The sequence below is a fragment of the Leclercia sp. UBA5076 genome (assembly GCF_002416465.1).
Lineage (GTDB): Bacteria > Pseudomonadota > Gammaproteobacteria > Enterobacterales > Enterobacteriaceae > Enterobacter.
Genome location: NZ_DIAO01000016.1, coordinates 1 through 56,555, shown reverse-complemented (window position 1 = coordinate 56,555; position 56,555 = coordinate 1). Strand labels below are relative to the sequence as shown.

At 57.7% G+C, this 56,555-nt stretch carries 53 protein-coding genes, 2 rRNA genes and 3 pseudogenes (1 of these 58 running past the window's edge); 38 read left to right on the top strand and 20 right to left on the bottom strand.

What is annotated here, in order from left to right; translation table 11 throughout:
* Positions 1-543, top strand: the 3' portion of a protein-coding gene (locus tag B3X29_RS16090; RefSeq protein ID WP_103177374.1) for a 7-cyano-7-deazaguanine/7-aminomethyl-7-deazaguanine transporter. Its footprint begins 123 nt before the window's first position; only the last 543 of its 666 coding nucleotides appear in the window; the start codon falls outside the window, past its left edge; the stop codon is at positions 541-543.
* A 72-nt stretch (positions 544-615) separates the two neighbouring features.
* Positions 616-1,173: a DcrB family lipoprotein gene (locus tag B3X29_RS16085; RefSeq protein ID WP_103177375.1), complete on the top strand. Its 558-nt coding sequence runs from the start codon at positions 616-618 to the stop codon at positions 1,171-1,173.
* 4 nt (positions 1,174-1,177) lie between these two features.
* Here B3X29_RS16085 and B3X29_RS16080 read toward each other — a convergent pair.
* A pseudogene (locus tag B3X29_RS16080) lies at positions 1,178-2,417 on the bottom strand (MFS transporter).
* A 108-nt stretch (positions 2,418-2,525) separates the two neighbouring features.
* On the opposite strand from B3X29_RS16080, the gene B3X29_RS16075 reads away from it, so the two are divergent.
* The 19 genes from B3X29_RS16075 to acpT all read left to right on the top strand — a co-directional run bounded on the left by B3X29_RS16075 (position 2,526) and on the right by acpT (position 18,886).
* Positions 2,526-3,599 carry an AI-2E family transporter gene (locus B3X29_RS16075; protein WP_103177377.1) on the top strand — a complete coding sequence of 358 codons (1,074 nt, stop codon included), beginning with the start codon at positions 2,526-2,528 and terminating at the stop codon, positions 3,597-3,599.
* 98 nt (positions 3,600-3,697) lie between these two features.
* Entirely contained in the window at positions 3,698-4,762 is a 1,065-nt protein-coding gene (locus B3X29_RS16070) for a methyltransferase (RefSeq protein WP_159340204.1), read from the top strand.
* Positions 4,763-4,819: 57 nt separating this feature from the next.
* Positions 4,820-5,542 carry a beta-ketoacyl synthase chain length factor gene (locus tag B3X29_RS16065; RefSeq protein ID WP_159340203.1) on the top strand — a complete coding sequence of 241 codons (723 nt, stop codon included), beginning with the start codon at positions 4,820-4,822 and terminating at the stop codon, positions 5,540-5,542.
* Positions 5,539-6,354, top strand: coding sequence for a lysophospholipid acyltransferase family protein (locus tag B3X29_RS16060; RefSeq protein WP_231736567.1), 816 nt, complete (start codon positions 5,539-5,541; stop codon positions 6,352-6,354). The genes B3X29_RS16065 and B3X29_RS16060 overlap by 4 nt, the downstream gene beginning before the upstream one ends.
* Positions 6,335-6,592 carry a phosphopantetheine-binding protein gene (locus tag B3X29_RS16055; RefSeq protein ID WP_106995276.1) on the top strand — a complete coding sequence of 86 codons (258 nt, stop codon included), beginning with the start codon at positions 6,335-6,337 and terminating at the stop codon, positions 6,590-6,592. Before B3X29_RS16060 ends, B3X29_RS16055 begins: the two co-directional genes overlap by 20 nt.
* 12 nt (positions 6,593-6,604) lie before the next feature.
* Positions 6,605-6,859: an acyl carrier protein gene (locus B3X29_RS16050; RefSeq protein WP_156655328.1), complete on the top strand. Its 255-nt coding sequence runs from the start codon at positions 6,605-6,607 to the stop codon at positions 6,857-6,859.
* 6 nt (positions 6,860-6,865) lie between these two features.
* Positions 6,866-7,441, top strand: coding sequence for a hypothetical protein (locus B3X29_RS16045; protein ID WP_156655329.1), 576 nt, complete (start codon positions 6,866-6,868; stop codon positions 7,439-7,441).
* Positions 7,434-8,792, top strand: coding sequence for an AMP-binding protein (locus tag B3X29_RS16040; protein WP_159340202.1), 1,359 nt, complete (start codon positions 7,434-7,436; stop codon positions 8,790-8,792). The genes B3X29_RS16045 and B3X29_RS16040 overlap by 8 nt, the downstream gene beginning before the upstream one ends.
* On the top strand, positions 8,779-9,132 hold the full coding sequence (locus B3X29_RS16035; protein WP_156655331.1) for a hydroxymyristoyl-ACP dehydratase: 354 nt from the start codon (positions 8,779-8,781) through the stop codon (positions 9,130-9,132). Before B3X29_RS16040 ends, B3X29_RS16035 begins: the two co-directional genes overlap by 14 nt.
* Complete coding sequence (locus B3X29_RS16030; protein ID WP_159340201.1) at positions 9,123-10,814, top strand: glycosyltransferase family 2 protein; 1,692 nt, start codon at positions 9,123-9,125, stop codon at positions 10,812-10,814. The genes B3X29_RS16035 and B3X29_RS16030 overlap by 10 nt, the downstream gene beginning before the upstream one ends.
* 3 nt (positions 10,815-10,817) lie before the next feature.
* Complete coding sequence (locus tag B3X29_RS16025) at positions 10,818-11,240, top strand: acyl-CoA thioesterase (protein WP_156655333.1); 423 nt, start codon at positions 10,818-10,820, stop codon at positions 11,238-11,240.
* Positions 11,237-11,842: a LolA family protein gene (locus B3X29_RS16020; RefSeq protein WP_159340200.1), complete on the top strand. Its 606-nt coding sequence runs from the start codon at positions 11,237-11,239 to the stop codon at positions 11,840-11,842. The genes B3X29_RS16025 and B3X29_RS16020 overlap by 4 nt, the downstream gene beginning before the upstream one ends.
* Complete coding sequence (locus B3X29_RS16015) at positions 11,811-14,126, top strand: MMPL family transporter (RefSeq protein WP_159340199.1); 2,316 nt, start codon at positions 11,811-11,813, stop codon at positions 14,124-14,126. Before B3X29_RS16020 ends, B3X29_RS16015 begins: the two co-directional genes overlap by 32 nt.
* 2 nt (positions 14,127-14,128) lie before the next feature.
* On the top strand, positions 14,129-14,710 hold the full coding sequence (locus tag B3X29_RS16010) for a DUF3261 domain-containing protein (protein ID WP_156655518.1): 582 nt from the start codon (positions 14,129-14,131) through the stop codon (positions 14,708-14,710).
* Position 14,711: 1 nt separating this feature from the next.
* The gene (locus tag B3X29_RS16005) at positions 14,712-15,878 is read left to right on the top strand and encodes a beta-ketoacyl-[acyl-carrier-protein] synthase family protein (RefSeq protein ID WP_156655336.1); all 1,167 of its coding nucleotides are present in this window, start codon (positions 14,712-14,714) and stop codon (positions 15,876-15,878) included.
* Complete coding sequence (locus B3X29_RS16000) at positions 15,875-16,348, top strand: 3-hydroxy-fatty acyl-ACP dehydratase (RefSeq protein WP_156655337.1); 474 nt, start codon at positions 15,875-15,877, stop codon at positions 16,346-16,348. The genes B3X29_RS16005 and B3X29_RS16000 overlap by 4 nt, the downstream gene beginning before the upstream one ends.
* Positions 16,345-17,076 (top strand): 3-ketoacyl-ACP reductase FabG2, encoded by a 732-nt coding sequence (locus B3X29_RS15995; RefSeq protein WP_156655338.1) that lies wholly within the window; start codon positions 16,345-16,347, stop codon positions 17,074-17,076. Before B3X29_RS16000 ends, B3X29_RS15995 begins: the two co-directional genes overlap by 4 nt.
* Positions 17,073-18,302 (top strand): beta-ketoacyl-ACP synthase, encoded by a 1,230-nt coding sequence (locus B3X29_RS15990; RefSeq protein WP_159340197.1) that lies wholly within the window; start codon positions 17,073-17,075, stop codon positions 18,300-18,302. The genes B3X29_RS15995 and B3X29_RS15990 overlap by 4 nt, the downstream gene beginning before the upstream one ends.
* Before the next feature lie 2 nt (positions 18,303-18,304).
* On the top strand, positions 18,305-18,886 hold the full coding sequence (acpT, locus tag B3X29_RS15985) for a 4'-phosphopantetheinyl transferase AcpT (protein ID WP_103177378.1): 582 nt from the start codon (positions 18,305-18,307) through the stop codon (positions 18,884-18,886).
* A 5-nt stretch (positions 18,887-18,891) separates the two neighbouring features.
* On the opposite strand, the gene B3X29_RS15980 is transcribed toward acpT, so the two are convergent.
* Positions 18,892-19,398, bottom strand: coding sequence for a phenolic acid decarboxylase (locus B3X29_RS15980; RefSeq protein WP_103177379.1), 507 nt, complete (start codon positions 19,396-19,398; stop codon positions 18,892-18,894).
* A 99-nt stretch (positions 19,399-19,497) separates the two neighbouring features.
* Here B3X29_RS15980 and B3X29_RS15975 point away from each other — a divergent pair, with 99 nt between their 5' ends.
* The 3 genes from B3X29_RS15975 to B3X29_RS15965 all read left to right on the top strand — a co-directional run bounded on the left by B3X29_RS15975 (position 19,498) and on the right by B3X29_RS15965 (position 21,964).
* Positions 19,498-20,364: a LysR family transcriptional regulator gene (locus B3X29_RS15975; protein WP_103177380.1), complete on the top strand. Its 867-nt coding sequence runs from the start codon at positions 19,498-19,500 to the stop codon at positions 20,362-20,364.
* A 48-nt stretch (positions 20,365-20,412) separates the two neighbouring features.
* Positions 20,413-21,207 carry an SDR family NAD(P)-dependent oxidoreductase gene (locus tag B3X29_RS15970; RefSeq protein ID WP_103177381.1) on the top strand — a complete coding sequence of 265 codons (795 nt, stop codon included), beginning with the start codon at positions 20,413-20,415 and terminating at the stop codon, positions 21,205-21,207.
* Positions 21,208-21,301: 94 nt separating this feature from the next.
* Entirely contained in the window at positions 21,302-21,964 is a 663-nt protein-coding gene (locus B3X29_RS15965; RefSeq protein ID WP_103177382.1) for an HAD family hydrolase, read from the top strand.
* A 53-nt stretch (positions 21,965-22,017) separates the two neighbouring features.
* On the opposite strand, the gene B3X29_RS15960 is transcribed toward B3X29_RS15965, so the two are convergent.
* The 3 genes from B3X29_RS15960 to B3X29_RS15950 form a co-directional block, all read right to left on the bottom strand.
* Positions 22,018-23,043, bottom strand: a complete 1,026-nt coding sequence (locus B3X29_RS15960; protein ID WP_103177383.1) for a TerC/Alx family metal homeostasis membrane protein — start codon at positions 23,041-23,043, stop codon at positions 22,018-22,020.
* A 158-nt stretch (positions 23,044-23,201) separates the two neighbouring features.
* Positions 23,202-23,600, bottom strand: coding sequence for an ion channel (locus B3X29_RS15955; RefSeq protein ID WP_103177384.1), 399 nt, complete (start codon positions 23,598-23,600; stop codon positions 23,202-23,204).
* A 127-nt stretch (positions 23,601-23,727) separates the two neighbouring features.
* A complete protein-coding gene (locus B3X29_RS15950; RefSeq protein ID WP_159340196.1) occupies positions 23,728-24,921 on the bottom strand; it encodes an NAD(P)/FAD-dependent oxidoreductase in 1,194 nt (397 codons plus the stop codon).
* A 230-nt stretch (positions 24,922-25,151) separates the two neighbouring features.
* On the opposite strand from B3X29_RS15950, the gene pitA reads away from it, so the two are divergent.
* The 3 genes from pitA (at position 25,152) to B3X29_RS15935 (ending at position 27,605) form a co-directional block, all read left to right on the top strand.
* Positions 25,152-26,648 (top strand): inorganic phosphate transporter PitA, encoded by a 1,497-nt coding sequence (pitA, locus tag B3X29_RS15945; protein WP_103177385.1) that lies wholly within the window; start codon positions 25,152-25,154, stop codon positions 26,646-26,648.
* 176 nt (positions 26,649-26,824) lie between these two features.
* Entirely contained in the window at positions 26,825-27,214 is a 390-nt protein-coding gene (locus B3X29_RS15940; RefSeq protein ID WP_201304749.1) for a polymorphic toxin type 44 domain-containing protein, read from the top strand.
* Positions 27,192-27,605 carry a hypothetical protein gene (locus tag B3X29_RS15935; protein WP_159340195.1) on the top strand — a complete coding sequence of 138 codons (414 nt, stop codon included), beginning with the start codon at positions 27,192-27,194 and terminating at the stop codon, positions 27,603-27,605. The genes B3X29_RS15940 and B3X29_RS15935 overlap by 23 nt, the downstream gene beginning before the upstream one ends.
* 38 nt (positions 27,606-27,643) lie before the next feature.
* Here the strand turns inward: B3X29_RS15935 and uspB are convergent, their stop codons facing one another.
* Entirely contained in the window at positions 27,644-27,979 is a 336-nt protein-coding gene (uspB, locus tag B3X29_RS15930; protein ID WP_032615027.1) for a universal stress protein UspB, read from the bottom strand.
* Between the two features lie 285 nt (positions 27,980-28,264).
* On the opposite strand from uspB, the gene uspA reads away from it, so the two are divergent.
* Complete coding sequence (uspA, locus tag B3X29_RS15925) at positions 28,265-28,702, top strand: universal stress protein UspA (RefSeq protein WP_103177386.1); 438 nt, start codon at positions 28,265-28,267, stop codon at positions 28,700-28,702.
* 54 nt (positions 28,703-28,756) lie between these two features.
* Here uspA and rsmJ read toward each other — a convergent pair whose 3' ends face one another.
* Both rsmJ and prlC read right to left on the bottom strand, forming a co-directional pair.
* On the bottom strand, positions 28,757-29,509 hold the full coding sequence (rsmJ, locus tag B3X29_RS15920) for a 16S rRNA (guanine(1516)-N(2))-methyltransferase RsmJ (RefSeq protein ID WP_159340194.1): 753 nt from the start codon (positions 29,507-29,509) through the stop codon (positions 28,757-28,759).
* 7 nt (positions 29,510-29,516) lie between these two features.
* The gene (gene prlC / locus B3X29_RS15915) at positions 29,517-31,559 is read right to left on the bottom strand and encodes an oligopeptidase A (protein ID WP_103181001.1); all 2,043 of its coding nucleotides are present in this window, start codon (positions 31,557-31,559) and stop codon (positions 29,517-29,519) included.
* 203 nt (positions 31,560-31,762) lie between these two features.
* Between prlC and B3X29_RS15910 the strand changes: the two genes are divergently transcribed.
* The 3 genes from B3X29_RS15910 to B3X29_RS15900 all read left to right on the top strand — a co-directional run bounded on the left by B3X29_RS15910 (position 31,763) and on the right by B3X29_RS15900 (position 34,501).
* A complete protein-coding gene (locus B3X29_RS15910; protein ID WP_103177388.1) occupies positions 31,763-32,605 on the top strand; it encodes a 23S rRNA (adenine(2030)-N(6))-methyltransferase RlmJ in 843 nt (280 codons plus the stop codon).
* A gap of 70 nt (positions 32,606-32,675) precedes the next feature.
* Positions 32,676-34,028 (top strand): glutathione-disulfide reductase, encoded by a 1,353-nt coding sequence (gorA, locus tag B3X29_RS15905; protein ID WP_103177389.1) that lies wholly within the window; start codon positions 32,676-32,678, stop codon positions 34,026-34,028.
* Positions 34,029-34,231: 203 nt separating this feature from the next.
* Entirely contained in the window at positions 34,232-34,501 is a 270-nt protein-coding gene (locus B3X29_RS15900) for a monooxygenase (RefSeq protein ID WP_103177390.1), read from the top strand.
* Positions 34,502-34,517: 16 nt separating this feature from the next.
* Here the strand turns inward: B3X29_RS15900 and B3X29_RS15895 are convergent, their stop codons facing one another.
* Positions 34,518-34,922, bottom strand: coding sequence for a hypothetical protein (locus B3X29_RS15895; RefSeq protein WP_103177391.1), 405 nt, complete (start codon positions 34,920-34,922; stop codon positions 34,518-34,520).
* 190 nt (positions 34,923-35,112) lie between these two features.
* Between B3X29_RS15895 and B3X29_RS15890 the strand changes: the two genes are divergently transcribed.
* Together B3X29_RS15890 and B3X29_RS15885 are read left to right on the top strand one after the other, a co-directional pair.
* On the top strand, positions 35,113-35,835 hold the full coding sequence (locus B3X29_RS15890) for a hypothetical protein (protein ID WP_103177392.1): 723 nt from the start codon (positions 35,113-35,115) through the stop codon (positions 35,833-35,835).
* A gap of 238 nt (positions 35,836-36,073) precedes the next feature.
* A complete protein-coding gene (locus tag B3X29_RS15885) occupies positions 36,074-37,723 on the top strand; it encodes an alpha,alpha-trehalase (RefSeq protein WP_103177393.1) in 1,650 nt (549 codons plus the stop codon).
* A 12-nt stretch (positions 37,724-37,735) separates the two neighbouring features.
* Here B3X29_RS15885 and B3X29_RS15880 read toward each other — a convergent pair whose 3' ends face one another.
* On the bottom strand, positions 37,736-39,334 hold the full coding sequence (locus tag B3X29_RS15880; RefSeq protein ID WP_103177394.1) for an STY4199 family HEPN domain-containing protein: 1,599 nt from the start codon (positions 39,332-39,334) through the stop codon (positions 37,736-37,738).
* A gap of 151 nt (positions 39,335-39,485) precedes the next feature.
* Between B3X29_RS15880 and B3X29_RS15875 the strand changes: the two genes are divergently transcribed.
* A complete protein-coding gene (locus tag B3X29_RS15875) occupies positions 39,486-40,010 on the top strand; it encodes a GNAT family N-acetyltransferase (protein WP_103177395.1) in 525 nt (174 codons plus the stop codon).
* 32 nt (positions 40,011-40,042) lie between these two features.
* Here B3X29_RS15875 and B3X29_RS15870 read toward each other — a convergent pair whose 3' ends face one another.
* Entirely contained in the window at positions 40,043-40,801 is a 759-nt protein-coding gene (locus tag B3X29_RS15870) for an SDR family NAD(P)-dependent oxidoreductase (RefSeq protein ID WP_156655342.1), read from the bottom strand.
* A 119-nt stretch (positions 40,802-40,920) separates the two neighbouring features.
* Between B3X29_RS15870 and B3X29_RS15865 the strand changes: the two genes are divergently transcribed.
* The 3 genes and pseudogenes from B3X29_RS15865 to B3X29_RS15855 all read left to right on the top strand — a co-directional run bounded on the left by B3X29_RS15865 (position 40,921) and on the right by B3X29_RS15855 (position 44,509).
* Positions 40,921-41,820: a LysR family transcriptional regulator gene (locus tag B3X29_RS15865; RefSeq protein WP_103177397.1), complete on the top strand. Its 900-nt coding sequence runs from the start codon at positions 40,921-40,923 to the stop codon at positions 41,818-41,820.
* A 200-nt stretch (positions 41,821-42,020) separates the two neighbouring features.
* A pseudogene (gene yhjD / locus B3X29_RS15860) lies at positions 42,021-42,914 on the top strand (inner membrane protein YhjD); the annotation flags it as partial.
* 272 nt (positions 42,915-43,186) lie between these two features.
* A complete protein-coding gene (locus tag B3X29_RS15855; protein ID WP_103177399.1) occupies positions 43,187-44,509 on the top strand; it encodes an MFS transporter in 1,323 nt (440 codons plus the stop codon).
* A 68-nt stretch (positions 44,510-44,577) separates the two neighbouring features.
* Here the strand turns inward: B3X29_RS15855 and B3X29_RS15850 are convergent, their stop codons facing one another.
* Both B3X29_RS15850 and pdeH read right to left on the bottom strand, forming a co-directional pair.
* Complete coding sequence (locus B3X29_RS15850) at positions 44,578-46,617, bottom strand: AsmA family protein (RefSeq protein ID WP_156655344.1); 2,040 nt, start codon at positions 46,615-46,617, stop codon at positions 44,578-44,580.
* 121 nt (positions 46,618-46,738) lie between these two features.
* On the bottom strand, positions 46,739-47,509 hold the full coding sequence (gene pdeH, locus B3X29_RS15845; protein WP_103177401.1) for a cyclic-guanylate-specific phosphodiesterase: 771 nt from the start codon (positions 47,507-47,509) through the stop codon (positions 46,739-46,741).
* A 232-nt stretch (positions 47,510-47,741) separates the two neighbouring features.
* On the opposite strand from pdeH, the gene B3X29_RS15840 reads away from it, so the two are divergent.
* A complete protein-coding gene (locus tag B3X29_RS15840) occupies positions 47,742-48,671 on the top strand; it encodes a sugar kinase (RefSeq protein WP_103824715.1) in 930 nt (309 codons plus the stop codon).
* Positions 48,672-48,731: 60 nt separating this feature from the next.
* Here the strand turns inward: B3X29_RS15840 and B3X29_RS15835 are convergent.
* The 7 genes and pseudogenes from B3X29_RS15835 to B3X29_RS15805 all read right to left on the bottom strand — a co-directional run.
* Positions 48,732-50,144 (bottom strand): annotated as a pseudogene (locus B3X29_RS15835) (M16 family metallopeptidase); the annotation flags it as partial.
* Positions 50,145-50,369: 225 nt separating this feature from the next.
* Positions 50,370-51,656, bottom strand: coding sequence for a C4-dicarboxylate transporter DctC (gene dctA / locus B3X29_RS15830; RefSeq protein ID WP_114316450.1), 1,287 nt, complete (start codon positions 51,654-51,656; stop codon positions 50,370-50,372).
* A 158-nt stretch (positions 51,657-51,814) separates the two neighbouring features.
* Positions 51,815-53,821 carry a biofilm formation regulator HmsP gene (gene hmsP, locus B3X29_RS15825; protein ID WP_210406389.1) on the bottom strand — a complete coding sequence of 669 codons (2,007 nt, stop codon included), beginning with the start codon at positions 53,819-53,821 and terminating at the stop codon, positions 51,815-51,817.
* A gap of 186 nt (positions 53,822-54,007) precedes the next feature.
* The gene (birA, locus tag B3X29_RS15820) at positions 54,008-54,970 is read right to left on the bottom strand and encodes a bifunctional biotin--[acetyl-CoA-carboxylase] ligase/biotin operon repressor BirA (RefSeq protein WP_156655347.1); all 963 of its coding nucleotides are present in this window, start codon (positions 54,968-54,970) and stop codon (positions 54,008-54,010) included.
* Complete coding sequence (murB, locus tag B3X29_RS15815) at positions 54,967-55,995, bottom strand: UDP-N-acetylmuramate dehydrogenase (RefSeq protein WP_103177407.1); 1,029 nt, start codon at positions 55,993-55,995, stop codon at positions 54,967-54,969. The genes birA and murB overlap by 4 nt, the downstream gene beginning before the upstream one ends.
* A gap of 137 nt (positions 55,996-56,132) precedes the next feature.
* A 5S ribosomal RNA gene (rrf, locus tag B3X29_RS15810) occupies positions 56,133-56,248 on the bottom strand.
* Positions 56,249-56,443: 195 nt separating this feature from the next.
* Positions 56,444-56,555 (bottom strand): 23S ribosomal RNA (locus B3X29_RS15805); the annotation flags it as partial.

The following is a 56,555-nucleotide window of genomic DNA, read 5'->3' as shown; positions in this document are numbered from 1 at the left end:
ACCACCTGGGGCGCGTTCAGTTTCCCGTTTATCTTCCTTGCGACCGATCTTACCGTCCGTATCTTTGGCGCACCGCTCGCCCGACGCATTATTTTTGCCGTCATGCTTCCGGCGCTGTTTGTGTCGTACGGGATCTCCTCGCTGTTCTATATGGGAAGCTGGCAGGGCTTTGAGGCGCTGACGCACTTTAACCTTTTTGTCGCCCGTATCGCCGCCGCCAGCTTTATGGCCTATGCGCTTGGGCAGATCCTCGACGTGCATGTCTTTAACCGCCTGCGCCAGAACCATCTCTGGTGGATGGCGCCGACCGCCTCCACGCTGTTTGGCAACGTCAGCGATACGCTGGCCTTTTTCTTTATCGCCTTCTGGCGCAGCCCGGATGCGTTTATGGCCGAACACTGGATGGAAATTGCCCTCGTGGATTACGCCTTCAAGGTGCTTATCAGCCTGGTCTTCTTCCTGCCGATGTACGGCGTACTGCTGAATATGTTGCTGAAAAGATTCGAGGATAAATCTGAAATTTCAGCATTACGGGCAGGTTAAAGGTTCCCCTGAACAGTTGTGATAAGATGGATTGATGCGCCGTTATGGCCGTTTATCGAAAGGAAGAATGTAATGCGCAATCTGGTTAAATATGTCGGGATTGGCCTGCTGGTGATGGGGCTTGCCGCTTGTGATAACAGCGACACGAAAGCACCTGCTCAGGCTGCGTCTGCGGAAAGCAACGCCACGGGTCAGCCGGTCAGCCTGATGGATGGCAAACTCAGTTTCTCACTGCCCGCGGATATGACCGATCAGAGCGGCAAGCTGGGTACGCAGGCGAACAATATGCACGTCTATTCCGATGCCACCGGGCAGAAAGCGGTGATTGTGATCGTCGGCGACGACACCAGTGAAGACCTGGGCGTGCTGGCGAAACGTCTGGAAGATCAGCAGCGCAGCCGCGACCCGCAGCTGCAGGTGGTCACCAACAAAGCCATCGATCTGAAAGGCCACACCCTGCAACAGCTGGACAGCATTATCTCTGCCAAAGGCCAGACCGCTTACTCATCCGTGGTGCTGGGTAAAGTGGACAACAAGCTGCTGACCCTGCAGATCACGCTGCCTGCTGACGACCAGCAGAAAGCGCAAACTGCCGCAGAGAACATCATCAATACCCTGGTGATTCAGTAAGTCATCACGATGAAATGGCCTCCTCCGGAGGCCATTTTTTTAGCCGCCACGTCAGCAGTAACGCCACCGCCACCAACCCCGCCGCCGCCAGATAGATAACCGGTACCCCGGCCCACGCCATCACCAGCCCGGCCAGCGGCCCGGTCACCCCCAGCGACATATCCATAAACACCGTATAGGTCGCCAGCGCCGCCCCCTGGTTCTGCTGCGGTACCGCTTTGACCGCCACCACCCCCAGCGCCGGGAAGACCAGCGAGAAGCCTGCCCCCGCAAGGAACACCCCGATCCGCGCCATCCACGGCGCCTCAGCGATGCCGGTCAGCAGCAGGCCGAGGATCTCAACGCTAAAGCAGATCATCGCCACGTTCAGTCCGCCCAGCCGGTTGATGCCGTTGGGGAACAGCAGGCGGGTGCCGACGAAGGCGCAGCTAAAGAGCGTCAGCGCGAAGGCCGCGCCGTCCCAGCCTTTATCGGCGTAAAACAGCGTAATGAAAGTGGCGATAACCCCAAAACCTGCCGAACCGAGCGCCAGCGCCATGCCGTAGGGCCAGACGCGCCCCAGCACCGTGCGAAACGGCATCGGCTTGCCTTTGCTGGCCTTCACTTTCGGACGTGGCAGGGCGAAGAGGATCGCCAGCAACGCCACCCCCATAATGGTCAACGCCAGCCCGCTCAGGCCGGTGTAGCGATAGCAGAGCACGCCAAGGGGCGCGCCCATCGCCATTGCGCCATAGGTGACGATGCCGTTCCAGGAGATCACCCGCCCGATGTGCGAAGCTCCCACTACCCCCACGCCCCACAGCGTTGAGCCCGTTCCGGCAAGGCTTTGTCCGATGCCTAAGATCACCCGGCCAAAACAGAGCAGCGCCAGGCTGACCACCGGCCAGGCGCTGGTCAGCCCGGCCAGGAAATAGCTCACCCCGCTCAGGAAGCAGCCGCACAGCCCCAGCACCACAATGCTCTTGGGCCCGAACAGATCGGCATAGCGCCCGGCATAGGGGCGGCTTAACAGGGTGGCGAAGTATTGCAGGCTGATGACCAGCCCCGCCCAGAAGGCGCTAAAGCCCATAATGTCATGCACATAGCCCGGCAGGACGGCAAGCGGCAGGCCGATGGTCAGGTAGCTGGCAAAGTTGAAAATCACGACGGAAACAATACGCAGGTTGAGGCGCAATCCACTCAGTGCCGGTTCGGCGGCAGGTTCGGGCATCAGGTTCACCAGAATTTTTACAACAGTGTTTCACTATTACCACGCCAGGGAGAGAAATGCAGCAGCGACTTTAAGATTAACGGCGTCAGCCGAAGCGCTGCGGGCGCACTACACTTAGGAGCATCTTATAAGAGGAATAATCATGATAATCACGCCGCCCGATAAAACGGGTCTTCCACCCGCTGATAAAGCGGGTCTCCATATTTTAATGAAGCTGGCCTGTCTGGTGGTGATCCTGGCAGGCATTCACGCCGCAGCAGATATTCTCGTTCAGCTATTGCTGGCGCTCTTTTTCGCCATCGTCCTTAACCCCCTCGTCACCTGGTTTTTGCGCCGGGGGGTAAGCCGCCCTGTTGCCATCACCATTGTGGTGGTGGTAATGCTGATTGGACTGACGGCGCTGTTTGGGGTGCTGGCGGCCTCGCTCAATGAATTTGCCGCCATGCTGCCGAAATACAACAAAGAGCTGACGCGCAAGATTGTCGATCTGCAGCAAATGTTCCCGTTCCTCAACCTGCACATCTCCCCGGAGCGGATGCTGAGACGGATGGACTCGGAAAAGGTGATGACCTTTGCCACCGCGCTGATGACTCAGCTTTCCGGGGCGATGGCCAGCATTTTGCTGCTGGTGATGACCGTGGTCTTTATGCTGTTTGAAGTGCGCCACGTGCCGTACAAGATGCGTTTTGCCCTCAATAATCCGCAGATCCATATCGCCGGTTTACACCGCGCCCTGAAGGGCGTGTCGCACTACCTGGCGCTGAAAACGCTGCTGAGTTTGTGGACCGGGGCCATTGTCTGGCTGGGGCTGACGCTGCTGGGGGTGCAGTTTGCCCTGATGTGGGGCGTGCTGGCCTTCCTGCTGAACTATGTGCCTAATATCGGCGCGGTGATCTCCGCCGTACCGCCGATGATCCAGGCGTTCCTGTTCAACGGTTTTTACGAATGCATGATGGTGGGGGCGCTATTCCTTATCGTCCACATGGTGCTGGGCAATATCGTTGAGCCGCGAATGATGGGCCACCGGCTGGGAATGTCCACTCTGGTGGTCTTCCTGTCGTTATTGATCTGGGGCTGGTTGCTCGGCCCGGTGGGGATGTTACTTTCCGTGCCGCTCACCAGCGTCTGTAAGATCTGGATGGAGACCACCCGGGGCGGCAGCAAACTGGCGATCCTGCTTGGGCCAGGCAGACCAAAAAGCAGGCTGCCGGGATAGCGTCTCCCCTTTTAGCGCGCGCGGTGCGGTAAACTTATACGTCGGGTCAGCAATGGCCCGACGTTCTCTGTTCTAACCGGCGAAAGGTGACGTAATTCATGTACGAGAAGGACACGCTCAGCGCGCTTGAGGCCATCACCGAAGCGCAACGCATCGCGTTTGCCCCCATGCTGTTTCAGACCGCGCGCTGTCTGCGTCATTTCGGGGTGCTCGCCTTGCTGGACAAACAGGGCCAGCACGGCGCGACGCTTGACGAGATCGTCGCTAACTGCACGCTCAGTGAGTATGGCGCGGGCGTGCTGCTGGATATGGGATTAAGCGGACGGATCGTGACCCGCAGCGACGGACGTTATTATCTGGCTAAAATCGGCCACTACCTGCTGCATGACAGCATGACCCGGGTCAACATGGATTTCACCCAGGACGTATGCTACCAGGGACTGTTTCACCTTGCCGATTCTCTGCAAGGGGAAAAGCCGGCGGGACTGACGGTCTTTGGCGACTGGCCAACCATCTATCCGGCCCTCTCTGCCCTGCCCGAGCAGGCACAGCGGAGCTGGTTTGCTTTCGATCACTTCTATTCCGACGGCGCATTCGACGCCGCCCTGCCCCTTATATTCGCAAGCAGGCCGACAAAATTGTACGATGTCGGCGGCAATACGGGTAAATGGGCGCTACGCTGCTGTAGATACGATGAAAATGTCGCCGTTACGCTGCTCGATTTGCCGCAGCAAATTGCACTGGCCCAGGAAAATATCGCAAAAGCAGGATTATCTCATCGTATTGAGTTCCATCCTGTCGATATGCTTAGCGACGCTGAACTGCCGGATGACGCGGATGTCTGGTGGATGAGCCAGTTTCTGGACTGCTTCTCTCCCGATCAGATTGTGACCCTGCTAAGCAACGTGGCGAAGGTGATGAAGCCGGGTGCCCGCCTGTGCATTCTGGAGCTGTTCTGGGATGCGCAGCGATTCGAAGCGGCCGCCTTCAGCCTGAACGCCACCTCGCTCTATTTCACCTGTATGGCGAACGGCAACAGCCGTTTTTACAGCGCAGAAAAATTTTATCACTATCTGGAAAAAGCAGGATTCCGGGTAGAAGAGCGGCATGACAATCTCGGGGTGGGCCACACCTTATTGATTTGCCAGAAATATGAACAGTAACGCCGCCTGAGTGACAGGGGCGTGACCGGATGACGGGTTTATCGCGGACGCGCGCAGATGAAATTTGCACTTAACATTCTCGACTGGCAAGCCAGAGCGCCAGGCCTTTGCGATGCCAGTCAGTGGCAGGCATGGTCACAGGGCTCGCACGCCATCGATCCCGCCGCGCCGCAGGCAAAACTGTCCGAACTGCCGATGATGACCGCCCGCCGCCTCAGCTCTGGCAGCAAGCTGGCGGTGGAGTGCGGAATGGCGATGGTGCGCAAGCACGCCATTGACGCCGTGGTCTACACCAGCCGTCACGGTGAGCTGGAGCGAAACTACCGCCTTCTGCATGCGCTGGCGACCGGACAGGATCTCTCCCCCACCGATTTCGCCATGTCGGTGCACAACTCCGCGGTGGGGAATCTCACCATCGCCGCGCGTCAGCCGATCGTCTCGTCGTCCCTCTCCGCCGGAATGGATACCTTCCAGCAGGGTCTCATTGAGGTGCTGAGCCTGCTGCATGCCGGGTATAAGCGGCTGTTAATGGTCGATTTCGACGGCACCCTGCCCGATTTTTACCGCCCCGCGCTGCCGGAACAGATGCCAGGCTGGCCCTATGCTCTGGCGCTGGTCATTGAAGCCGGCAACAGCCTGCGCTGTGAAACCCGCGCCGCCCGTTATCCGGACGAACTCCCGCTGCCGCAGAGCCTGCTGTTCCTGCGCCACTACCTGCGCGACGATGCGCAGTTTGACGTGCCCGGCGAGCGCCTGCTGTGGCAGTGGACGCGGGCATGAGAGCGATTAAGGCGGCGTGTGGCCGCGGCTGGCGATTGGTGATGACCGGCCTGTGCTTCGTGCTGTTTGGCGTGGGCGGACTGCTGCTGTCGCTGGTGTGGTTCAATCTGTTGAACCTGGTGCAGCGCGATCGCGCCCGTCGCCGTCGCCTCGCCCGCCGCAGCATCGCCGCCAGCTTCCGCACCTTTTTAACCGTGGCGCGCGCCCTGGGCGTGCTCGATTACCGTTTCGATAACCTTGAGGTCCTGCGCCAGGAGCGCGGCTGCCTGGTGGTGGCGAATCATCCGACGCTTATCGACTACGTGCTTATCGCCTCGGTGATGCCGGAAACCGACTGTCTGGTGAAAGGCGCTCTGCTGCGGAACCCCTTTCTCAGCGGTGCGATCCGGGCTGCGGATTACCTGATCAACAGCGAAGCCGATACGCTCTTAAGCGCCTGTCAGCAGCGGCTGGGCCAGGGCGACACCCTGCTGATTTTCCCGGAAGGGACGCGTACGCAGGTGGGAAAAGCCATGACGTTGCAGCGCGGGGCGGCGAATATTGCCGTGCGGTGCGCCAGCGATCTGCGGGTGGTACTTATCCACTGCAGTGAGCATCTGCTCGATAAACAGAGCCAGTGGTATGACATACCGCCAGACAAGCCCTTTTTTACGGTTGATGTCCGTGAGCGGGTGAATATTGATGATTTTTACGATGCGGCAGTCCACGAGCCCGCGCTGGCGGCCCGACAGCTCAACCGGCACCTGCAGCATCGCTTAACATCCGGTCTCAAATCTTTGTCAGGAATGAATGATGCAAGCGCTCTACCTTGAAATTAAAAATCTAATTATTACCACCCTCAATCTGGACGAATTGACCGCAGAGGATATCGATACGGATGCCGCGCTGTTTGGCGATGGGTTGGGCCTTGACTCAATCGATGCCCTTGAGCTGGGCCTGGCGGTAAAAAACCAGTACGGCGTGGTGCTGTCTGCGGAAAGCGAAGAGATGCGCCAGCACTTCTACTCCGTTGCCACGCTGGCCTCTTTCATCACTGCCCAACGCGCCTGAGACTGAACTGAAATGACGACTGAACACAAATCCGTTTACCAGGAAGTGACTTCCCTTCTGATCACCCTGTTTGAAGTCGCCCCCGAGGATATAACGCCGCAGGCGCGACTGTATGAGGATCTGGAGCTGGACAGCATCGACGCCGTCGACATGGTGGTTCACCTGCAGAAGCGAACCGGCGCCCGTATCAAGCCGGACACCTTCAAGTCGGTGCGTACCGTGCAGGACGTGGTGGATGCGGTAGAAAAACTGCTGGGCGAAGCGTAACGCATCATGCGTGGCGGAAAGTCATTTCCGGTCATCCCGCTGCTGACGGGATTAATGCTGCTCGGCTGGCCCTTCCTGGTGGGCTTTGGGCTGGCGCACAACAGGCTGCACTGGCTGCTGCCGCTGATGGCCGTCCTGCTGCTGTGCCGTTTTAACCAGGCGCGGCGCAACGCCGGGCCGCTGCGCTATGTGATCCAGAGCGTGGCCCTGGTGGGCATCCTCCTCTGTGCGGCAAGCTATCTGCTGAACGCGCACCACTGGCTGCTGCTCTATCCGGTGGTGGTGAACCTGGCCATGCTGGCGGTGTTTGGCGGCTCGCTCTGGACGACGATGCCAATAGTGGAGCGGCTGGCGCGCCTGCGCGACCCCCATCTTCCCCCTGCTGGTGTGCGCTACACCCGCGTCGTGACGCGGGTATGGTGCGGCTTTTTCATTTTTAACGGCAGCGTGGCGCTGTTCACCGTGTTGCATGGGGATATGCGGCTCTGGACGCTGTGGAACGGCATGATCGCCTACATCCTGATGGGAACGTTAATGGCAAGCGAGTGGCTGGTACGTCAGCGGATGATGAAAGATGCATAACCCCCTGCCGCTGAGCCAGTGGCTGAACGCTCCCCGTCCGGACGACACCCCTGTCGCCTGGTCCGGCGATTATCGCTGGACGCTCGGGGAGTTACGCCACGACGTCATCACCCTGACGGCCTCTTTACAACAGCAGGAAGGTGAGCGCTGGGCGCTCTGCTTCGAGGACTGCTATCTGTTTATCGTCGCCCTGCTGGCAACGCTGCATGCGGGCAAAACGCCGGTGCTGCCCGGACACAGCCGGGAATCGCTGCTGGAAGAGCAACAGGCGCTGTTCAGCGGCGTGCTGAGCGACAGGACGCTGAACATCCGCGGCCCGCTGCAGGTGATCGGCTCTGCCCGCCGCCGTGCCGCCGCCTTTACGCCGCTGCCGGACATCGGGAATACCCGCGCTATCGAGCTGTTCACCTCCGGCTCGACCGGAAAGCCTGAGCGTATTATCAAGACCATCGCCCAGCTCGATGGCGAAGCCCGCCTGCTGGCAGCCCGCTTTGGTGCGCGGCTGCACGGTTGCGCTGTCGTCTCCTCGGTGGTGCCGCAGCATCTCTACGGCCTGACGTTTCGCATTGTGCTGCCGATGGCGCTGGGGATGGCGCTGCACACGGCGATGCTCACCCATGCCGAGCAGCTGGCGGCGCTCGATCCCACACAGCGCTACCTGTTTATTAGCAGCCCGGCATTTCTGAAGCGGCTCGATCCTGCCCTCACCCCGCCGCCCGTCGCGGTGTTAGTTTCGGCCGGGGGTGTACTGGCGTGGCCGTCGGTCTGCGATACCCACCGCTGGCTGGGATGCTGGCCGGATGAAATTTACGGCAGCAGCGAAACCGGGGTTCTCGCCTGGCGCTATCGCCAGGCAGAGGCAAACCTCTGGCAGCCCTTCCCTGGCGTCACCTTTCACCGCGATAATGAGGCCCTGCGCGTCACCTCGCCGCTTACGGATGCGGACGGCGTGCTGCTCGACGATATTCTGCACTTCGCGGATAACGGTCAGTTCAGCCTCGTCGGCCGCCGGGGCCGGGTGGTGAAAATCGAAGAGAAGCGCATTTCGCTCAATGAGATCGAACAGCGTCTGCTGGCGCTGGAGGGCATCTACGAAGCGGCGGCGCTGCCTGTCACCCGCGGTGGGCGGCAGGGGATTGGCGTCCTGCTGGTTCTGAGCGACACCGCGCGTCAGCAGCTGCACCAGCGCGGCAGTAAAGCGCAGATCCTCGCCTGGCGACGCGCCCTGCGCCCCTGGCTCGAACCGGTCGCGGTACCCCGCTACTGGCGCATTCTTGATGAAATGCCGGTGAACAGTATGAACAAGCGTGTCTATGCGCAGCTACAGGAGTTATTTGATGAACATCCCTGAGATCGGGCGCCACCAGGCACAGCCTCAGCACCTTGAGATCGTCCTGCATCTCGATCCGGCGCTGTTCTGGTTCCAGGGCCATTTTGCCGTGCAGCCGCTGCTGCCGGGAGTTGCCCAGGTGGACTGGGTGATGCACTACGCCACCACGCTGCTGGCGCCGGAATACCGTTTTCACACTATTCAGCACGTGAAGTTTCAGGCGCCGCTGCTGCCGGAGGCCACCGTGACGCTGGTTCTCGACTGGAACGCGGCGCGCCAGATGCTCACCTTTAGCTATCTGCGGCACGACGGCGAGCTGCGCCACACCGCCAGCAGCGGGAAGATTCGCTTATGCCGTTAACCTTCCGCCCCTGCATCCTCATCCCCTGCTATAACCACGGGGCGATGATGGCAAGCGTGCTGGCCCGCCTGGCGCCGTTTCAGCTGCCGGTGATTGTGGTGGACGACGGCAGCGACGCCAGCACCCGTCAGGCACTGGATCGCCTGGCCGCCGACAATGCGCAGGTAACGCTGGTGCGGCTGACCCACAACAGCGGCAAGGGCGCGGCGGTGATCCGCGGGCTGAAGGTCTGCGCCGGAGCCGGTTTTAGCCATGCGGTACAGGTGGACGCCGACGGCCAGCACGCGCTGGAGGACATTCCCCGGCTGCTGGCGCTGGCCGAACGCCACCCGACAGCGCTTATCTCCGGCCAGCCGCTCTTTGATGATTCGATCCCCCGCTCGCGGCTGTATGGCCGCTGGGTCACTCACGTCTGGGTCTGGATCGAAACGCTCTCATTGCAGCTCAAAGACAGCATGTGCGGCTTTCGGGTCTACCCGGTGGAGGCCACGCTCCAGCTGGCAAACCGCGTCTCCCTCGGTAAGCGAATGGATTTTGACACCGAAGTGATGGTGCGCCTCTACTGGCAGGGCAATACCAGCTATTTTCTGCCCACCCGGGTGACCTACCCTGAGAATGGCCTCTCCCATTTCGATGCCCTGAACGATAACCTGCGCATCTCCTGGATGCATACCCGGCTGTTCCTCGGCATGCTACCGCGTATCCCTTCCCTGCTGTTACGCCCTCGCCGCCAGCACTGGGCGCAGCAGCAGGAGGTCAAAGGTCTCTACGGCATGCGCCTGATGCTGCGGGTCTGGCAGCTGCTTGGCCGCCGGGCGTTTACCCTCCTGCTCTGGCCGGTGATTACCGTCTACTGGCTGACCGCCCGTCCGGCGCGGCAGGCCTCCCGGCAGTGGATCGCCCGGGTCAGTGAGACGCTGGCGAGACGCCAGCAGCCAAAACCTGCGCGCCTGAACAGCTTTTTCCACTTCCTGCGCTTCGGCAACGCCATGCTGGATAAGGTCGCCAGCTGGCAGGGCGAACTCAAACTGGACCGGGACGTGCTATTTGCGCCCGGCGCACGGGAAAGACTCGATCTGACGTCGCCGCAGGGCAAACTGCTGCTGGCCTCCCATCTGGGTGACGTTGAAGCGTGCCGCGCCCTGGCCCAGCTTAAAGGGGGCAAAACCATCAACGCGCTGGTGTTCAGCGATAACGCCCAGCGTTTCAAACAGATTATGCAGGAGATGGCACCCCAGGCCGGGCTGAACCTGATACCGGTGACCGATATTGGCCCGGAAACGGCCATCCTGCTGAAAGAGAAGATCGATCGCGGGGAATGGGTGGCGATCGTTGGAGATCGGATCGCCGTCGATCCGCAGCGCGGCGGAAACTGGCGCGTGGTATGGAGCGATTTTATGGGCCAGCCCGCGCCGTTCCCCGAGGGGCCCTTTGTCCTCGCCTCGCTGATGCGCTGCCCGGTGGTGCTGATCTTCGCCCTGCGCCAGCAGCAGAAGCTGCATATCCACTGCGAAGACTTTGCCGATCCGCTGCTGTTACCGCGCAGCGAGCGCCAGCAGGCGTTACAGCAGACCGTCGACCGTTATGCCCAACGGCTGGAGCACTTTGCGCTGCAGGCTCCGCTCGACTGGTTTAATTTTTTCGATTTCTGGCGTCTGCCGGATGCCCACGAGAAGGAGTAAAGGGTGCTGACCGATCCGCGCTTTACCACTGAAGTAGAGCTGACCGTACCGTTTCACGACGTCGATATGATGGGCGTGGTCTGGCACGGCAACTATTTTCGCTACTTTGAGATCGCCCGCGAGGCGCTGCTCAACCAGTTCGATTATGGCTATCGCCAGATGAAAGCCTCTGGCTATCTCTGGCCGGTGGTGGATACCCGGGTGAAGTACCGCGATGTCCTCACCTTTGAGCAGCGCATCCGCGTCCGGGCCCATATCGAAGAGTTCGAGAACCGCCTGCGCATCGCCTACCAGATTTTTGACGCCACCAGCGGCAAGCGGACCACCACCGGCTACACCATTCAGGTGGCGGTGGAGGAGCAGAGCCGCGAGCTCTGTTTTGTTAGCCCGCCAGTGCTGTTTGAGCGCATGGGAGTGACGCCATGAAGTGGTTACCCCTGCTTGCCCTGCTGGTCAGCCCCTGGGTCAGCGCCGTGACGCTGGATGAATTACAGCAGCGCTTTACCGAACAGCCGGTGGTGCGTGCCCACTTTGAGCAGCTCCGCACCATTAAAGATCTGCCCCAGCCCCTGCGTTCGAACGGCGAAATGCTGATCGCCCGGGATAACGGCCTGCTGTGGGAGCAAAAAGCGCCCTTCCCGATGACCCTGCTGCTGGACGACAACCGGATGGTACAGACCATTAACGGCCAGCCGCCGCAGATCATCACCGCCGATAATAACCCGCAGATGTTCCAGTTCAACCACCTGCTGCGCGCCCTGTTCCAGGCGGATCGCAAGGTGCTGGAGGAGAACTTCCGTATCGACTTTAAGGATCTCGGCAATGGCCGCTGGTCGCTGGTGTTGACCCCGATCACTACGCCGCTGGACAAGATTTTCACCTCACTCGATCTGGGCGGTGAGACCTATCTGGAGTCCATTGTGCTGAACGACAGGCAGGGCGACCGCACCGATATTACCCTTTCCCGCCACCAGCTCACGCCCGCCAGCCTGACCGATGACGAACGCCAACGCTTTGCCGCCCCGTAATGGCCGCCGCCCGGCGCTGATATGGGGAATAATCTGCCTGGCACTGCTGGCGGTACTGCTGACGCTGTTACCCGGGGCGCGGCTGAACAGCAGCGTGCTGGCGATGCTGCCCAAACAGAGCCTGGGCGCCATTCCCCCCGCCCTGAACGACGGTTTTATCCAGCGACTTGACCGCCAGCTGGTGTGGCTGGTCAGCCCCGGTAACGCGCCCGATCCGCAGGTGGCGCAGCAGTGGCTGAGCCTGTTGCAGACATCCGGTTCCCTGCACGCGGTAAAAGGGCCGATGGACGCCGCCGGGCAAAAAGCCTGGGGCGACTTCTTCTGGCAGCATCGTAACGGCCTGATCGACCCTGCCACCCGTGCGCGGCTGCAAAACGGCGGCGAGGCGCAGGCCCAGTGGATTTTGTCCCAGCTTTACTCCGCTTTCTCTGGCGTCAGCGGCAAAGAGCTGCAAAACGACCCGCTGATGCTGATGCGCGGCTCGCAGCTTTCCCTTGCCCAAAACAGCCAGAAACTGCGGCTGATGGACGGCTGGCTGGTAACGAAAGATGAGGCGGGCAATTACTGGTATCTGCTGCACGGCGAGCTGGCCGGTTCGTCGTTCGATATGCAGCAGACCCACCGGCTGGTGACCACGCTTCACGATCTCGAAGGCCAGTTGAAAACGCGTTATCCCCGGGCGCAGCTGCTGTCGCGCGGGACGGTGTTTTACAGTGACTACGCCAGCCAGCAGGCGAAACGGGACGTCTCCACGCTGGGCGTTGCTACCCTCCTGGGCGTGATAGGGCTGATTGTGGCGGTGTTCCGCTCCCTGCGCCCGCTCCTGCTGTGCCTGCTCTCTATCGCTATCGGCGCACTGGCGGGCACGGTGGCGACCCTGCTGCTGTTTGGCGAACTGCATCTGATGACCCTGGTGATGAGTATGGGCATCATCGGCATCTCGGCGGATTACACGCTTTATTACCTGACCGAGCGAATGGTGCACGGCAGGGAACAGTCGCCGTGGCAAAGCCTGGCAAAAGTGCGCAATGCCCTGCTGCTGGCGTTGTTCACCACCGTGGCGGCCTATTTCATCATGATGCTGGCACCCTTCCCGGGTATCCGCCAGATGGCGGTCTTTGCCGCCGCGGGCCTGAGCGGTGCCTGTCTGACGGTGATCTTCTGGCATCCGTGGCTGTGTCGCGGCTTACCGGTGCGCCCGGTGCCGATGAAAACCCTGATGCTGCGCTGGCTGGCGGCCTGGCGCGATAAACGCCTGTCGGTGGGCCTGCCGGTGGCGCTGGCGGTTATCGCCCTTGCGGGGATCGCGACGCTGCGGGTGGACGATGATATCGCCCAGCTTCAGGCCCTGCCGCAGGCGATTCTCGCCCAGGAGAAAGCCATTACCGCCCTGACCGGCCAGCGGGTCGATCAAAAATGGTTCGTGGTCCATGGCGACTCGGCCCAGCAGACCCTGGAGCGGCTGGAGGCGTTTACCCCGGCGCTGGGTCAGGCGCAGCAGGCGGGCGAGCTGACCGCCTGGCGTAGCCTGCCGCTGAACTCGCTGGCGCAACAGGCGCGCGATCTGGCCCTGCTGCACAAGGCGGCGCCGGCGGTGACCGGGGTGCTGCAAAGCGCAGGGCTGACCACCGTGTCGCCGGATCTGCGTCCAATGCCGGTGGGGGTTGATGCCTGGCTTGCCAGTCCGGCCAGTGAAGGGTGGCGTCTGCTGTGGCTCACGCTGCCCGGCGGCGAGAGCGGCGTGCTGGTGCCGGTGGATGGGGTGAAAAACAGCCCGGCGCTGGGCAAACTGGCGGAGCAATATCCCGGCGTGGTATGGGTCGATCGCAAGGCCCGTTTTGACAGCCTGTTTGCCCTCTACCGCACCCTGCTGACCGGCCTGCTGGCGGTGGCGCTGGCAACAATCGCCTGTGGCGCGATGCTACGCCTCGGCTGGCGCAAGGGATTGATCACCCTGGTGCCCTCCCTGCTGTCGCTGGGCTGTGGCCTGGCCGCGCTGGCGGCTACGGGCCATCCGGTTAACCTGTTTTCACTCCTGGCGCTGGTGCTGGTCCTCGGCATCGGGATCAACTACACGCTATTCTTCAACAACCCGCGCGGCACGCCGTTAACCTCCCTGCTCGCCATCACCCTGTCGATGATGACCACCCTGCTGACCCTCGGCATGCTGGTCTTCAGCACCACCCAGGCCATCGGCAGCTTCGGGATTGTGCTGGTCAGCGGCATTTTCACCGCCTTTCTGCTGGCTCCGCTGGCGATGCCGGACAAAAATGAGAGACCATGATGATGACCCCTTTTTATCGCGCCGCCCTTCTGATCGGCGCGCTGCTGCTGGCCGGTTGCAGCCATACAGCCCAGAAGCGTGACGATACCCGCCCACAGGCGTGGCTCCAGCCGGGTACCCGGGTGACGCTGCCGCCGCCGGGCATTACCCCGGCGCTCAGTTCCCAGCAGCTGTTGACCGCCAGCGTGAACGGCAATACCCAGTCGCTGCTGGTGATGCTGAACGCCGATGGGCAGAAAGTGACCCTCGCGGGACTCTCGTCGGTGGGGATCCGTTTGTTCCTCGCCACCTATAATGAAACGGGCATCCATACTGAACAGTCGATTGTTGCGCCAGCGCTTCCTCCGGCCAGCCAGGTGCTGGCGGACGTAATGCTTAGCCACTGGCCCCTCGACGCCTGGCTGCCGCAGTTGCCTAAAGGCTGGACGTTGAAGGATAAAGGCGACCGGCGTGAGCTGCGCAATGGTGACGGCAAGCTGGTGACGGAGATTATCTACCTGCAGCGCAAAGGCAAGCGCATGCCGATTAGCATCGAACAGCACGTGTTCCACTACCACATCACCATTCAATATCTGGATGACTGAGATGATCTACATTTCTGCCGTTGGCCTGCTCAACGCCCTGGGCAACGCACCTGATGAGATTGCCGCCAACCTGACGCGCGGCGTGGCGCCCGGCATGCGGCTGCGCAGCGGCTGGTTACCGGGTCAGGAGGCGGTGCTGGGGGGTGTCGATGCCGAACTGCCCGCGATCCCGGACCGCTTTGCCCGCCACCGCTCGCGTAATAATCAGCTTCTGCTGGCGGCGCTGGCGCAGATCCAGCCTGCGGTGGACGAGGCCATTGCCCGCTACGGTCGCGACCGGGTGGCGGTGGTGCTCGGCACCAGCACCTCCGGGCTCGATGAGGGCGACACGCATGTGCGCCTGTCGATGGCCGGCGAAGCGAGTCCCCACTGGCGCTACGCGCAGCAGGAGCTGGGCGATCCGTCGCGCTTTCTGGCGAACTGGCTGGATCTTGACGGCCCGGCCTGGACGCTCTCGACCGCCTGCTCCTCCAGCGCGCGGGCGATGATAAGCGGACGTCGGCTGATTGATTCCGGGCTGGTGGATGTCGCGCTTGTCGGCGGCGCCGATACGCTGAGCCGGATGCCGGTAAACGGTTTTAACAGCCTCGAATCCCTTTCCACCACCTTGTGCGAGCCCTTTGGCCGCGACCGCCGGGGGATCACCATTGGCGAAGCGGCGGCGCTGATGCTGCTCACCCGGGAGCCGCAGCCGGTGGCGCTGCTGGGCAGCGGCGAGTCGAGCGATGCGTACCATATTTCTGCCCCCCATCCGCAGGGCGAAGGGGCCATTAACGCCATTAACCAGGCGCTACACGACGCCGGAATGACGCCGGATGACGTGGGCTACATCAATCTGCACGGCACGGCGACGCCGCTCAATGACCAGATCGAATCCCGGGTGATCCACGACCTGTTTGGCGAGGCGGTGCCCTGCAGTTCAACCAAGCACCTGACCGGGCATACGCTGGGCGCGGCGGGGATCACCGAGGCGGCGCTGAGCTGGCTGATTTTAACCCGCGGCCTGCCCCTGCCCGCCCAGGATTTCAGCCGCTATGCGCCGGATCTGACCCTTGCACCCTGCGGCGTGCTGCATCAGCCAGGGACGCTGCAAAAACCGGTGATTTTGTCTAATTCGTTCGCCTTTGGCGGCAATAACGCCAGTATTCTGCTCGGGAGAGTGTCATGAGCTATTTATTACCGGCAGACTACCTGCCCCACGATGCCCCCATGCTGCTGCTGGAATCGGTCGAGAGCGTCAGCGCCGACACCGCCGTCTGTCGGGTCAGCGTCACGCCCGAGGGGGTGCTGGCGCCATTTTTGAATACCGAAGGCGATCTACCGGGCTGGTACGCCCTTGAGCTGATGGCCCAGACCGTTGGCATCTGGTCTGGCTGGCACCGTGAACAGAAGGGCCAGGAGAGCAGTTCGCTCGGCATGATACTGGGCGCGCGGGAGCTGGTCTGTGCCGCGGGGCGCTTTCCGGCCCGTAGCGTGTTAACCATCACCGCCACGCTGCTGATGGAAGATGAGCGCTTCAGCAGCTTCGAGTGCCTCATCACCGCCCATGGCGACACGCTGGCGACCGGGCGCGTCAATACCTTCCAGCCCAGCCAGCAGGAGCTGGCATCACTGTTTAAACCAGGAGTGAATCCATGAGTCGTTCTGTTCTGGTCACCGGCGCCAGCAAAGGCATTGGCCGGGCTATCGCCCTTAAACTGGCCGCGGACGGGTTTACCGTCGGCGTGCATTACCACCGCGACGCCGCAGGTGCCGGGGCCACCCTGGAGGCGATCGAACAGGCCGGCGGAAACGGGCGTCTGCTGGCGTTTGACGTGGGCGACCGGGCGCAGTGCCGTGAGGTGCTGGAGGAGGATATGGCGACGCATGGCCCCTGGTATGGCCTGGTAAGTAACGCCGGCATCGCCCGGGATGGCGCGTTTCCGGCGCTCAGCGACGAGGACTGGGACAGCGTGATCCACACTAACCTCGACAGCTTTTACAACGTCATTCATCCCTGCATGATGCCCATGATCGCTGCCCGTCAGGGTGGACGGATTATTACGCTGTCGTCGGTTTCCGGGGTGATGGGCAACCGCGGCCAGGTGAACTACAGCGCGGCCAAAGCCGGCATCATCGGCGCCACCAAAGCCCTGGCGGTGGAGCTGGCGAAGCGCAAAATCACCGTCAACTGCATCGCGCCTGGGCTGATTGATACCGGAATGATCGAGATGGAAGAGGCCGCGCTGAAAGAGGCGATGGCCGCGATCCCGATGAAACGGATGGGTCAGGCGGACGAGGTGGCCGGGCTTGCCAGCTACCTGATGTCGGATATCGCGGGCTATGTGACCCGCCAGGTTATCTCCATTAACGGGGGAATGTTATGACGCGTCGGGTGGTGATCACAGGCATGGGCGGCGTCACCGCCTTTGGGGAAACGTGGGCATCGGTTGCTGCCCGCTTACGTGAATACAAAAACGCGGTGCGCAGGATGCCGGAGTGGACGGTCTATGACGGCCTGCACACCCTGCTGGCCGCGCCGATCGATGATTTTACCCTGCCGGATCACTACATCCGCAAGCGCATCCGCGCCATGGGTCGCGTGTCGCTGCTGTCGACCCGCGCCACCGAACTGGCCCTGGCGCAGGCGGGGCTGCTTGACGATCCGATTCTTACCCAGGGTGAAACCGGCATTGCCTATGGCTCGTCCACCGGCAGCACCGGCCCGGTCAGCGAATTCGCCACCATGCTCACCGAGAAGCACACCAACAACATCACCGGCACCACCTACGTGCAGATGATGCCCCACACCACGGCGGTGAACACCGGCCTGTTCTTCGGCCTGCGCGGGCGGGTGATCCCCACCTCCAGCGCCTGTACCTCCGGCAGCCAGGCGATTGGCTATGCCTGGGAAGCCATCCGCCACGGTTATCAGACGGTGATGGTGGCAGGCGGTGCCGAAGAGCTTTGCCCGTCGGAAGCGGCGGTGTTCGATACCCTTTTCGCCACCAGCCAGCGCAACGACGCGCCGGATGCCACCCCCTCACCCTTTGATGTGCAACGCGACGGGCTGGTGATTGGTGAAGGGGCAGGTACCCTGATTCTGGAAGAGCTGGAGCATGCGAAGGCGCGCGGCGCCACCATCTACGGCGAAATTGTCGGTTTCGCCACCAACTGCGACGCGTCGCATATCACCCAGCCGCAGCGGGAAACTATGCAGATCTGCATGGAGAAGTCGCTGAAGATTGCCGGGCTGAGCCCGCAGGATATGGGCTATATTTCGGCGCACGGCACCGCCACCGACCGGGGCGATATCGCCGAAAGTCTGGCCACCGCCGCGGTGTTCGGCGACAGTGTGCCAATTTCATCGTTAAAGAGCTATTTCGGCCATACCCTGGGGGCCTGTGGCGCGCTGGAGGCGTGGATGAGCCTGCAGATGATGCGTGAGGGCTGGTTCGCCCCGACCATCAATTTAAGAGAACCGGACGAGCAATGCGGCACGTTAGATTATATTATGGGTGAAGCCCGTCACATTGACTGCGAATATATTCAAAGTAATAACTTCGCGTTCGGCGGCATTAATACTTCCATAATCATTAAACGCTGGGCGTGACTATGTACCAGTTTCTTCTGGGAAAGATTTCTACCCTCAGCGCTGACTCTCTGGCGTCAGCGCTTTCTGAGCAGGCGCCGCAGGGCGCGCGCCGACTCCCCTGGCTGGCTGGCCGGGCGCTGCTCGCCCGGGCCTTATCGCCCGCCCCGGTACCGGAAATTGTCTTCGGTGAACAGGGCAAACCGGCCTTCGTCGATGCCAGACCCTATTGGTTTAACCTGAGCCACAGCGGGGACGATATCGCCCTGCTGTTAAGCGACGAAGGCGAAGTGGGCTGCGATATCGAAGTGATCCGTCCGCGGGATAACTGGCAGGCGCTGGCTAACGCCGTCTTTAGCCTCGCCGAACATGATGAGCTGGAGCGGGAGGCACCTGAGGCAAAACTGTCGGCCTTCTGGCGCATCTGGACGCGTAAAGAGGCGATCGTCAAACAGCGCGGCGGCAGCGCCTGGCAGATTGTCAGTATCGACAGCACCTTAAGATCGGCGCTCTGCGTCAGCCACTTTCAGCGCGGCGAACTCAGCCTTGCGGTCTGTACGCCAACGCCCTTCACCCTCCATAACGGCGCACTTCAGCTTCTGTAACCCGCTTATTTCAAATTATTCGGAAAGTCTGCCGGCAGCTCGCTGGCAGCACAGTCAATGACAGCATCGTTATTGGCACCGCAGTCGCGCACAAAGGTAATGGTGGCGAACTCATCAATGACCTCGGTTGGGTAGGCCGGGCCCGCCTCGCGATAAGAGACCATCAGCGGAATATGATCGTTCTGGAAGCAGACGGTTTTTTCCGGGTTATTCATCACCCAACGCGGGAAGAAGATCGTGCCGTGGAACAGCTTGTCGCCGAGGTTCACAATCAGGCTCACATCGGTACCGGTCGGTTCAGTCCACGAAATTTTATAAATACTCTCGCCCACACGAACGATATAAGCCTGCTGATCTTTTACCCAACGGTTTGCCACGATCCCGCTATGAATACGGTAGTCGAGCGTCTGCTCGTTTTTGACATAAATTTCGTAGTTCCAGCCGTTATCGTAGGTATATACCAAATGTTTGCCGACGAAACCGCTCAAATCATGTTTATCAAACTGGCTCATAATCTTTCTCCTCTGTTTTAATGAACCCATCTTACGCCTGCAAAAATTGGATGAATAACGCTATGATTTAATCAAATTCATCCAAAAATTAGATTATTTATGCACAAAACTACCCTTGAGCAGTGGTCGCTGCTGGAACGCGTCGTTGAGTTGGGCAGCTTTGCCCGCGCCGCAGAGGAGACGCATCGCAGCCAATCTTCCGTCAGTTATAACCTGGCATTGTTGCAGGAGCGGCTGGGCGTGGCGCTTCTGGTCCAGGTGGGGCGTAAGGCGGTGCTGACCCCGGAAGGAGAGCTGCTGTTAAATCAGGTCAAACCGCTGCTAAACGCCTTTACCCTGCTGGAGACGCGCGCCACGACGCTACGCAACGGGATGCGTACCCGACTGGATGTGGTGGTGGACAGCATTTTCCCTCGCCGTCATCTGTTTGCCATTCTGCGCCAGTTTCAACAGCGCTATCCGCAAACCGAGGTGCATCTGACCGAAATACTTGAGAACACCGGCGAGGCGCTGGCCCAGAGCGAAGCCGACGTGATGGTGCTAACCCGCCGCCAGGATGTGACCGGGCGCGGCGAGTGGTTGATGAATATCGACTTTGTCGCCGTGGCGCATCGGGAACATCCGCTGTTTGAACACGACACGCCGCTCACTGATGAAATGCTACGCTCCTGGCCACTCATCCAGATCGCCGGGCAGAACTACGCCGCGCCTCCCGGCGGCGAAGCCTGGACCTTCTCCACCATCGACGCCGCTATCGATGCGGTGATGTATCAGGTGGGGTATGGCTGGCTGCCGGAAGAGCGAATTCAGCAACAGCTGGAAACCGGTGTGCTAAAAACGGTGCCCCTGAGCCACGGCACGCGCCGTGCTACACCGCTGCATCTGATTGTAAAACGCACGCTCGCCCCGCTCGACGAACAGGTGGAAACCTTACTGCACCTCTTCAGCCAGCCGTCGCAAAGGTGAACTGCTACGCTTAATGGTCTGAACTTCAAATATGACAAGGAGCAGACCGTGAAAATCGATCTTACGGGAAAAGTGGCGTTAGTGACCGCCTCCACAGGCGGCATTGGCTTCGCCATTGCCAGAGGGCTGGCGGAGAGCGGTGCAGAGGTGATTGTTAACGGACGCAGCGTCGACTCGGTCAACCGGGGCATCCAGCAGCTGCAGCAGCAGATACCGGGCGTTCAGGTGCGGGCTGCCATTGCCGACCTCAGTTCGCAGGAAGGGGTGGATGCTCTGCTCCGGGTCGCTTCGGGCGTCGATATCCTCGTCAACAATGCCGGGATCTACGGCCCTCAGGATTTTTACGCTACCGACGACGAGACCTGGAATCACTACTGGCAAACCAACGTGATGTCCGGTGTACGGCTATCGCGCGCCCTGCTGCCCGGCATGGTGCAAAAAGGCTGGGGCCGGGTGGTCTTTATCTCCTCCGAGTCGGCCTGCAATATTCCGGCGGACATGATCCACTATGGGGTCACCAAAACCGCCCAGCTCTCTCTGGCGCGCGGTCTGGCAAAGTTTGTCGCCGGGAGTGGCGTCACCGTGAACAGCGTCCTGCCTGGCCCGACGATGTCGGACGGCTTTGCTGAGATGATGAAAGACGAAATAGAGAAAACCGGCAAGTCCCTGGAGACGCTGGCAAAAGAGTTCGTGATGGCCAATCGCCCAAGCTCGGTGATCCAGCGAGCCGCCACGGTAGACGAAGTGGCGAACATGGTGGTTTACGTCTGTTCCCAGCAGGCATCCGCCACCTCCGGCGCGGCGCTGCGCGTGGATGGCGGCGTGGTGGACGATATTATCTAGCGCTGCCGATGGCTACCCGTCCGCTGGCGGGTGGCATCTGACGCTAAAGCAGGTAAACTGAGGACAGAATGTGAATTTACGCTAAGACTCTGTTATGACCAATATGATTGCCGATGAGGCGATGGCAAAATCCAGCGTCCTCTCCGTGTTCGACTTTGATGGCACGCTGACCCATCACGACAGCTTTATCCCCTTCTTACGCTTTGCGTTCGGTAAGCGCTACTTTGCCGGTCGCCTGGTGCGGATGGCCTTGCCCACCATTCACTGCGTACGCCGCAAGCTGACCCGTGATGAACTGAAAGAGGTGCTGATCAAAACCTTCCTGACCGGCGTGGATGAGCACTGGCTGCGTGAGCAGGCAGAGCGGTTCTGCGAAAAGTACTGGGATAAACTGATGCGCCCCCAGGGGGTGCTGGCGGTGGCGGCGGAAGTCAACTCCGGCGCGGAAGTGACCATCTGCTCTGCCTCGCCGGCGCTGGTGTTGCAGCCATGGGCCGACAAGCTCGGCATTAAGCTTATCGGTACCCAACTGGAGGTGAAAGAGGGCAAGCTGACCGGGCGGATCACCGGCCATAACTGCCGCTGTGCGCAGAAGGTGGCCCGGCTGGAGAGCGTGTACGGCAGCCTGACCAATTACCACGTGCGCGCCTGGGGCGACACCCGGGGCGACCACGAGCTGCTGGCGGCGGCGCAGGATCCGCACTGGCGCCATTTCCATCCGCCGCGCGCGCGCCGCAATTCACCGATCAAGCCGTAAAAGATGCCGGGTGTTGTAGGCCCGGCAAGCGTAGCGCCGCCGGGCAAAATCCGTCAGGCTTCCCGTTTCCCCGGGAAGAGCAGGCTCGCCAGAATCCCCGCTGCCAGTACGCCCAACACCACCAACAGACTCGCCGTAGCGCCGATACCGTAGCCGTGGTGCCAGAAGTGATCCGTCGCGTTCAGACCGAGCTTAAAGGCGACGAAGAAGAGCAGCGCGATCACCGCTTTCTCCAGATGCACCAGATACTGCTTCAGCGCCTCCAGCACGAAGTAGAGGGTACGCAGGCCGAGGATGGCGAACATCATGGCGCTGTAGATAATCAGCGGCTCGCGGCTGACGGCGATGATCGCCGGCACCGAGTCAAAGGCGAACATCACGTCTGACAGCTCCACCACCGCCACACAGAGCAGCAGCGGCGTGGCATAGCGCTTCGCCTTCTTCACCCGTCCCACCATCACATCCTGGTTTTCAGGCTTGGCCAGCTCGGCATCCACCTCTTTCTGGCTGAGAAGAAACGCGTTACCGGTGATTTTTGGCCAGATCGGATAGAAGCGTTTTACCGCGCGGTAGGCCAGATGCTGGGAGTAATCCTCAATCTCGTCCTGCTCTTCGCCGCGTTTAAGCATCATCACCGCCGTCCAGGCCACAATCAGGGCAAAGACCACTTCAACGTATGGCCCCAGGCTCAGCAGGCTGGTGCCGATGGCGACGAAGATCCCGCGGAAGACAATCGCGCCAATCACCCCCCAGTAGAGCACCCGGTGACGATACTGATCCGGCACGCCAAACCAGGCGAAGATCGCCATCATCACGAAGAGGTTATCAACGGAGAGCACCTCTTCCAGGGCGTAACCGGTGAGGAACAGGCTCGCCACTTCGGCGCCGTGATGCACGTAAAGGAACCCGGCGAACGCCATCGCCATCATCACCCAGAAGAGAGACCAGAGTGAGGCGCTTTTTAGTGAGATCGGTTTGTCATGGCGATGCATGAAGAGGTCGATAAACATCGCCCCGACAGCCATAACCACAAAAACAACAACGGTTTCCGTCGGGAAACCGAGATGAGCAGAGGACATAGACAACCCTTTTTGAAGACAAAATACACACCATGCAGACTGGCGAGGCCAGTAAAGAAAAAAAAGGGACCGTTTACCGGCTTCTCCCCTTAAAACGCATAACCCTGCGTGAGGGAGTGTACTTTACCTCACATTGCGGAGGTTCTGCCATCGGCGCTTTACTGGCTCATGCCGCGCAGCCGCTGCAGGACGGCCACCAGCACCGCCACCGACCAGCCAACCATCAGCGCGCCAACCAGCCCTTCCACTCCGCCAGTCAGTCGCCAGTGTTCCGGCAACGTGACGTCGCCATATCCCACTGTAGCGTAGCTGACCAGCGAGAAATAGAAGCTGGTGTTCCAGTCATTAAACGCGCCGACATAGCGATAAAAAACGGCAAACAGGCTGGCTTCAAGCAGATGGGCAAACAGGGCAGTCATGATGATAACGATATTGCGGAACACCACGCGCATCACCGATTCCACATTCAGGTTGATGAATTTCAGGATAAAAAACATCCATGTGGAATGAATGATCACCGTCAGGTTGATCAAAATAATAATGCTCACAAGCTGCATATCACACTCTCTGAAAGGTAACGCAATACGCCCTGCTCAGCTGAACAGGGCGTAAAATAGCGGAACGTTTGAGATGCAGTGTAGCGGATGGGGGCGAAGAACAGGGTGCAATAGTTGCGCCGGAATACTACCTTTCGGCCAGCGCCTCTGCACAGGCCCAGGCGCTGGCCCACGCCCACTGGAAGTTATAGCCACCCAGCCAGCCGGTAACGTCCATGACTTCGCCGATAAAATAGAGTCCAGGCACGTTGCGGACCTCCATGGTGCGCGAAGAGAGTTCGTTAGTGTCCACACCCCCCAGCGTCACTTCCGCGGTGCGATAACCTTCGGTGCCGTTGGGTTGTACGCGCCAGGCGCTTAAGGTTTCGACCAGCGCCTGCTGATCGCGGCTGTTGAGCTGCTTGAGTGACACATCAGGAATTTGCCCCAGCTGCTGCAGGCACTCCACCAGCCGTTTCGGCAGCTGTATCGCCAGGGTGTTTTTCAGGCTCTGGTTAGGGTGCGCCGCACGCTGCTCATTGAGGAAGCTCTCCAGATCGCAATCCGGCACTAAATTGATGGTGACGAACTCACCCGGCTGCCAGTAGCTGGAGATTTGCAGCACCGCCGGGCCGGAGAGGCCACGATGGGTGAACAGCAGATTCTCCCGAAACACCGTACCGTCTTCGGCGGTAATCACCGACGGCACCGACACGCCGGAGAGGGTCTGCAGCTGTTCCAGCAGCGGCTTATGCAGGGTGAATGGCACCAGTCCGGCACGGGTCGGGAGTACCTTCAGCCCAAACTGCTCGGCAATTTTATAGCCAAACGGCGTGGCACCCAGCCCCGGCATGGAGAGCCCGCCGCTGGCGATCACCAGCTTATCTGCGCACACGGTTTCGCCATTAAGCTGCAGCGTGTAACCTGCCTCATCACGCGCCACATCCAGCACTTCGCTGCGAAGTCGCAGGGTAACCTGACCTTTTTCACACTCCGCCACCAGCATATCGACGATTTGTTGCGCGGAATCGTCGCAAAATAATTGCCCCAGCGTTTTCTCATGCCAGGCGATACCATGTTTACCGACGAGGTCGATGAAGTCCCACTGGGTGTAGCGCGCTAACGCAGATTTGCAAAAATGACGGTTCTGGCTCAGATAGGCCGTAGGTTCGATATAAAGATTAGTAAAGTTGCAGCGGCCCCCACCAGACATCAGGATTTTACGACCTGGCTTTTTGCCGTTATCGAGCAGCAGAACCCGGCGTCCTGCCTGTCCGGCCATCGCCGCACAGAATAAACCCGCCGCACCTGCGCCAATAATGATGGCATCGTACTTTTCCACGTCTCGATCCTCCCGGTTTTCAGGGCGCGAATTGTAAAGTTTCCTCAAGAAACGCACCAGCGTAAAAATCTGTAATTTCATGCATTTCTTTGAAATTTAAAAAGTAATTCTTTTGCTGCTACGCTTATGTCAGTAAGCAAATCAAAAAAAGGCTATATTTCACTTTGCCCGTTGCGCATTTGTCCTGGATAATGCGCCGCGTTCATGTCCTCAAAATGGCGTAACGTCCTATGCTACATTTGTTTGCTGGCCTGGATTTCCATACCGGGCTTTTACTTTTGCTTGCTCTGGCCTTTGTATTGTTCTACGAAGCGATTAACGGCTTCCACGATACTGCAAACGCAGTGGCAACGGTTATCTACACCCGGGCATTACGATCGCAAGTTGCGGTGGTGATGGCTGCAGTGTTTAACTTCTTTGGCGTTCTTCTTGGAGGTCTGAGCGTAGCCTACGCCATTGTGCATATGCTGCCAACGGATCTGCTGTTGAATGTCAGCTCTGGTCATGGTCTCGCCATGGTCTTCTCCCTGCTGTTTGCTGCAATTATCTGGAACCTCGGTACCTGGTATTTCGGCCTGCCAGCATCCAGTTCCCACACGCTGATCGGCGCTATCATCGGTATTGGTTTAACCAATGCGCTGATGACCGGTACGTCTGTGGTGGACGCCCTGAACATCCCTAAAGTTCTGGGTATTTTCGGTTCACTGATTATCTCCCCGATTGTCGGTCTGGTTGTGGCGGGTGGCTTGATCTTCCTGCTGCGTCGTTACTGGAGCGGTACGAAAAAACGTGCCCGTATCCACCTGACGCCGGCCGAGCGTGAAAAGAAAGACGGTAAGAAGAAGCCGCCATTCTGGACGCGTATCGCCCTGATCATCTCTGCTATCGGCGTGGCTTTCTCGCACGGCGCTAACGATGGTCAGAAAGGCATTGGTCTGGTGATGCTGGTGCTGATCGGCGTGGCCCCGGCGGGCTTCGTGGTGAATATGAATGCGTCCGGTTACGAAATTACCCGTACCCGTGACGCCATCAACAACGTCGAGACCTATTTCCAGCAGCGTCCTGACCTGCTGAAGAAAGCGACCGGCGTTGACCAGCTGATCCCTTCTCCGGAAGCGGGCGCGACCCAACCGGCGGAGTTCCATTGCCATCCGGCTAATGCGATCAGCGCCCTGGAGCGCGCAAAAGGCATGCTGACGGACGTTGAAAGCTACGACAAGCTCTCCGTAGAGCAGCGTGGCCAGATGCGCCGCATCATGCTGTGCATCTCCGACGTCACCGACAAAGTTTCTAAGCTGCCTGAAGTCTCTGCCGACGACAAACGTCTGCTGAAGAAGCTGAAAGTCGACATGCTGAACACCATCGAGTACGCACCGATCTGGATCATCATGGCGGTCGCGCTGGCGCTGGGTCTCGGTACGATGATCGGCTGGCGTCGCGTGGCGACAACCATCGGCGAGAAGATCGGTAAGAAAGGCATGACCTATGCCCAGGGGATGTCCGCTCAGATGACGGCGGCAGTCTCTATCGGTCTGGCCAGCTACACCGGTATGCCGGTATCCACTACCCACGTTCTCTCTTCGTCCGTGGCGGGTACCATGCTGGTTGATGGCGGCGGTCTGCAACGCAAAACCGTGACCAGCATTCTGATGGCCTGGGTATTTACCCTGCCGGCATCGATTCTGCTGTCCGGCTGTCTGTACTGGATCTCCCTGCAATTCCTGTAATCGCAGGCAGGTTACGCGAAGAGCGGGTCAGGTAACTGGCCCGCTTTTTTTATGGGTGCGATTTAAGCTTATTCCATTGTTAATATAAGGAAAATCTGAACATTTTTTGTTCACTCCGTTGACAGGGAAATCATTATCATGCCGGGTGCAATTAATTATCATGCAATGGAGAATGTATGGCTTCTGTACCTACCCCTGGGCCCGGCTCAATCGTCATCGTTAACAATATGCGCGAAGCGCGTCGACATGGCATGTCGCGCAATATGGCAACGCCTTCTACCTATTATTGGTTTTATCAAAAGGTCAGAAATGGTGGGCCATGGGACTACAAAAAATTCGATCCGTACTACGCAGCATTTGGTAATTTCAATTTCGGGGCTGCCGGTACGGCTGCAGGTATTCCTGCAAATATCCTCCTGATGGGCGCGGGATGGGCTCAGGGGCGTGCGGGTACATCGAAAGCTGAATGGGGAAAATGGTATGAAAAGCCCCCTTACGGAGATGATCCGACAGACCAGCGCAATATCAGAGAAGGAATAGAATATGCCATTCAAAACGGCTATTAAATGGACCCACCGGTTTGTCACGCTTGCGCTACTAATTCTGGTCTTAGGGTTCATGTGGCTAAACCACCAGCCCGATCCGCGAAAGGGTGATGAACTGCAAAGGATTTATAAATTATCTGACAGCGTCTGGCTCTATATGACGGTTAACGATAAGGGTGGTGCAACGGTACCCATAATCTACCGTTACTATCTGTCAAAAGAGATACGCGGGGAAAAGAGGGACATTATTCGAAAGCTTGCCATGCGCGTTCCGGTACTTGAGGGAACAGGCACAATCACTGATGCCAGCATAGGGAGTAACGGCGAAGTGAACATCTCCTACAGTGGGAAAATATTCTCAGTGCAGAAAGATATCTCAAACCTTCGGTTTACGGTTTTACCCGATAAGTGACAAAAGGAAGGCGAGGTTTGACCCGCCTTCCTCTGCGCTCAATGCCAGATGAGGAGAGCAATCATGCTCACCACCACCAGGCCGCACAGTGCGCTGGTCAGGATGAACTGACGACGCAGGCGCTCACAGCGACGGATAAACTCATCATCATGATGATCGCGATAACGCTGGGCGTAGATATACCACACCAGGCGCATCTGTTTGCTGGGCTGCCCGTGCGAGGTAAAGAATCCCCCGCCGTCCACATATTGATAAAGCAACGGATCGCAGCCACGAAGTACCACTAATAGCGCGCGCAAGGATGAGAAATAACGCGCCATATTTACAATGCAAACCACACATAACGCCCAAAACAATGCGACGGTGCTAATCATACTTCCTCCCCGGCGTCCGCCCTCGAAGCAACGCTTCGGGACTACCGCACCCCAATGCCCTGACAGACGGTTCAGTGATAGAGAGACTCAAAAGCCGATCGGCTTCACATTTTATTATCCGAACGGCTTATTCAATAGTGTAGGAGATCCGTTAATTTTTTTGCCACAAGGTTAATCGTTATCAACACCAATGCTTGAAAATTTTGTTTAACTGGGCCGTAATGAAAGCAGGTAGACGACTGCTACACGCATTGGTCATCGATAACTTAAGGAAGGAGTAACACTATGGCTTATAAACATATTCTGATCGCTGTTGACCTCTCCCCGGAGAGCAAAGTGCTGGTTGATAAAGCGGTATCCATGGCGCGTCCGTACAATGCGAAAGTTTCCTTAATTCATGTGGACGTAAACTACTCCGATCTCTATACCGGCCTGATCGATGTGAATCTGGGGGATATGCAGAAGCGTATCTCCGAAGAGACCCACCATGCACTGACCGAGCTTTCCACCAATGCGGGCTATCCGATCACCGAAACCCTGAGCGGCAGCGGCGACCTGGGCCAGGTGCTGGTCGATGCGATTAAGAAATACGATATGGATCTGGTGGTCTGCGGCCATCATCAGGACTTCTGGAGCAAGCTGATGTCATCCGCCCGTCAGCTGATTAACACCGTACACGTTGATATGCTGATTGTGCCGCTGCGCGACGAAGACGACGAGTAAGGCGGGATTGCCTGAATGTAGGCCGGGTAAGGCGAAGCCGCCACCCGGCTTTTTTTATTCCGGGGTACCGGAATAGATATCAAACCGGTGCCCTTTGGTCACCACCGCATTGGTCGTCGCAACCTCCGCCAGTGGCGGCGCGTAATCCGGGCGCTTCACCACCACGCGCTTCGTAGCCAGCAGACGCGCAGGCGCCAGCAGGCCATCCGCATCGAGATCCGGCCCCACCAGCGACTGAAACACCCGCATCTCTTTCTTCACCAGCGCGCTTTTCTGCTTATGCGGGAACATCGGGTCGAGATAGACCACCTGCGGGCGTGGGGTGATATCGGTCAGCGCCGTCAGGCTTGAGGCGTGGATCAGCTGTAACCTCTCCTGCAACCAGCCGCCGATTTCCGGATCGGCATAGCCACGGGTCAGGCCGTCATCCAGCAGCGCGGCCACCACCGGATTGCGCTCCAGCATCCGCACACGACAGCCTACCGAGGCCAGCACAAAAGCGTCGCGCCCGAGTCCCGCCGTGGCATCCACCACGTCCGGCAGGTAGCTGCCCTTAATCCCGACCGCTTTGGCCACCGCTTCGCCGCGTCCGCCGCCAAACTTGCGCCGGTGCGCCATCGCCCCACCAACAAAATCGACGAAAATGCCGCCGAGTTTGGGCTCGTCGCGCTTGCGCAGCTCCAGATGGTCCGGGGTCATCACTAGCGCCATCAGGTTTTCTTCATCGTGCTCCAGCCCCCAGCGGGCGGCAAGAACAGATAAGGCGCCGTCTCCGGCGCCTGTTTCATCTACTAAGCAGATTTTCACGAATCAACTAACCCTTGATCCCGTAATGCTCCAGCATCGCATCCAGCTGCGGTTCGCGGCCACGGAAGCGTTTGAACAACTCCATTGGCTCTTCAGAACCGCCGCGGGTCAGGATGTTATCCAGGAATGACTGACCGGTTTCGCGGTTGAAAATCCCCTCTTCCTCGAAGCGGGAGTAGGCGTCTGCCGCCAGCACGTCTGCCCACAGGTAGCTGTAGTAGCCCGCCGCATAGCCGCCCGCAAAGATATGGCTGAACGCGTGCGGGAAGCGTCCCCAGGCCGGGCCTGGAATAAGGGCAACCTGCTTTTTGATCTCCGCCAGGGTTTCGAGGACCTTCGCCCCCTGCTCCGGGCTGAACTCCGCATGCAGACGGAAATCGAACAGACCGAACTCCAGTTGGCGCAGGATAAACATTGCCGCCTGGTAGTTTTTCGCTTCCAGCATCTTATCCAGCAGCGCTTTTGGCAGCGGCTCGCCGGTCTCATAGTGGCCGGAGATAAACGCCAGCGCGTCCGGCTCCCAGCACCAGTTTTCCATAAACTGGCTCGGCAGCTCCACGGCATCCCACGGTACACCGCTGATACCGGCAACGCCTGCCGCTTCAATGCGGGTCAGCATGTGGTGCAGACCGTGGCCGAATTCGTGGAACAGAGTGATCACTTCGTCATGGGTGAACAACGCAGGTTTGCCGTTAACCGGACGGTTGAAGTTACAGGTCAGATAAGCAACCGGCTTTTGCAGCGAGCCATCCGCTTTACGCATCTGCCCTACGCAGTCATCCATCCAGGCGCCGCCGCGTTTATTTTCGCGGGCGTAGAGGTCGAGATAGAAGCTGCCGCGCAGTTCGTTCTGGTCGTCGTACAGTTCGAAGAAGCGCACGTCGTCGTGCCACACTTCCACATCGTTGCGCTCTTTGGCGGTGATGCCGTAAATGCGTTTCACCACTTCGAACAGGCCGTTAACGGCTTTGTTTTCCGGGAAGTACGGACGCAGCTGCTCATCGCTGATGCTGTAGAGATGCTGCTTCTGTTTCTCGCTGTAATACGCGATATCCCACGGCTGCAGCTCATCGACGCCGAATTCCGCTTTGGCAAAGGCGCGCAGCTGGGCCAGCTCTTTCTCGCCCTGAGGACGAGCGCGTTTGGCCAGATCGGTTAAGAAATCGAGTACCTGCTGCGGGTTTTCGGCCATTTTGGTAGCAAGAGATTTATCTGCGTAGCTGTCAAAGCCCAGCAGCTGCGCCAGCTCGTGACGCAAGGCAAGAATTTCCGCCATCACCGGGGTGTTATCCCACTTCCCGGCGTTCGGGCCTTGATCGGACGCGCGGGTGCTGTAGGCGCGATACATCTCTTCACGCAGGGCCTGGTTATCGCAGTAGGTCATTACCGGCAGATAGCTCGGGATATCCAGCGTCAACAGATAACCGTCCTGCTCTTTCGCTTCGGCTTGCGCTTTTGCTGCCGCCAGGGCGCTTTCCGGCATGCCAGCCAGCTCCGCTTCGTCGGTAATCAGCTTCGTCCAGCCCATGGTGGCATCCAGCACGTTATTGCTGTACTGGTTGCCCAGCTCAGACAGGCGCGTCGCGATTTCGCCGTAGCGCTGCTGCTTCTCTTTTGCCAGACCAATGCCCGACAGTTCAAAATCGCGCAGCGCGTTATCGACAGCCTTTTTCTGCGCGATATTCAGCGTCGCATAGTGATCGCCCTCGCGCAGGTCGCGGTACGCTTTGTAGAGCCCTTCGTGCTGCCCGACCCAGGTGCTGTACTCCGACAGCAGGGGCAGGGTTTGTTCGTAGGCCTCACGCAGTTCCGGGCTGTTTTTCACCGAGTTCAGGTGGCTGACCGGGGAAAAGATGCGGCCGAGCACATCATCCACTTCCGCCAGCGGCTGACACAGGTTTTCCCAGGTATAAGGGGCGCCATGCGCTACCACGCTCTCAACGGCGGCACGGCAATCGTCCAGTGCTTTGGTGACAGCGGGAACAACATGTTCAGGCAAAATGGAGGAAAACGGTGGCAACGAAAAAGGCGTCAGTAATGGATTGGTCATAAGCACTGTCCTGTTAAATGAGTGAATGAAGCGCGCATCCTGCGCGAGCATATTGTTTCCAGGATGGGGTTAAGTGTAGTGAATTTCAATGGCTGAGGTGACAGAAAAACAGCCGCCGCGACGGTGCGTGCCGGGCCTGCGGGTAATCTGTGCCGTTCTGCTGTAAACTGTGCTCAATCGACATTATCGGAACATATCTACCCATGCTCAGTTATCGCCACAGCTTTCACGCGGGCAACCACGCCGACGTTCTTAAACACACCGTACAGAGTCTGATCATCGAGGCGCTGAAAGAGAAAGATAAGCCTTTTCTCTATCTGGACACCCATGCCGGCGCGGGCCGCTATCAGCTGAGCGGCGAGCATGCCGAGCGCACCGGAGAGTACCTCGAAGGCATCGCCCGCATCTGGCAGCAGGATGACCTGCCGGCGGAGCTGGAACCCTATATCGGCGTGATCAACCATTTTAACCGCAGCGGCCAGTTACGCTACTACCCGGGTTCGCCGCTTATCGCGCGCCAGCTGCTGCGCGAGCAGGACAGCATTCAGCTGACTGAACTGCATCCAAGCGACTACCCGCTGCTGCGCTCTGAATTCCAGAAAGACAGCCGCGCGCGCGTGGAGAAATCGGACGGCTACCAGCAGCTGAAAGCGAAGTTGCCGCCGGTTTCCCGTCGCGGTCTGGTGCTGATCGACCCGCCATACGAAATCAAAAGCGACTACCAGGCGGTGGTTGCGGGTATCAACGAGGGCTACAAACGCTTTGCCACCGGCACCTATGCGCTGTGGTATCCGGTGGTGCTGCGTTCACAGATCAAACGCATGATCAAGGATCTGGAAGCGACCGGCATCCGTAAGATCCTGCAAATTGAGCTGGCCGTTCGCCCGGACAGCGATCAGCGCGGCATGACCGCGTCCGGCATGATTGTGATTAACCCGCCCTGGAAGCTCGAAGCGCAGATGAATAACGTCCTGCCGTGGCTGCACAAAAAGCTGGTCCCGGCCGGTACCGGCCATACTACCGTTAGCTGGATCGTGCCAGAGTAATCGCAGTCATCGATGGAAACTATTGATTTCAGGTATACAATCGCGGCAATTAACGATTAAGGATAAGACCATGACCAAGCATTACGATTACATCGCTATCGGCGGCGGCAGCGGCGGTATCGCCTCGATTAACCGTGCGGCCATGTACGGCCAGAAGTGCGCGCTGATTGAAGCAAAAGATCTCGGCGGCACCTGCGTTAACGTCGGTTGTGTACCGAAAAAGGTGATGTGGCATGCGGCGCAGATCCGCGAGGCCATCCATCTCTATGGCCCGGATTATGGTTTTGATACCACCATTAATAACTTCGACTGGGATCGTCTGATCGCCAGCCGTACCGCCTACATCGATCGTATTCACACCTCCTACGATAACGTGCTGGGCAAGAATAATGTCGATGTGATCCGCGGTTTTGCCCGCTTTGTCGATGCGAAGACGATCGAAGTCAACGGTGAAACGATCACCGCCGATCATATCCTGATCGCTACCGGTGGCCGCCCGAGTCATCCAGCTATTCCGGGTGCGGAATACGGTATCGACTCCGACGGTTTCTTTGAGCTGCCTGCCCTGCCGAAACGCGTTGCCATCGTTGGCGCGGGTTACATCGCCGTGGAGCTGGCGGGCGTGATTAACGGCCTCGGCGCCGAAGCGCACCTGTTTGTGCGTAAACACGCCCCGCTGCGCAACTTCGATCCGCTGATCGTCGATACCCTGGTGGAGGTGATGAATGCCGAAGGCCCACATCTGCATACCGAAGCCATTCCGAAAGCGGTTGTGAAAAACGCTGACGGCAGCCTGACCCTTGAGCTGGAAGATGGCCGCAGCCAGACCGTTGATTGCCTGATCTGGGCCATTGGCCGTGAACCCGCAAACGACAACTTCAACCTGGCCGTCACGGGTGTCAAAACCAATGAGAAAGGCTATATCGTTGTCGATAAGTTCCAGAACACCAGCGTACCGGGCATCTACGCCGTGGGCGATAATACCGGCGCCGTTGAACTGACCCCTGTTGCTGTCGCCGCGGGTCGTCGTCTTTCCGAGCGTCTGTTTAACAACAAACCGGAAGAGCACCTGGATTACAACAACATCCCGACCGTGGTCTTCAGCCACCCGCCAATCGGTACCGTCGGTTTAACCGAGCCTCAGGCGCGAGCGCACTATGGCGACGACCAGGTGAAAGTGTATAAATCCGCCTTCACCGCCATGTATACCGCGGTCACGTCTCACCGTCAGCCGTGCCGCATGAAGTTAGTGTGCGTCGGCCCGGATGAGAAGATTGTCGGCATTCACGGTATCGGCTTTGGTATGGATGAGATCCTGCAGGGCTTTGCGGTCGCGCTGAAAATGGGTGCGACCAAGAAAGACTTCGATAATACCGTAGCTATTCACCCAACGGCGGCAGAAGAGTTCGTGACCATGCGTTAGTTCGCCTTGTCAGCGAGTATGCACGTTTAAAGACCGGCCCTCAGTGGCCGGTTTTTTTATGCACCCTCCCCCACCGCCACGCCGCTGCTGGCGCAGATGTACATACGGTAACAAAATTCACCGGTAATGACGGCAGGCCTGGCTACGCTTAAAAAGTATTAAGCGCTTACCTGGATCGATTAATTAAGATTAGAGAAAAGAGTATGCAAGTGAAGATCAACGCAAAAAGGCTGGCTAAATTCCATCTGATTCTTGCCCTGGTATGGGCGATGTTAACCATACCCACCCTTCTGTGGTGGAAAAACAGTATTCTTTGGGTCTCTCTGATGAGTATTTACGCCATTGTGGTTTCGCATCTGGCGGCCTATAGCGCGGCCCATGCGGAAAAAGCGGCCAGCAATGCCCTGAATCAAAGCGAAGAGACCCGGCAAAAGACTGATGAAATAGCAGGCGATCCACGTCAGGCGCACTGATCGTGCCTCACCGGTGTCAGGCAAACAGGATCTGCCCGACGCCGGTACACTCCTCAAAAATAAACATTCTGCGTGGCATATTTAACAGGCGCATTCCCGCCACCTGGCAATAGCGTAAGCGGATCGGCTGCGTAACCACGCTATTTGATAAAAAGACATTGCGCATATCGCAATTTTCAAAACAGAGCTCGTCGATATAACAGCGGTTAATTAATAAACTGCTGAACTGTATATTGCGGAACACACTCTGCTTCAGATTACAGCGGAAAATAATGGCGTTGTTCTCTCCTTCAAAAATATCCAGCCATGCTAAATGGTGGCTTTCCAGCAGCCCCTGCAGTTCTGTTATAGTGGATTGATAGCCGCTCGGCTTTGCAAAAGAAAAAGGCATAGCGCCCTGACGCTTCGCGTTAAGGTTCATAAGGATTTCCTGTTTGAGCGCGTCATCAGAGACGATGACGACGAGGTGAAAGGCCTTAATTACTTATTTGCGCGTAGCGAAACAATGGCGATTTTGGACACTTATTTGCAGAGTTGGCCAATAAAAGAAAAGTCGAATACACAGCGTTATTAAACAACTACAAAAATAATTTACCTTAAGGGGATATTTAATGCCAATCAGCAAAAGTAAGAACGCTATTCTGGTGTTTGAATCACCGTGGAAACTCGATGATTATGATGCCAACCGCTCATCCGTGCTGCCGTTCGTGCACGGAATTGCCAAAATGCATGGCGACACTGAGGTCTACTCTCTGAATTTTTATAATAAAAAGAGCTTCGAGATTGCGCTGGATTGCCTGTGCCGTCAGAAATTTGATAATACCCTCGTCTATATTGCGGCGCATGGCAGTAAAACCCGTATCGGCGATGTTTCTCTCACCGACATCCTTGACGCCATTAATGATAAATCCCGGAAGTTCAACATCAAAGGTTTGATGCTGGGCTCATGTTTTGCGGGCAGCGACCCCCATTTACTGGAGGCGTTTCTGGAAGGTAGCAAACTGACCTGGTGCGCCGCCTATTCCTCTTCATGCTACTGGTTGCAGGGCACGATGCTTGACTGCGCTCTTCTCCATAGCGCCCTTAATATCGAAGATGCGCATTATAAAACGCATGAAGAGATGCAGGAGGCGTTTGCTGAGGCTATTGCCCACTTCGCCCCAAATGCCAACATCGGGACCGACAGTAATGAGCAACCTGTCGCGCTATCAGCATCCCTACAGATCGTAATTCAGCCTGAAGGCCGGGGTTTCCGCGCCCGTCTCTCCTCTGAAGAGATTTTTGACCGCGCGAAAGCCTGGCGCTTCAACGAGGAGACAGAAGAAGCCCTCTGATTCATACTCTGTTGCAAAGCGAATGATCCGAATTTTAGATCGCCTGCGCACTGCTGGATTGCCCGTTTATTGCCTGCAATAACATCAACATGCCTCCAGTAGTGCCCGTTTTGCCCCGCCAGTAAAATGTGATCTACCGCACATATACCTCTTCACAGACCGAAGCGAATGTCTAAGATTAGTAAGCAACCGGATAAAACCAGACCTGAGACTACGCAAACCGGAGGTCCTGACCACCATGTTCAACCAGAAAATACGCACTGTAGAGACCGTAGAGTTCGACATAGAACAAGAACTTCTCTACGAAATCGATCCCTGCGAGTTAAAACTGGATGAAATGCTCGAGGCGGAACCGGAACCTGAAATGATTGAAGGGCTGCCCGCATCCGATGCGCTCACCCCTGCCGATCGCTACCTTGAACTCTTCGAGCATGTTCAGTCGTCGCGACTGTTTGAAGACAGCAAAACCTTTCCCGACTGTGCGCCGAAAATGGATCCGCTGGATATCCTTATCCGCTATCGCAAGGTGAGACGACACCGCGACTTTGACCTGCGCCAGTTTGTGGAAAACCACTTCTGGCTGCCAGAAGTGCTGTCGAGCGAATATGTATCGGATCCCTCTTTCTCGCTCAAAGACCATATCGACAACCTGTGGCCGGTACTGACCCGGGAGCCGCAAGATCATATCCCGTGGTCGTCACTGCTGGCGCTGCCGCAGGCCTACATCGTCCCCGGCGGGCGATTCAGCGAGACCTACTACTGGGACTCCTATTTTACCATGCTGGGGCTGGCCGAAAGCGGTCGCCACGACATGCTCAAGTGCATGGCGGATAACTTTGCGTGGATGATTGAAAAGTACGGTCATATTCCTAACGGCAACCGCACCTACTATCTGAGCCGCTCGCAACCGCCGGTGTTTGCCCTGATGGTGGAGCTGTTTGAAGAGGATGGCGTGCGCGGTGCCAAACGCTATCTGGACCATCTGAAGATGGAGTACGCCTTCTGGATGGACGGCGCAGAGTCGCTGCTGCTCAACCAGGCTTACCGCAGTGCGGTACGTATGCCGGACGGCTCTCTGCTCAACCGTTACTGGGATGACCGTGACACTCCAAGGGATGAATCCTGGATAGAGGACGTTGAAACCGCCCGTCACTCCGGGCGTCCACCTAACGAGGTCTATCGCGATCTGCGCGCCGGGGCTGCCTCCGGTTGGGACTACTCCTCCCGCTGGCTGCGGGATCCGAGCCGGCTGGCGAGTATCCGCACCACGCAGTTTATCCCTATCGATCTCAACGCGTTCCTGTTCAAGCTGGAGAGCGCCATCGCCAATATTTCAGCCTCAAAAGGGGATAAAGAGACTGCGGATCGCTTCCGCCAGAAAGCGAGCGATCGCCGCGCGGCGGTTAACCGCTATCTGTGGGATGAGGAGAACGGCTGCTATCGCGATTATGACTGGCGCCGGGAGCAGCTGGCGCTCTTTTCCGCGGCCAGCATCGTGCCGCTGTATGTCGGTATGTGTACCCATGAGCAGGCCGAACGGTTATCCGACGCGGTAAAAGCGCGGCTCCTGACGCCGGGCGGTATCCTTGCCACCGAGTATGAAACCGGGGAGCAGTGGGATAAACCTAACGGCTGGGCGCCATTACAGTGGATGGCGATCCAGGGATTCAAACAATACGGCAATGATTCTCTGGGGGATGAGATCGCGTGGAGCTGGCTGCACACGGTAAACCATTTCTACAAAATGAATCACAAGCTCATCGAGAAGTACCACATCGCCAGCAGCCAGCCCCGGGAAGGGGGCGGGGGTGAGTATCCCCTGCAGGACGGTTTTGGCTGGACTAACGGCGTGGTGCGCAGACTCATTGGCCTGTACGGGGAGCCGTAGCTCCCCGCGTTGTCAGCGGATCACCTCATAAATGGCTGTATGAATCGTCTGCCATTTTTTGGTACTGGCGTCCGGCTGGGCCTGTGCCCGCCGCTTCGCCTGATCCATCTCGCGTCGCTGGCGTTCTACCACCGCCGGAACGGTACAAAATGCCTGCAGATACTCTTTACGCAGATCCGTCAGCGGTTCGCCCGCTGACATCGCGTGTGCGAGGGTGTTGATAAACTGTCGGCAGGGCTTCGCCTGCCCCATCTGCAGACGATAGCGCATCAGGATATCCAGCACCTCCCGATGTCCCACCGACAGGGCGTGCTCTGTCCAGGAGAGCTTCCACTCCATTCCCGCCTTCAGAAACAGCAGCGCCACGCGGGTATCGTTCCTGTCAATCGCTGCGCGGAAGTTATTCTCATCCCAGGTGACGCCCATGCGCGTCAGCGTTTCGCGGGAGGAGGGCGACTCACGCATCTCTTCCGCCGCCGTTTGCACAGGAGGCGAGGTGGTACTGGCCGCCTGGGTCGGCGTGCTGCTTTCCATTAATAGCCAGGTACCCGCCGCCAGCATTCCCATCACCATCACCCCCACCGCCCCCCACAGTCCCACCGAGATCAGATGATCGCGTTGCTCCGGGGTGCGCGCGGGCCGACGGTTCGGTTTATCGATAGCGTCGCGCACCTCAAAAATGTCATCGCCGGTGGCCCGGCTTTTTTCTCGCGCATTTTCCCAGAAGAGCTCCAGCTCGTGGTTATTCTCTGCCATCAACCCCGTCGGGTTTACGGCGGTACGGCCTTCGTTAAAGGCACGCTGAACGGGGCCGGCAATCTGGGCGTAGTAGTTGTCCAGCAGCAGGATTTGCGCAGAGGTCAGCGGCTGCCGGGCAATGATGTTGTTGCGGATCAGGCGGATATCATCAAGAAAGGAGTGGAGCGTCTTACGCGGTTCCACCATCAGCGTCAGCAGAGCGGGATCGCTGAACAGCGCCGAATAAGAGCGGGAGTACTCTTTCTTGTCCACCAGCATCAGCGCCAGCTCGCTAAACATCATGCCGCCGAGGGCATCGTTGCGCTCGCCCTGCTGCAGCCAGCGGCGAACCCGATCGGCACCGAAGAGCGTTTTGAGGTGATTGTTCAGGCGCGTTGGATCTGGCCAGGCCTGCATAATCAGCCCTTTAATCATCAATTCCAGCGCACGTACCTGTTTCCGGGCTTGCTGTTGCTGAAGCTCATCGCCGGGGCTCATTTCGGTACTGTAGGTCAGCAGCGGCTGCTGCAAACGCAGGTGTTCCAGGGCCGTCACAAAGCGCGTCGCGGCAATCAGCTGGTTGTCGCTCACATCCTGCCCGCTCTCATACTGCGGCACCCGCTGCTGCAAAAGCCGCAATTGCAGGGTGAATTGTGAGAGCTCCGCATCGTTGAGGTTCAGGCGTTTTGCCACGCTCGCCCAGCCCCCCAGCGCCAGCCTGGCGGAATCCAGCTGCTCAAGGAACCAACGGGGATCTTTGCCTTCGGCAACATGCACCTTTAACAGGAGCAGGATCTCCACAGAGGCCTGACGAATAATTCCCAGACAGCGTTCAAACTGCTCGCGGATCACGTGCGATTTACTGAGGGTCATCATTATCCTTAACTGCCGCGCAAAGATTCAGGCGCAGCGAACGGAGAGCGGTTGTTTTTTAAGTGGTTATACCAGATTAAACATACCCGATAACCGGCACTATTTCAGTGATAATGTTAATATCATTTACAAAAGCTCCCGGAGATCTGGCATGCCTGTGCTGCACACCCCGCGTTTAACCTGTTCCCCACTGCAGGAAGAGGACTGGCCCTTTTTTCTCTCCCTACAGCAACACCCCGATGTGATGCGCTACGTGGCCGAAGCCCGTCCGGAAGAGGCCATTCGCGAAACATTTACCTCTCGCCTGCCCGCGTGGTCTCCAGGCAGTGATCACTGGCTGTGCCTGGTGGTGCGCGATCACAATCAGACCCCGCTTGGGGTCACGGGCTATATTCATCGCGATGATGATTGTGCCGAAGTGGGGTTCCTTTTCGCCCCGCAGGCGCAGGGCAAAGGTTACGGCTTTGAATCCTTACAGGCGGTGTGCGATTACGCCTTTATGCAGGGAGATATCCGCCGTTTGACCGCTACGGTGACGGCGGGCAATGTCGCCTCTAAACGTCTGCTGGAAAAAGTGGGCTTTGTGCTGGAAGGTGAACTGCGCGAAAGCTACTGGCTGGCAGGTGAGTGGCAAAACGACTGGCTGTTTGGGCTGTTAAGAAAAGAGTACTGCTAAGCGTGCCGCGGGGCTCCCTCCCCGGCACCTGATTACAGGAACATCCCTCCGGAGACCTCAACGCGCTGCGCATTCATCCAGCCGAGTTCGTCGCTGAGCAGCGCCGCAATCGCATCGCCGATATCGTCCGGTAACCCAACGCGGCCCAACGCTGTCTGGGAGGCGATCTGCTGATTGATTGCTTTGTTATCGCGTACGCGACCGCCGCCAAAATCGGTTTCGATAGCCCCCGGGGCGATAATGTTGGCGGTGATCCCGCGCGCCCCCAGCTCCTTAGCCTGGTAGCGGGTGAGCACTTCCATAGCCCCTTTCATCGCCGCATAGGTGCTGGAGCCCGGTAGCGCAAAACGAGCCAGGCCAGATGAGACGTTGAGGATCCGCCCGCCGTTTTCCATCAGCGGCAATAGCCCCTGGGTCAGAAAGAACGGGCCTTTGAAATGGATGTTCATCACTTCATCAAACTGCGCTTCAGTGGTTTCCATATAGGGGGCATATAAACCCACACCTGCGTTGTTCAACAAATAATCGAAGGTGTTGCGCTTCCAGACTGAATGCAGTTTTTCACTCACCTTAGTGGCGAACTGTTCAAAGCTGGCAATATCCCCGACGTTCAGCTGCAATGCTGCTGCTTTTACCCCTTTTTGTTCAATTTCACGTACAACTTCGAGCGCTTCCTGCTCGCTCCGGTTGTAGGTCAGCAGGATCCCGACACCCTTTGCTGCCAGCTTCAGCGCCGCGTTTTTACCGAGCCCGCGGCTGCCGCCGGTCACTATTGCTATACGTTCAGTCATAAGAAACCTCGTTTCGGCTGTTGTGATGATTGAGAAAGAGCTTATTAGGTGATAGAAAATCAATAAATACGCTACGCAACGCTTCACTGTTTCAAAATAAACAACAATGAGCGCTCCCTATGGATAAAATTCACGCAATGCAGTTATTTATTCGCGTCGCTGAACTGGAGAGTTTTTCCCGCGCCGCAGATTCAATGGGCCTGCCTAAAGGTAGCGTATCGCGCCAGATTCAGGCGCTGGAGAACGGGCTTGGCACCCAGTTACTGCACCGCACCACGCGTCGGGTCAGCCTGACGCAGGACGGTATGGTCTACTACGAGCGGGCCAAAGATCTGCTGACCAATATGGAAGAACTGGATGGTCTTTTTTTGCACGACCCTGCCAGCGTCAGTGGAAGAATACGCGTCGATATGCCGGCCAACGTTGCGCGAAATTTAGTCATCCCCAAACTGCCGCTCTTCCTGCAACAGTACCCCGGCATTGAACTGGAGCTGAGCAGCAGCGACCGGCTGGTGGATGTGATTCGGGAAGGATTTGATTGCGTGGTGCGCGTCGGCACCCTGAAAGATTCCGGCTTAATTGCCCGCCCGCTCGGCAGGCTGTCGGTGATCAACTGCGCCAGCCCCGATTATCTGTCGCGTTTTGGCTATCCCGACGGGCTGGATGATTTAACCTCCCATGCGGTGGTGCATTACGCAACGCATCTCGGCACCCGGCCCCAGGGGTTCGAATATTACGATGGTGAAGCGACCCACTGGGTTAAGACCGGCGGTGTCCTGACGGTCAACAGCACCGAGACTTACCATGCCTCCGCCCTCGCCGGGCTGGGAATTATTCAGGTGCCGCGGGTAGGCGTGCGTGACGCCCTGCGGGCCAAAAAGCTGCTGGAGATCCTCCCGCAGTACCGCGCCAGGCCCATGCCGGTGTCGCTCATTTATCCCCACCGCCGCAACCTCTCCCGCCGGGTACATCTGTTTATGGCCTGGCTCACGGAAATCATGAAAACCTACGTTGACTGAGCGCAGGCTATAATTGCAATGAACTCTCGCTAACGATAAGGAAAACGTGACTGATGCCGGATAACAGCCAGCAACGTCCCACCCAGGATCTGGACTACGAGCCGATTAAGAAACTGGAAAATAGCCCGCCCCCGGCGCCAGATGAACCCAAAATTACCGCCGTGCGTAAAAGGGGCAGCCTGCTCGACAAGGCGAAAGATCTCATCCAGCTGATCCAACAGCGGCCGATGATTGCTCACCTGCTGCGCGCCGCCGAGCGTTTTAACGATCGGTTGGGCAACCAGTTTGGCGCCGCAATCACCTACTTCTCCTTCCTGTCGATGATCCCCATCCTGATGCTCTCCTTTGCGGCAGCTGGGTTTGTGCTGGTGTCGCACCCGACGCTGTTGCAGGACATCTTCAGCAAAATCCTGCAAAACGTCAGCGATCCGACGCTGGCCTCGACCCTGAAAAGCACCATCAACACCGCCGTCCAGCAACGTACTACTGTCGGGATTGTCGGTTTGTTTGTGGCGCTCTACTCCGGCATCAACTGGATGGGCAACCTGCGTGAAGCGATCCGCGCCCAGTCCCGCGACGTCTGGGAGCGTAAGCCGCAGGACCAGGAGAAAATCTGGATTAAGTATTTCCGCGACTTCGTCTCGCTGATCGGGCTGCTGGTGGCGCTGGTTATCACCCTCTCCATCACTTCCGCGGCAGGCTCGGCGCAGCAGATGATCATCTCCGCGCTCTATCTCGACACCATCGAGTGGCTGAAGCCAGTCTGGCATCTGGTGGGGTTAGGGATCTCGATGCTGGCGAACTACCTGCTCTTCTTCTGGATTTTCTGGCGCCTGCCGCGCCATCGCCCTCGCCGTAAGGCGCTGATCCGCGGCACGTTCATTGCCGCTATCGGCTTTGAGGTCATTAAAATCGTGATGACCTACACCCTGCCGTCACTGGTGACCTCCCCGTCCGGGGCGGCATTCGGCTCCGTGCTGGGGTTGCTGGCCTTCTTCTATTTCTTCGCCAGACTGACCCTCTTCTGCGCGGCATGGATCGCCACCGCCGAGTACCCGGATGACCGGCGAATGCCCGGTAAAAGCCACCGTTAATTCCCCTATCGGGCTGAATAAGAATGAAATATATCAGCCCGATTCATCATTTCAGCATATAAATCCAGCCTGTAATTTTTATTTAACCGAAAACCAGTTATATATTCCAACTTTTTATTTCTGTGAAGCATTTCATAGATGTGATTCTTCTGGTCCGAAAATTATCCGCTTTTTGCTCGCTTTTTCACCGGCCGCTGCGTTTGTTACAGATTGAAATATCGCTTTTGCTGTGCGTAATATGGCCTTTCGTTCGCCAAAAATAAGAAAAGTTTATGCAAGCCACAGCCACAACACTTAATTCAGAGCAGGAAAACGCCCCGGTTAACTCGCGCAATAAAGTCGTCGTCGCGTCACTGATTGGCACCGCCATTGAATTCTTCGACTTCTATATTTACGCCACCGCTGCGGTTATCGTTTTCCCGCATATCTTCTTCCCGCAGGGCGACCCGACGGCGGCCACGCTACAGTCGCTGGCAACCTTCGCCATCGCCTTTGTTGCGCGCCCTATCGGCTCGGCCCTGTTCGGTCACTTCGGCGATCGCGTCGGGCGTAAGGTAACCCTGGTTGCTTCGCTGCTGACCATGGGTATCTCTACCGTTGCCATCGGCCTGCTGCCGACCTATGAAACCATCGGGATTCTGGCCCCGCTGCTTCTGGCGCTGGCCCGTTTTGGCCAGGGTCTGGGACTGGGCGGGGAATGGGGCGGCGCGGCGCTGCTGGCCACCGAAAATGCCCCGCCACGCAAACGTGCGCTGTATGGATCCTTCCCACAGTTGGGCGCGCCGATTGGCTTCTTCTTTGCCAACGGCACCTTCCTGCTGCTCTCCTGGCTGCTGACTGACGAGCAGTTCATGACCTGGGGCTGGCGTATTCCGTTTATCTTCTCGGCGGTGCTGGTGCTGATTGGCCTCTATGTGCGCGTCTCCCTGCACGAGACCCCGGTGTTTGCCAAAGTGGCCGCCGCGAAAAAACAGGTAAAAATCCCGCTGGGCACGCTGCTGACCAAACACGTTCGCGTGACCGTGCTCGGCACCTTCATCATGCTGGCGACCTACACGCTGTTCTATATCATGACCGTCTATTCCATGACCTTCAGCACCACGCCTGCGCCGGTGGGCCTGGGCCTGCCGCGTAACGAAGTGCTGTGGATGCTGATGATGGCGGTTATCGGTTTTGGCGTGATGGTGCCGATTGCGGGCCTGCTGGCCGACCGTTTTGGCCGTCGCCCGAGCATGATTGTGATCACTTCGCTGATTATTCTGTTTGCGCTGTTCGTCTTCCCGCCGCTGCTCGGTTCCGGTAATCCGGCGCTGGTGATGGCGTATCTGCTGATTGGCCTGAGCCTGATGGGGCTGACATTCGGTCCGATGGGCGCGCTGCTGCCAGAGCTGTTCCCGACCGAAGTGCGTTACACGGGCGCCTCCTTCTCCTATAACGTCTCTTCGATTCTGGGTGCGTCCGTGGCGCCGTATATCGCTACCTGGTTACAGGCGAATTACGGTCTGCAATACGTAGGGATCTACCTGGCGGCGATGGCGGCACTGACGCTGATTGCGCTGCTGCTGACTCACGAGACTCGCCATCAGTCATTGTGATCCTTAATGCCGGGTGGCGCTGCGCTTACCCGGCCTACATTCTCCTGTAGGCCGGGCAAAGCCTCCCACTATTTCTTCATCTGCGACAGAATGGTTTGACACTGATTGGCCTGCCCCTCAGACGGCGAGATGAGCGCCAGCAGCGCTGCAGCAGGGGTAACCAGGGTCGCCAGCGCAGCGGCCACCGCACCACGAGCAATTAACGGCCCCGCCTTCACCCCCGCATCCGGATCTTTAAAGCTACCACGCACGTACAGCGGCGAGCGCAGCGTCACGATGCGAATGCCTTTACTTTCCGGGTTGATGGTGAGATCCAGCTGTTCCGAGGCCATACTGGCGGTGCCGGTGACGTTGATCACCGCGTTTTCAGTATCGAAGGCGAAAATCTGCGGCCGTGCGACGCCGTTGACCAGGTCAATATTGGCCGCTGCGCAGTTTACCCGCACCTCGTCGTCGCCAAAGATCTGGCCGACGATGAAGTTCCCGACGTTCAGACCCAGAATTTCCATCAGGTTACGGCTCACCAGCCCGTCGTTCATCAGCAGCTTCAGATTGCCGTTACCGTTCCCCAGCAGGGCCGCAACAGAGTTGCCGGTACCGCGAATTTTGGCATCGCCATTCATCTCCCCCAGGGTTTTCTGCATCAGCTCCACATCCGGCATCAGCTCCTTCAGCTTCAGCCGTCGCGCCTGAATATCGGCCTGGCCCCGCATCGGATTTTTATCGCCTTCAAGATGGATATTTGAGGAGATGGTGCCGCCAGCCAGACCAAACTTCAGCGGCTCCAGACGCAGGTCGGCGTTTTTCAGGAGGATATGGGTAGAAAGATTACTGATAGGCAGGCTGCTGCCATGCTCGATCCGCCGCCCTTTGAAGCGCACGTCCGCATCCATTACGTCCCACTTATCGGTTTCGAAGCGGTCGTTCGGCAGCACTTTGCCGGACGGCGGTGCCTGCTTGCGTACCTCCTCCGCTTTGGTGCCTTTACCGGAGTCGACGCCAATCAGCGGCCCGAGGTCCGCCAGCCGCAGCTGACGCGACTCCACATCCCCTTCCAGCTTCGGCCGCGGTTTGCCGGTGGTGTAGGTCAGCGAACCGTGGATATCGCTGTCACCGATCCGGCCATTAAAGTTGCGGTAATCGTAGACCGAGGCCTCTTCCGAATTGATCTTCGCCACCAGCCGACCATCGGTTTCAAACGGCGGCGTATCAGGCAGCAGTACGCCGGTCAGCTCATAAAGTTCGCCCAGCGAATCCCCGGCAAATTTCAGCTTCAGATCGACGCCGCCCATCTTCATTGGGTCGTTCACCGTACCGACAAAAGCCACCCGGGTATTGCCGGAGCGGAAGTCAGCCTGCACCGGGAAGGGGGTGCCTTCGCTGCGCAACGCCAGCATACCGCCAATTTTACCGGTGCCGCGCAGCGGCTGATCGTTGTAGCGCCCTTCCGCCTTCAGGCCAAAGACGTAATCGCCGACCTTATCCTTTTTGCCTTTATCGCCAGTCACTTCGCTGAAGGGTACCGGCTTGCCCAGCGGATCGACGAAGATCTCCATCTGTGCTTTGCTGACCGCGTCGTTCACGTCGATCCGCCCACGATCGAACAGAATATTATCGAGGCGGAAAGACCAGGACGAAGGCTGGGCATCAGGATCTTTTTCTTTATCATCGCCTGCCAGATCGAAGGTCCAGTTATTGGTCTTCTCCGACAGGCGGATCAGCCGGGCATCTGGCTGTTGCAGTTTGATCCACGGCAGATAGACCGTTTTGGTAAGCAGTGCCAGCGGCGCAAGGGTGGCCTCCACGCGCGGGAGATGCACCATGGTGATTTCAGGAATGTCCGGCGGGTTGCCGAGAATAACGTCGTTAGCGTGAACGTGCGGCCAGGGTATCCAGCTGCGCCAGCCCGTTTCGCCCTTCTGCCGCTCCCATACCACGCCCAAGTCCCCGCGAATAGCGAAAGGACGGTTAAGTTCGGTCGAGACTTTCTGGTTGATGGTCGGTTTGAGGCGGTTCCAGTCAAATGTCGCGATCACGACAATCAGCACCACAATCAGCAACAAGAAGACTCCCCCTGTCCAGGTGATAATCTTCGCTGTTTTTGTCATCCCATACTCCCTTTCAGTAATCACTTGCCTTTCATGAATATAGTCCAGGCATGCGGAAAGGGGGCGGCAGCGTCCGGTAATAACGCGTTAACCACGCGCTATTACGGGAAGCTGCTGGGTTTTACAGGGTGATGATTACGTTGTCGAGCGTCTCCATCGACACCGGGCGGGAGAGGAAATAGCCCTGGGCGGCAGCGGCGGGTGAGTTCTGTACATCGCGCCACTCTTCCAGCGTCTCGACGCCTTCGACGATAACCCCCTGGCAGTAGCGGTTCATCAGTTGCAGCAGAAGCGTGAACAGATTGCGCCCTTCCGGCGTCTGGCGCAGCATAATGAACAGATCGCGCGCCACTTTGATGTAATCGTAACGCACTTCGCTCAGGGCGGAGAAGTTCGCCATACCGGTGCCAAAGTCGTCCAGCCACAGCGGGCCAAACTCACACATGGTGGCAAACGAGGAGTCCTGCGGCAGACGAACGTGCTCCACCAGCTCAAAGCGCAGCCACGGCAGCCGCTGGATCAGCTTCTGCAGGCTCTCATCCTGCCGCACCGCCAGCAGAGTTGGGCCATCGACGTTAACCGAAGCCAGAATGTTGTTGTCGGCGAAAAAGTTTTGTCTCACCGCCAGCATGGCGAGCTGCTCCTCCAGGATATCCAGACGATGACGCACGGGGACTTCCGCGAAGTAGCGATCCGGTGCAATCCGCTGTGCCGGGTTTGAAGGATGGGTCACGACGGTCAGGATCTCAATCGCCATCAGCTTACCGTCGGTACGGTAGATCGGCTGATAAGTATAAGCGCGCTCACATTGCAGCCAGTAGCGGTGTTCCTGTAAGTTCTCAATACTCGCTTCAGGGATGCTCAGCAGCTGGATGTCCTGCCTTAACTTCATTTCAGATGTCCTGTTGAATGGGAAAGAGCCTGTCGGGACTGGTCAAAGGATTATCGGCTCCTGGTAAGAGAACTTTATGTCCGGTTGCGGACGAAAATGAAAATCTGAGATATCAAACCCGTCAGGAACTTGTCCGAGTTCAAAAAAATAATGGAACGTCGTTTTAATACAGTTGACCGCTTCCGGCCTCCAGCGCAAACTAACCGCAGTTTAATTATCCAGGTTCACGACTATGTCCAAAAAAATTGCCGTGATCGGCGAATGTATGATCGAACTCTCCCAGAAAGGCGCGGAAGTCAGCCGCGGCTTTGGTGGCGACACCTTAAATACCTCCGTATATATTGCTCGTCAGGTCGATGCTGACGCGCTGGCGGTAAACTATGTTACGGCGCTGGGCACCGACAATTTCAGCCAGCAGATGCTGGACGCATGGCAGAGTGAAAATGTCGATACTTCCCTGACCCAGCGGATGGAAAACCGCCTGCCGGGCCTCTATTACATCGAGACCGACAGCACCGGCGAGCGCACCTTCTATTACTGGCGTAACGAAGCTGCCGCCAAATTCTGGCTGGAGAGCGACAGCGCGGCGCAGATCTGCGAAACGCTGGCCCATTTCGACTACCTCTATCTGAGCGGCATCAGCCTTGCGATCCTCAGCCAGAGCAGCCGTGAAAAACTGCTCTCCTTGCTGCGCGAATGCCGCGCCAACGGCGGGAAGGTGATTTTCGACAACAACTACCGTCCACGCCTGTGGGCCAGCCGCGAAGAGACGCAGCAGGTCTATAGCCAGATGCTGGAATGCACCGATATCGCTTTCTTAACCCTCGACGACGAAGATGCGCTGTGGGGCGAGAAGCCGGTTGATGAGGTGATTGCGCGTACGCAGGCCGCCGGTGTCAGCGAAGTGGTAATTAAGCGCGGGGCAGATTCCTGCCTGGTGGCGATCGCCGGAGAAGCGGTTATCGAAGTACCTGCGGTGAAGCTGGCGAAAGAGAAAGTGATTGATACGACCGCGGCGGGTGACTCCTTCAGCGCCGGCTATCTGGCGGTGCGTCTGACGGGCGGTACGCCGGAAGCGGCAGCGCAGCGCGGCCACCTGACCGCCAGCACGGTGATCCAGTATCGCGGCGCCATCATTCCACGCGAAGCGATGCCTGCTTAAGGGCTGTATCCATTAAAAAAGGCAACTTACGTTGCCTTTTTCCTTTTACTGCGCGCGTGCCATAATGTCGTTCCACGTCGCCTGCAGCTCCTTCATATCATATTCAGGTTCACCTTTCGGCTGCATTAAAATTAGCGACATATCCTGAGAAAGCTGCTGACGCAGATCCTGGCTCAACATATCCGCGGTCAGGCTGTTAAGGAAATCCTGGCGCAGCTTCTGATACTGTTCCGGCGCGATATCCACCACCTGATTTTGCAGGGAGCGAATACGCTGGCTGATCAGGATATCGGTATCGGTACGGGCATAGGTGGCGAACAGTTTTTGCAGCTCATTATTTTTCTGCGCCACCAGCGCGTTGAACTCCTCTTCGCTCAGGCCATTATCACGTACTTTCGCCAACTCTTTTGCCACTATCGCCATATTGGCGTTCAGCTTGTCGCCCGGCGACTCAACATTAATGGCGCACTGGGCGCGCTGGAACAGCACCCGGCAATCAAAGCCCAGACCAATATCTTTGGCGTTGTTCTTACTCAGGGTTTGCTGAACATGCCAGAACAGCGCTTCACGGGCTAAATCGGCGCGCCAGTAGCGCAGCAGCGCGGCAGACTCACGAATCGGCTGCCACGGGCTGTCCCACATGATGGAGAGACGATCCTGGCGCACGGCATCGGTCATGATGCTCACCGGCTCTGCGCGCAGAGGTGAAAGCGTTGGCACCGGCGCTGGCGTGTTACGTTTGCCTTTCAGCTCGCCGAAGGTTTTGCCAATCTGCTCAATCACCGCGCGGCTATCAATGTTACCGACCACAATCAGGGTCATGGCATCCGGGGTATACCAGGTCTGGTAGAACGACTTCACCTGTTCAATATCAACCGGTTGCTTTAGCGGCTCTGCCGGATCGTGGCCCAGCAGCGCCGAACCTTTCAGACGATAGCGCCACCAGCCCTCTTTGGTATCCGCAGGCCAGGTCGCCACCATGTCGCTGTTGCTCAGGGCGTAATTCACCGTCTCAGGGGTAATGGACACGTTACCGGCGGTATCTGACAGCCAGGTCAGCGCCTCTTTAAGCAGATCGTTGCGGTTGTTTGGCAGGCTGAGGTTAAACATGGTGTAGTCGTAGGAGACGACAGCAGGCGGCAGCGGGCGTTTCGGATCGATACCCTGTTGCCACAGTGAACGGGCCTGTACAGCCTGAAGGCTACCGCTTTGGGTCAGAGCCAGTCGGGGCAGGAAATGACTGAAACCGCTCTGTTGCGTACTCTCGGTCAGGGAGCCGGTATTGACGGAAAGGCGGATTTCAATGCGGTCGCTGGGGCGCTGTGGGGTGGCTAAAACTTGCCACTGAAAACCGTTAGACAGCGTTCCCTGTTGCCAGGCCGGGTCCGGCTGGAGCGCGTCAGCCTGCACGTAACTGGCTGCTGCCATCATGAGCAAACCGCCGGTTAAGAGTCGAATTTTTGTGCCCTGCATGTGAACCCCTGATCAACATTCCTGGTAACAAAGAGTGCCACACGCCCTGTCGCACTCTAAATATGATGTACAAAACACTCCGATTAGACCGCGCATGAAACGAAACGTCACGGCATGAAGTGAAATTTACCCGAAATAAATCTTATCGAATTATGACAAGTATGCTGGGCCATTATGCGCAGGAGCCCGCACCCCGACAAGGGAATGCGGGCCTGAGGGAAGATTTTAGGAGGACAAACCGTGTGTTTTGCCGTCTGGCGCACGATTATTCAGCGTATCGTCGAGCTTTTTGTGGTCCAGCTCTTTTACCCACTTCGCCACGACTACTGTTGCCACGCCGTTACCGACCAGGTTGGTCAGCGCACGGGCTTCAGACATAAAGCGGTCGATACCGAGGATCAACGCCAGGCCGGCCACCGGCAGATGTCCCACCGCGGAAATGGTTGCCGCCAGGACGATAAATCCGCTCCCCGTGACCCCAGCCGCCCCTTTTGAGGAGAGCAGCAGCACAACCAGCAGCGTAATTTGATGGAAGATATCCATATGGCTGTTAGTGGCCTGGGCGATAAACACCGCCGCCATCGTCAGGTAGATCGATGTCCCATCCAGGTTAAAGGAGTAGCCGGTGGGGATCACCAGCCCGACGACCGATTTACGGCAGCCCAGCTTCTCCATCTTATCGAGCATGCGCGGCAGCGCCGATTCGGATGAGGAGGTGCCCAGCACAATCAGCAGCTCTTCACGGATGTAGCGAATGAACTTGAAGATGCTGAAGCCGGTCGCGCGGGCGATGCTGCCCAGCACCACCACCACAAACAGTATACAGGTGATATAGAAGCAGACGATCAGCTGGCCCAGCTGCACGAGGGTACCGACACCATATTTACCGATGGTGAAGGCCATTGCCCCGAAGGCGCCAATGGGTGCCAGACGCATAATCATGTTGATGATGCCGAAAATCACCTGCGAGAAGCTTTCAATAACGTTAAAAATCAGCTGACCTTTGCTGCCGAGGCGATGCAGGGCAAAACCAAACATCACGGCGAACAGCAGCACCTGCAGAATATTCCCGCTGGCGAAGGCGCCAATTACGCTGCCGGGGATCACATCCAGCAGGAAGGCGACCACACCCTGATCTTTCGCCTGCTCGGCGTAGACCGCCACCGCTTTCGCATCCAGCGTCGAGGGGTCAACGTTCATGCCCGCGCCGGGCTGCACGACGTTAACAATCACCAGACCAATGATCAGCGCGAGGGTACTGACGACTTCGAAATAGAGCAGCGCCACTGCACCCGTACGGCCAACGGCTTTCATGCTTTCCATGCCTGCGATACCGGTCACGACGGTGCAGAAAATAACCGGCGCGATCACCATCTTAATCAGCTTAACGAAAGCATCGCCAAGCGGTTTCATCTGGGCGCCTAATTCAGGGTAGTAATGACCAAGCAGAATACCAATGGCAATGGCGGTTAATACCTGAAAGTAAAGACTTTTGAAGAGAGAGGTTTTCATAAGATGTCCTTGGGAAGAAAAGCCGCAGGAAATGTAGGGTTACCCGTTACCTGCGGCCTTAAAATACCACCCATAAATCAGGACAGATAGAAGTTCAGGCTGAAATTGAAACGCAAATGTTAAGAAATTTGAGCTGACTCGCACAATCCAGCAACATTTCAGTCATCAGCGCTATTGGCATTGTGTTTAAGATAGCGACTCTCAAAAATATCGCCAGGAACGGCTTTATCGAACAGATATCCTTGCCCGCACTCTACCCCGGCATCGGCCAGCCAATGACGCTGGGCTTCGGTTTCGATCCCTTCGGCAATAATGCTCAGCTTCAGGCTACGCGCCAGCTGGATAATCGCCTCGACCATGCTGCTGTCTTCCGGCAGCCCCTCCACAAACGCCTTATCAATCTTCAGTACATCTACCGGCAGGGTTTTCATATGTTGCAGCTGGCGCAGACCAGCGTATCCCATGCCAAAATCGTCCAGCGCGATGCGCACCCCGGCATTCCGCAGCGGGCGGAGTATCGCTACCGCTTCGTTAGGATCGTCAATTCGGCGGCTCTCGGTCACTTCCAGAATGAGGGTATCCGGCTTAATCCGATAGCGGAGAATCATCGCCAGCAGGTCCGGAACCATGTTGGGGTGCATTAGCTGGAGCGCCGACAGGTTAACCGATAGCGGCATCATCACCCCACGCGACTGCCAGGCTGACAGCAGACGACAGGACTCTTCCAGTACCCAGTGACCCACCGTCACAATCAGGCCGCAATTTTCAATACGGTCGATCAGCCCTTCCGGAAGCGCCCAACTGCCATCGGGCTGACGCATCCGCAACAGCGCTTCGGCGCTATGGACCTCACCGGTACGCAGATCGACCTGCGGCTGTAGCCAGATGGCAAAATTGTTGCTGTCCAGCGCGGTCAGAATATCGTTCTCTTCTGAGAGCCGCTGCTGCGCTTTCTCCATCTGCTCGGGCTCAAAGAACTGAATCTGATTCTTACCCTTCTGCCGGGCGGTAAACGCGGCGGAAAAGGCCCGGCGGTAAAGTTGCTCTGCGGTCAGGTTGCCGTAAAACATGGCGATACCAATACTGGCGCTCGGGCGCAGCTGGATCCCCTGAACCGGCAACCGCTCATTGATAACAGTAAGCACTTGCTGACCTAATGTGATGGCATGCCACGGCTCCTTGACGCCATTAGCGATAATCACGAAGTCGTAGCCGCTTACCTGCGTCAGTACCATCCGCGGCGCAAGCACGGATTTCAGCTTTTCAACCAGCGTCAGCAAGACCATCTCTCGCTGGCTCTCTTTCAGCACGCCGGCGGTATCCTGCAATGTTTCACAGGCCACCACTATCAGCGCCATGGTCTGCTGCCGCTTCACCGCCTGCTCCAGCATCACCATCAGAAACGCCTTGTTGGGCAGTTCCGACACCGGGAAACGGGTGGCATTGTGGTTGAGCTCATCATGCTGGCGCAGCATACGCTGCTGGTTGAGGTTGTAGCTGCGGACCAGCATGCCAATTTCGTCGTCGTGATGCAGGCGCGGCAGGGCAAGCTGGTGCCCCATCTGTTGCTGCGGCGAGAGGGTATCCAGCTCCCGGGCAATGCGACGCAGCGGATGGACGATGAGACGGTTTATGCACCAGGTCAGCGCCACGGTAAGCATCAGCGTCAACAATAAGTAAGTGGTTACCAACGTCGAGATCCAACTGATGACAAATTTGTACATCCGCCAGGAGTCAGACTGTAGCACCAGATAGGCCAGCGGCTGCGGGTTCGCCGGACGCTGCAACGAATAGACCGGAAGGGAGATCTGCACCGGCATTTCAAACAGCCGCTTCATCATCACCGGTACCGGATGCTCCGGGATAAAGTTCATGCGTAGCGCCTGAAACTGATTCGGCAGCACAACATCCGCCTGGCTGACGACCCCTGCCGGCTTGATGCTTTTGATAATGGACTCCGCCTGAGGAATATCACCCTTCAGAATAGCGGCAGAGAGAGGCTCACGGATTGAGCGGGCGATGCTCTCGAGTTGCGTAGCCGTGTTGTAGCGATTTTGCTGAATGGCATGAAACAGCAAAATAACGCAAAAGACGAAAACAAACACCATAGTGACGGCAGTGACCATCGCCATTTGTTTGATAGTTAAAGAGCGGCTGACACGCAAAATGGATCTCCAGAAACGCGAAAGGCAGGTTAATCAACTGTTACCCTGCTGCTTTCAGAGTATACCTTATCGGGAACTGTTTAAGAGAGTGTAACCAGGCGTTTAGGGATTATTCTGGTTGCCGCTTCGCACGGGGGATGGCGGCGGTATAGCTGAAGAACCGGGGAGCCCGCGGCTCCCCGCAATTTATTCGGCGCTGCGCAGTGAAATCTCGCCGCCGACCCATGGTTTAATCACGCCATCCTGCTCCAGCAACAGCGCGCCCTGCTCGTTGATACCGCGCGACGTGCCGTAGACCTCTTTGTCGCCGATGATCAGCTTCACCGCACGGTGAGCAAAGTTATCCAGCTTTTCCCAGCGGGGCAGGAACGGGGCTAAACCTTCCTGTTCGAAGATTTTCAGCGAATGGCGTAGCTCGTTAATCACCTGCACGGCAAGGACATTGCGATCGATGGCGATCCCTGCTTCCTGCAGGTTGATCCAGCCCTGATTAATATCTTCGGCCTGTACATTGCGCATCACCAGATTTATCCCCGCACCCATTACGATCTGCGCGGCATCACCGGTTTTCCCGGTCAGTTCTACCAGAATACCGGCCAGTTTGCGATCGTTCAGATAGAGATCGTTTGGCCACTTCACGCGCACTTTGTCGGCGCCCAGCGACTGCAACACTTCTGCCAGCACAATGCCAATCACCAGACTGAGGCCGATGGCGGCGGCGGGACCTTGTTCCAGACGCCAGTACATGGAGAGATAAAGATTGGCGCCAAAAGGCGAAAACCATTTACGTCCCCGGCGGCCACGACCCGCCTGTTGGTATTCTGCCACGCAGCAGTCGCCGGACTGTAGCGTGTCAAGCCGGTCGAGCAGATACTGGTTAGTAGAGTCAATTACCGGCAGAACGGCAACGCTGCTGTCGGTGATCTGACCGCTGATAAAGGCTTCGTCCAGGAGCTGAACCGGCTCCGGCAGACTGTAGCCTTTGCCCGGCACGGTAAAGACATCCACTCCCCAGTCACGCAGGGTCTGAATATGTTTATTGATGGCGGCGCGGCTCATTCCCAGCTGTTCGCCCAGCTGTTCACCGGAATGGAAATCGCCATCAGCCAGAACAGAGATAAGCTTCAGGGGAACGGTATGATCCTTCATGCAATGGCCTCCACCGCATTAACTTCACCGTGATGGCCGATAAAGCGCACCTCCGGCTCCAGCCAGACATCAAATTTCTCACCCACATGCTGGCGCACCTGATGGGCCAGCTGCACGACATCACGGCTGGTCGCATTGTTTTCGTTGATAAGCACCAGGGCCTGCTGACGATGTACCGCTGCGCCGCCACAGGTTGTGCCTTTAAGCTGACACTGATCGATCAGCCAGCCCGCAGCCAGCTTAACGCTGCCATCTGCCTGCGGATAGTGTGGCGCCTGCGGCCACTGGGCGAGTAAGGTTTCGGCTTTTTCACCGGAGATAACCGGATTTTTGAAGAAGCTTCCGGCGTTACCGTTCACTTTCGGATCGGGCAATTTACTCATTCGCATATGGCAAACCGCGTCGAAAATCTCTTTTGCAGTGACCGTGGCAGGATCCAGACGAGTGAGATCGCCGTAGGTCAGGACAGGCTGCCAGTTTTTGGTCAGGCGCAGACCAACCGCAACGATGACATATTTATCCTGATACTCATGTTTGAAAATGCTGTCGCGATAGCCAAAGCGGCACTGTTCCGCACTTAAACGCAGCGGATTACCCGTTGCCAGCTCGATACAGTCGACATAATCACAAACATGTTTGAGTTCGATGCCATAGGCACCGATATTCTGAATAGGAGATGAACCCGCACAGCCAGGGATTAGCGCCAGGTTTTCCAGACCCGGCATATTATTTTCAAGGGTAAACTGCACCAGGCGATGCCAGTTCTCCCCGGCTCCCACGTGCAAACGCCAGCAATCCTGCGCCTCTTCAACTTTAATCCCGCTGATGCGGTTAACGATCACCGTACCAGAAAAGTCTTCCAGAAAGAGAACGTTACTGCCTTCGCCCAGAATAAGAACAGGGAGGTGGTGTTGCGTGGCGTGATTCCATGCGGCCAGCAGTTGCTGCGCATCGTCGGCCCGCACGATCTGTCGGGCATTTCGGTCAATACCGAAGGTGTTCCAGGGCTTAAGGGAGTGATTCATAGACGCTATCCAGATGCAAAAACCGGGATAGTTTACCGTATATGGAATCGGTTAGGGGGATAACTTTAAAGACGGGATAGAATACGCAGAAACGCAAAAAGCCCATCCGTGAGGATGGGCTTTCGGCTTTAATTGATGCCTGGCAGTTCCCTACTCTCGCATGGGGAGACCCCACACTACCATCGGCGCTACGGCGTTTCACTTCTGAGTTCGGCATGGGGTCAGGTGGGACCACCGCGCTACAGCCGCCAGGCAAATTCTTGGTGCTCTGTACGCAATACTTTATCGCATCAGCCGCGTTGGCTGCGCTCGTAAAGTCAGTCACATACTTCAGTATGCTCCTTCTTTTCCTTCGCTTGCCGCCTTGCTGCTGCGCAAACTATTGTGTACTTAACTCTGAATCAATGCTGAAAATCTCTCAAACCCATCGAAACAGCTTCGGCGTTGTAATGTTAAGCCTCACGGTTCATTAGTACCGGTTAGATCAACGCATCGCTGCGCTTACACCACCGGCCTATCAACGTCGTCGTCTTCAACGTTCCTTCAGGAGCCTCAAAGGG

Excerpts from the sequence above, each read along its gene's own strand:
- B3X29_RS16085 (WP_103177375.1), top strand. The coding sequence starts at position 616 with ATGCGCAATCTGGTTAAATATGTCGGGATTGGCCTGCTGGTGATGGGG.
- B3X29_RS16075 (WP_103177377.1), top strand. The coding sequence starts at position 2,526 with ATGATAATCACGCCGCCCGATAAAACGGGTCTTCCACCCGCTGATAAA.
- B3X29_RS16070 (WP_159340204.1), top strand. The coding sequence starts at position 3,698 with ATGTACGAGAAGGACACGCTCAGCGCGCTTGAGGCCATCACCGAAGCG.
- B3X29_RS16065 (WP_159340203.1), top strand. The coding sequence starts at position 4,820 with ATGAAATTTGCACTTAACATTCTCGACTGGCAAGCCAGAGCGCCAGGC.
- B3X29_RS16060 (WP_231736567.1), top strand. The coding sequence starts at position 5,539 with ATGAGAGCGATTAAGGCGGCGTGTGGCCGCGGCTGGCGATTGGTGATG.
- B3X29_RS16055 (WP_106995276.1), top strand. The coding sequence starts at position 6,335 with ATGCAAGCGCTCTACCTTGAAATTAAAAATCTAATTATTACCACCCTC.
- B3X29_RS16050 (WP_156655328.1), top strand. The coding sequence starts at position 6,605 with ATGACGACTGAACACAAATCCGTTTACCAGGAAGTGACTTCCCTTCTG.
- B3X29_RS16045 (WP_156655329.1), top strand. The coding sequence starts at position 6,866 with ATGCGTGGCGGAAAGTCATTTCCGGTCATCCCGCTGCTGACGGGATTA.
- B3X29_RS16040 (WP_159340202.1), top strand. The coding sequence starts at position 7,434 with ATGCATAACCCCCTGCCGCTGAGCCAGTGGCTGAACGCTCCCCGTCCG.
- B3X29_RS16035 (WP_156655331.1), top strand. The coding sequence starts at position 8,779 with ATGAACATCCCTGAGATCGGGCGCCACCAGGCACAGCCTCAGCACCTT.
- B3X29_RS16030 (WP_159340201.1), top strand. The coding sequence starts at position 9,123 with ATGCCGTTAACCTTCCGCCCCTGCATCCTCATCCCCTGCTATAACCAC.
- B3X29_RS16020 (WP_159340200.1), top strand. The coding sequence starts at position 11,237 with ATGAAGTGGTTACCCCTGCTTGCCCTGCTGGTCAGCCCCTGGGTCAGC.
- B3X29_RS16015 (WP_159340199.1), top strand. The coding sequence starts at position 11,811 with ATGACGAACGCCAACGCTTTGCCGCCCCGTAATGGCCGCCGCCCGGCG.
- B3X29_RS16010 (WP_156655518.1), top strand. The coding sequence starts at position 14,129 with ATGACCCCTTTTTATCGCGCCGCCCTTCTGATCGGCGCGCTGCTGCTG.
- B3X29_RS16005 (WP_156655336.1), top strand. The coding sequence starts at position 14,712 with ATGATCTACATTTCTGCCGTTGGCCTGCTCAACGCCCTGGGCAACGCA.
- B3X29_RS16000 (WP_156655337.1), top strand. The coding sequence starts at position 15,875 with ATGAGCTATTTATTACCGGCAGACTACCTGCCCCACGATGCCCCCATG.
- B3X29_RS15995 (WP_156655338.1), top strand. The coding sequence starts at position 16,345 with ATGAGTCGTTCTGTTCTGGTCACCGGCGCCAGCAAAGGCATTGGCCGG.
- B3X29_RS15990 (WP_159340197.1), top strand. The coding sequence starts at position 17,073 with ATGACGCGTCGGGTGGTGATCACAGGCATGGGCGGCGTCACCGCCTTT.
- acpT (WP_103177378.1), top strand. The coding sequence starts at position 18,305 with ATGTACCAGTTTCTTCTGGGAAAGATTTCTACCCTCAGCGCTGACTCT.
- B3X29_RS15980 (WP_103177379.1), bottom strand. The coding sequence starts at position 19,398 with ATGAGCCAGTTTGATAAACATGATTTGAGCGGTTTCGTCGGCAAACAT.
- B3X29_RS15975 (WP_103177380.1), top strand. The coding sequence starts at position 19,498 with ATGCACAAAACTACCCTTGAGCAGTGGTCGCTGCTGGAACGCGTCGTT.
- B3X29_RS15965 (WP_103177382.1), top strand. The coding sequence starts at position 21,302 with ATGACCAATATGATTGCCGATGAGGCGATGGCAAAATCCAGCGTCCTC.
- B3X29_RS15960 (WP_103177383.1), bottom strand. The coding sequence starts at position 23,043 with ATGTCCTCTGCTCATCTCGGTTTCCCGACGGAAACCGTTGTTGTTTTT.
- B3X29_RS15955 (WP_103177384.1), bottom strand. The coding sequence starts at position 23,600 with ATGCAGCTTGTGAGCATTATTATTTTGATCAACCTGACGGTGATCATT.
- pitA (WP_103177385.1), top strand. The coding sequence starts at position 25,152 with ATGCTACATTTGTTTGCTGGCCTGGATTTCCATACCGGGCTTTTACTT.
- B3X29_RS15940 (WP_201304749.1), top strand. The coding sequence starts at position 26,825 with ATGGCTTCTGTACCTACCCCTGGGCCCGGCTCAATCGTCATCGTTAAC.
- B3X29_RS15935 (WP_159340195.1), top strand. The coding sequence starts at position 27,192 with ATGCCATTCAAAACGGCTATTAAATGGACCCACCGGTTTGTCACGCTT.
- uspB (WP_032615027.1), bottom strand. The coding sequence starts at position 27,979 with ATGATTAGCACCGTCGCATTGTTTTGGGCGTTATGTGTGGTTTGCATT.
- uspA (WP_103177386.1), top strand. The coding sequence starts at position 28,265 with ATGGCTTATAAACATATTCTGATCGCTGTTGACCTCTCCCCGGAGAGC.
- prlC (WP_103181001.1), bottom strand. The coding sequence starts at position 31,559 with ATGACCAATCCATTACTGACGCCTTTTTCGTTGCCACCGTTTTCCTCC.
- B3X29_RS15910 (WP_103177388.1), top strand. The coding sequence starts at position 31,763 with ATGCTCAGTTATCGCCACAGCTTTCACGCGGGCAACCACGCCGACGTT.
- gorA (WP_103177389.1), top strand. The coding sequence starts at position 32,676 with ATGACCAAGCATTACGATTACATCGCTATCGGCGGCGGCAGCGGCGGT.
- B3X29_RS15900 (WP_103177390.1), top strand. The coding sequence starts at position 34,232 with ATGCAAGTGAAGATCAACGCAAAAAGGCTGGCTAAATTCCATCTGATT.
- B3X29_RS15895 (WP_103177391.1), bottom strand. The coding sequence starts at position 34,922 with ATGAACCTTAACGCGAAGCGTCAGGGCGCTATGCCTTTTTCTTTTGCA.
- B3X29_RS15890 (WP_103177392.1), top strand. The coding sequence starts at position 35,113 with ATGCCAATCAGCAAAAGTAAGAACGCTATTCTGGTGTTTGAATCACCG.
- B3X29_RS15885 (WP_103177393.1), top strand. The coding sequence starts at position 36,074 with ATGTTCAACCAGAAAATACGCACTGTAGAGACCGTAGAGTTCGACATA.
- B3X29_RS15880 (WP_103177394.1), bottom strand. The coding sequence starts at position 39,334 with ATGACCCTCAGTAAATCGCACGTGATCCGCGAGCAGTTTGAACGCTGT.
- B3X29_RS15875 (WP_103177395.1), top strand. The coding sequence starts at position 39,486 with ATGCCTGTGCTGCACACCCCGCGTTTAACCTGTTCCCCACTGCAGGAA.
- B3X29_RS15870 (WP_156655342.1), bottom strand. The coding sequence starts at position 40,801 with ATGACTGAACGTATAGCAATAGTGACCGGCGGCAGCCGCGGGCTCGGT.
- B3X29_RS15865 (WP_103177397.1), top strand. The coding sequence starts at position 40,921 with ATGGATAAAATTCACGCAATGCAGTTATTTATTCGCGTCGCTGAACTG.
- B3X29_RS15855 (WP_103177399.1), top strand. The coding sequence starts at position 43,187 with ATGCAAGCCACAGCCACAACACTTAATTCAGAGCAGGAAAACGCCCCG.
- B3X29_RS15850 (WP_156655344.1), bottom strand. The coding sequence starts at position 46,617 with ATGACAAAAACAGCGAAGATTATCACCTGGACAGGGGGAGTCTTCTTG.
- pdeH (WP_103177401.1), bottom strand. The coding sequence starts at position 47,509 with ATGAAGTTAAGGCAGGACATCCAGCTGCTGAGCATCCCTGAAGCGAGT.
- B3X29_RS15840 (WP_103824715.1), top strand. The coding sequence starts at position 47,742 with ATGTCCAAAAAAATTGCCGTGATCGGCGAATGTATGATCGAACTCTCC.
- dctA (WP_114316450.1), bottom strand. The coding sequence starts at position 51,656 with ATGAAAACCTCTCTCTTCAAAAGTCTTTACTTTCAGGTATTAACCGCC.
- birA (WP_156655347.1), bottom strand. The coding sequence starts at position 54,970 with ATGAAGGATCATACCGTTCCCCTGAAGCTTATCTCTGTTCTGGCTGAT.
- murB (WP_103177407.1), bottom strand. The coding sequence starts at position 55,995 with ATGAATCACTCCCTTAAGCCCTGGAACACCTTCGGTATTGACCGAAAT.